This window comes from Nocardiopsis sp. N85 (assembly GCF_028882275.1).
Taxonomy (GTDB): domain Bacteria; phylum Actinomycetota; class Actinomycetes; order Streptosporangiales; family Streptosporangiaceae; genus Nocardiopsis; species Nocardiopsis lambiniae.
The window spans coordinates 57548-114268 of the sequence record NZ_JARBUT010000004.1; the positions used below are offsets into that span (position 1 = coordinate 57548).

Genomic DNA, 56721 nt, shown 5'->3' on the forward strand with positions numbered 1-56721 from the left:
CCACACCTCCGAGGCCAGGAAGTACGGGGCGATCGCGGCCACCACCCGTCGTCGCTGCGCGGGACCGCGGGCCACACGCGGCATCAGCATGCTCAGGCCCACGTCGGCCCCGGCCAGGACCAGGTGACCCACGAGGAACAGGACGAGCAGCAGGGTGGAGAGAACGTCCAACATGGCACACGGCTCCGGTTCAGAACGTGGGGGCGGGGACGGGGGCCTCGGCGGGCTCCCGGTCGCGGTGATCGGCGAGGGGACCGTCCTCGGGACCGCGCCGGGCATAGCGCACCAGCAGCCAGTAGGTCACACCGGCCAGGACGGCGAACGCCACCGTGAACAGACCGAAGGAGATCGCGGCGGCCGCCGGGGACAGCGGTGTCATCGCGTCGGCGGTCGTCAGGTGGTGCACGACGGTCCAGGGCTGGCGGCCGGTCTCCCGGAACACCCACCCGCCGACGCTCGCCAGGTAGGGGGCGAACGGGAGCACGACCAGTGGCGCCAGGAACCACCGCCACCGGTCCAGGCCGCCGAGCGGCCAGGCCAGCAGCAGGACCGGTCCCAGGAAGAACATCAGGGCCCACATGCCCATCATGAGAGCGTCGGCGGTCGGGCCGATGGCGGGGTGCACCGCGCTCCCGGCCGCCTCGACGGCCTCGATCTCCGACGCCGAGTAGGTCTGTCCGCTGGTGGGCGGTGCCTGGCCGAACAGCTCGAACTGCACCCCGCCGAAGGCCGCCACCGGGATCGGCACGAGGCACATCACCAGCGTCCCGTAGCGGATGCCGCGCGCGAAGATCCGGTGCGGGTCGTTCCCGCGACGCAGGTGGTACGCGCTCACCGCGATGACCACCGCGCCGCCCACCAGCAGGGTTCCGGTCACGATGTGCCCGAACGCCATGGTGGCAGCGGGGTTGGTCAGCAACGCCGCCGGGTCGGTCAGATGCGCGACCCCGTCCACCATCTCGAAGCCGACCGGATGGCGCAGGAAGCCGTTGGACACCAGCACCCACCACGCCGACAGGTACGCCGTCGCCGTCACCACCGCGAAGCAGGACAGGTGCGCCCACCGGCCCATCCGGTTCCACCCGAAGATCCACAGACCCAGGAACGTGGACTCGATGAAGAACGCCGTCATCGTCTCCAGGGCCAGCGGAGCCCCGAAGGAGTAGCCGTACATCTTCTGGAGGCCGGTCCAGTTCACCGCCAGCTGGAGTTCCATGACCAGTCCGGAGAGCACGCCCATGCCGTAGTTGACCAGGTACAGGCCGCCCCAGAAGCGGACGGCGGTCATCCGGCCCCGGTCGCCGCCCGCCGTCGCCCGCAGCTGGGTGACGAGGATGTAGGGGGCCAGACCGAGGGTCAGGGCCACGAACATGTAGTGCGTGGCCGCCGTGAACGCGAACTGGAGCCGCGCCAGGAGGAGGGGATCGTCGAACATCGCGGGGCCTCGTGATCGTCATCGGGAACACGAGAAGCATCCGGTGGAGGTCCGGTGCCCGGCATCGTCCGCGGGAGGGCTTTCGCCCGCCTCCTCCGGTGGTAGTCGCCCCCGCGCTCTACTCCGTGAGGGCTACGGGACAACCCGGAGAGGACCCCGGGACCGCCTCAGGAAGTCGTCCCGTCCTCGCTCCACCCCGGGGTGACCAGGGCCGACTCGTAGGCCAGCACCACCAGTTGGGCCCGGTCGCGCACACCCAGCTTCACCATGGCCCGACTGACGTGGGTCTTGGCGGTGGCGGGGCTGAGCACCAGCTCCGCGGCGATCTCCTCGTTGGACAGCCCACGGCCCACCAGCGCCACCACCTCCCGTTCCCGGTCGGTGAGGCCGTTCAACCGCGGTGAGGGCGAGGGGGCGGTGCGCGGGCGGCTCGTGTAGTCGGAGATCAACTTGCGGGTGACGCCGGGGGACAGCAGGGCCTCGCCCTCGTGCACCACCCGCACGGCCTGGAGCAGGTCGCGCGGCTCGGTGTCCTTGACCAGGAAACCGCTCACCCCCGAGCGCAGCGCCTCGAAGACGTACTCGTCCAGGTCGAACGTGGTCAGGATGATGACGCGGGTCGCCCCGAGCGCCGGTTCGGCGATGACGCGCGCGGCGGCCGCCAGGCCGTCCACCCCCGGCATGCGGATGTCCATGAGGATCACGTCGGGGCGTTCGGCGCGGGCCAGCCGCACCGCCTCCTCGCCGTCGGCGGCCTCGGCGACCACCTGGATGTCGGCCGCGCTGTCCAGCAGCGCGCGGAAACCGGCCCGGACCAGAGCCTGGTCGTCGGCGAGCAGCACCCGGATCAACGTTCCCCCGTTCGGTCGGCGGCGGAACCCTCGATCGGCAGCCGGGCCCGCACCCGGAATCCTTCACCATCCAGCGGACCGGCGTCCACGGTCCCGCCCACCAGGGCGGCCCGCTCGCGCATCCCGGTGATGCCGTTGCCCGGCGCGGGCACGCCCAGCGTGCCGCGGCCGTCGTCGACGACCTCGATCAACAGTTCGGTGGGTCGGTATTCGACGCGCACGGTCGCCCTGTCCGCCCCCGAGTGGCGCACCACGTTGGTCAACGCCTCCTGCACGGTGCGGTAGGCGGCCGAGTCGGTGCCCGCGGGAAGCCGGGTCGGGGCGCCGACCAGTTCGACGTCCACGGCGATACCGGCGCCCCGGGTGGCCTCGGCGATCTCCTCCAGCCGGTCGATCCCCGCCACCGGGGAGCGCGGCGCGCCCTCGTCCACCGCCCTCAGCACACCGAGGATGCCGCGCAGTTCCACGAGTGTGTCCTTACTGGTCCGCTTGATGGTGGACAACGCCTCGGCGGCCCGCTCCGGCTCGTTCTCCATCAGGTACAGCGCGGTCCCGGCCTGCACGTTGATCAGGGAGATGTTGTGCGCGACCGTGTCGTGGACATCGCGTGCCAGACGCAGCCGCTCCTCCGAGGCCCGCCGCAACAGCTCCTCACCGCGGGTACGCTCCGCCTCGGCCCGCCGCTCCCGGTCCGCCTTCAGGTACTCCTGCCGCCAGCGCACCACCTCCGCCGAGCACAGCAGCACCAGCACCCAGCCGACGATGCCCAGCGCCTCGGGGCGGAACGTTCCGGTGATCGCCAGCTCATAGCCGTTGAGCAGGACGAACTGGCCGATCCCCAGGCTCCACCCGAACGCCCGGTACCCCCACCGGACCAGGCCGTACAGCGCCACGGCGGTGCACACCATGATCATCCCGTCGGGGAACCCGAGCGGATAGTAGACGGTGGCGGCGACCACGGAGACCGCCCCGACCGTACGGGGGAAGGAACCGCGCCACAGCAGGGGGAGACAGGCCAGGGCGATGATCGCGTACCCCCACGGCCAGGCGGCGCGGCCGTGGGGTTCCGGAGAGATCAGCTCGACCGCGAGGGTGCTCCCCACGGAGAGGAACGACAGTCCCAGGACGATCCAGGTGTCGGTGCGCGTGGGACGCGGAAGTGGTGCTGTCACACCCTCGACGGTACGGCCGGCACGCGGGGGTTTCCGTCCCCCCTCGGGAGACGATCCGCGTGTCGGCCGTACTCCCCGGGGAGTACGCCGGGGGCCGGGGCGGTCGGGATCAGAAGAGGTCGTCGGGCGGGGCCGGGGAGTCGACGGCGTCGGTGTCGCGCACCGGGGCGCGGCCCGAGACGAACCGGTCCAGCTCCTCGTCGGCGAGCAGACGGGCCATCTCCGGGTCGCGGTGGGCCCGCCTCGACAGCCCGTCCACCGGCAGCGGCCCGGGGGCGGCGGTCAGCACCAGGTTGCCGAACCGGCGACCGCGCAGCACCCCCGGGGCCGCCGACAGCACCACGTGCGGCAGCACCTCGCGGACCGTCGCCACCTGGCCCCGCGTGTGCGTCAGCGCGCCGCCGTCGCCCACGTTCACGACCAGGAGACCCCCGGGGCGCAGCACCCGGGCCGCCTCCGCGTAGAACTCCACCGACGTCAACCGCGCCGGGGTGCGGGCGCCCGCGAACACGTCGGACACGATCAGGTCGGCGCTCGCGTCGTGTCGGGCCGCGATCCACTCCCGGGCGTCGCCGATGCCCACCCGCAGCTGCGCGCGCCGGTCCCACGGCAGTCGGCGCCGCACCAGCTCCACCAGTGGAGCGTCCACGTCGACCGCCCGCTGACGCGACCCCGGCCGGGTGTGCGCCACGTAGCGGGCCAGGGTGAGCGCGCCCGCGCCCAGGTGCAGGACGTCGATCGGCTCCCCCTCCGGGGCGACCAGATCGGCGGCGTGCGCCATCCGGCGCACGTACGAGAAGTCCAGATGGGTCGGGTCCGCCAGGTCCACGTGCGACTGGGGCGTGCCCTCCACCACCAGGAACCACGCATCGGCCCGGTCGGCGTCGGCGAGCAGTTCCGTGCCCGGCGCCCCGATGACCTCGTCGTCGTCCTTCGTCCTGCGTCCGCCCATGTCCCCGTCCCCCTCGATCGCCCGCCCAGCGTAGTCGTCCACGGGCGGGGCGTTCGCCGCGCGGGCGCACCCCCGGTGGCGCTAGCCTGGGGTTCCCCTGGTTCTTCCAACACCTGCGCCCCGACGGGGCGCGTTCACCGAGGAGTGGCCGTGCTACTGCGGATGTCGACCCTGTTCCTGCGCACCCTGCGTGAGGACCCGGCGGACGCCGAGGTGCCGAGCCACAAGTTGCTCGTCCGCGGCGGGTACGTGCGCCGCGCCGCCCCCGGCGTCTACTCCTGGCTCCCCCTCGGCAAGATCGTCCTGGAGAACGTCGCTCGGGTCGTGCGCGAGGAGATGGACGCCATGGGCGGCCAGGAACTCCTGCTGCCCGCGCTGCTGCCCAAGGAGTACTACGAGGCGACCGGCCGCTGGGAGGAGTACGGCGACACCCTCTTCCGGCTCAAGGACCGCAAGGGCGCCGACTACCTGCTCGGCCCCACCCACGAAGAGGTCTTCACCCTCCTGGTCAAGGGCGAGTACTCCTCCTACAAGGACTTCCCGGTCATCCTGTACCAGATCCAGGAGAAGTTCCGCGACGAGGCGCGCCCCCGGGCCGGGGTGCTGCGCGGTCGCGAGTTCCACATGAAGGACTCCTACTCCTTCGACATCGACGACGCCGGACTCCAGGAGTCCTACGACAAGCACCGCGCCGCCTACATCCGGATCTTCGACCGGCTGGGCCTGGAGTACGTCATCGTCGCGGCGACCTCCGGAGCCATGGGCGGATCGGCCTCCGAGGAGTTCCTCGCGGTCGCGCCCACCGGTGAGGACACCTTCGTGCGCAGCACCGGTTCGGACTACGCCGCCAACGTCGAGGCCGTCACCACCCCGGAGCCGCCCGCGCTCTCGATCGAGGGGCTCCCCGAGGCGAAGGTCCACCACACCCCGGACACCGCCACCATCCGGACCCTCGTCGACCTCCTCAACGAGTTGGACCTGGGCCGCGACTTCACCGAGGCCGACACCCTCAAGAACGTCCTGGTCAAGACGCGAGCCCCCGGCTCGGAGGAGTGGGAGCTGCTCGCCGTCGGCCTGCCCGGCGACCGCGAGGTGGACTTCAAGCGCCTGGAGGCCGCGCTGGAGCCCACCGAGGTGGCGCTGCTGGACGACGCCGACTTCGCCGCCAACCCCTTCCTGGCCAAGGGCTACATCGGCCCCCGCGCCCTGCTCGACAACAAGGTCCGCTACCTGGTCGACCCGCGCGTGGTCACCGGCACCGCCTGGGTGACCGGCGCCGACCGCCCCGACCACCACGTCCTCGACCTGGTGGCCGGCCGCGACTTCACCCCGGACGGTGTCATCGACGTCGCCGATGTCCGCGACGGCGACCCCTCGCCGGACGGACGGGGCACCCTGTACACCGCGCGCGGCATCGAGATCGGCCACATCTTCCAGCTGGGCCGCAAGTACACCGACGCCTTCCAGGTCGACGCCCTGGGCCCCGACGGCAAGCCCAAGCGCATCACCATGGGCTCCTACGGCATCGGCGTCTCCCGCGTGGTGGCCTCGGTCGTCGAGCAGTCCCACGACGACAAGGGCATCGTCTGGCCGCGCGAGATCGCCCCGGCCGACGTGCACGTCATCGGGACCGGCAAGGGCGCGCAGATCGAGGAGGCGCTGCGCATCGCCGCCGAGCTGGAGTCGCGCGGGCTGCGCGTACTGGTGGACGACCGCAAGGGCGTCTCGCCGGGGGTGAAGTTCACCGACGCCGAACTGCTGGGCGTGCCCACCGCCGTCATCATCGGCCGCGGTCTGGCCGACGGTGTGGTGGAGCTGCGCGACCGCGCGACCGGCGAGCGCGAGGAGGTCGCCCTGGACGCGATCGTCGATCGTGCCGTGGCCGCCTGCCGCGCCTGAACCTTCGAGGACGGCCCCGCTCCGCACGATTCGGGGCGGGGCCGTCCTCGTGCGCCCGAGAGGGTCAGCCCCCGTCGAAACCGGGGAGGGCGGTCAGTTCGCCGCCGCGTTCCAGGACCCGCAGGGTGGCGTCCTGGAGGTTGCGCGCGCCGGTCGTGCGCATTCCGATGTCGCGGGCGGCGGTCAACCACAGGTAGGCCCGGACCGTCGACTCCTCCAGACCCAGCGCGAAGGCGTCCAGGGAGGCCTCGTCGCGCTCCTTCGGCAGCGGGTACGACGCCAGGGCCGGCGAGGGTTCGGCGTCGTGCGCGGCCGCCAGGGCGTACAGCTCGTCACGCAGCTCCTTGTGCGTCAGCGCCGCCTCCAGCGCCCGGGAACGGTACTCGTCGTCGCCCCCGGCCCCGCCCAGGAACTCGTAGCCGTACACCGCCGCGTGCTCGGCGCTCAGCGCCTCGGCCAGTGCCCGAGGGCCGTCGTCCATCGCCTCGACGGACAGGTCGGCGTCGCTCATCGGTCACCGCCCCCTTCCTCGTGTTCGCCGTTCACGCCCGTGCCAACAGGTGGGCGTGTCCGGCCTCGCAGGCTCCGATGCCGCTGATCAACTGGGCCAGACCGGGATCGGTCACGGCGGCCGCCTGGTCGATGCGCGCCGCCGCGGCCGAGGTCTCCAACACCCGCAGTCCCTCGGAGTCGGGAGCGGCGTCCGGCGCCGGGTCCGTCGGCCGCGCCGACGGGTCCTCCTCCGGGACGACCGCGTCCTCGGGCAGCGCCGCGGTCAACGCGTCCACGTGCTCCAGGTGGTGGCCCCGCAACCGCTCCAACAGGTCGGTCGGTCCGGCGCCGGTCTCGATCGCCTTGGCGTAGCGGGCCGTGATCAGCTCCTTCTCCCGCAGCAGCGAGCGGATCACGTGCTCGTCGGGGGTCACGTCGGCGGGGTACCACTCGGTCCCACCGCACCCGCTCAGTCCCACGATCGCGGTCCCCGCCATCGCGGCGCCCAGGACCGTGCGGCGGCTGACGCTGACGTTGCCCTGGCCCACGCGCTCTCCCCTTCCGTGCCCCGCGTCGTCCTCGACGCCGGCCGACCCCATCTTTCCACGCCCCGAGCCGGAACCGCTCCCTCTCCGCACCCCTTACGACGCAGGGCATGTGGACCGCACGGGATCCTTCGCGGTGCGTCCCCGCCGCGGACGGCGACCTGGAAAGGGTCCGGGTGTGGATACGCTTGCACCACAACCGCCGTCGTACGCGACGCGCGGCCGGTTCGCGTCCCCACCGGGGGAGCGGACCCACCAGTCGAAGACTCACGTACAGAGCTGGACCGCCCCGCGATGGCCGCACGGGCGGGATTCTCGCCTTGAAGGGGCGGACACCACATGGGAGCGCAGGCGCGCGAAGAGCGCATCGCCGAGCTGCTGGAACCGGTACTGGCCGCGGCCGGACTGGACCTGGACGCCGTCGAGCTGACACCGGCCGGCAAACGCCGGGTACTGCGCGTGGTCGTGGACTCCGACACCGGGGTCGACCTCGACACGGTCGGCGAGGTCAGCCAGGAGATCAACGCGCTCCTGGACGACGCCTCCGACGTCATGGGCGAGCTGCCCTACGTCCTGGAGGTCACCTCCCCCGGTGTGGACCGTCCACTGACCCTGCCGCGTCACTGGCGGCGTTCGCGGGGCCGCCTGGTACAGGTGGCCCTCGCCGACGGAGACCAGGTCACCGGTCGGGTCACCGACGCCGACGACGAGGGCGTCACCCTGGACGTCGAGGGCCGGCCCCGCGCCTACACCCATGCCGAGATCGGCAAGGGCAAGGTACAGGTGGAATTCCGTCGTGCCGCCGACACCGACGCGGCGGACTAGAGGGGGAGCCCCGTGGACATTGACATGAGCGTTCTGCGCAGCCTGGAACGCGAGAAGGACATCTCCGTCGAACTGGTCGCCCGGGCCATCGAGGACGCCCTGCTGATCGCGTACCACCGCGAGGAGGGTCCGGAGAAGAAGGCCCGGGTCGAACTCGACCGTTCGACCGGGCACGTCATCGTGTGGGTGGCCGAACTCGACGAGAACGGCGATGTCGTCGGCGAGTCCGACGGCACCCCCACCAACTTCGGTCGCATCGCGACCTCCACCGCCAAGCAGGTCATCCTCCAGCGGTTGCGCGACGCCGAGGACGAGCTCACCCTGGGCGAGTTCGCCGGGCGCGAGCACGACATCGTCTCCGGCATCATCCAGCAGGGCAAGGACCCCCGGAACGTCCTGGTCGACCTCGGCCGGATCGAGGCGGTCCTACCGCCCCAGGAGCAGGTTCCCACCGAGACCTATACCCACGGCGAGCGTCTGCGCGCCTATGTGGTGCAGGTCCGCAAGGGTCACCGCGGCCCCTCGGTCACCCTCTCGCGCACCCACCCCAACCTGGTGCGCAAGCTCTTCGAGCTGGAGGTCCCCGAGATCGCCGACGGCACCGTCGAGATCGCGGCGATCGCCCGTGAGGCCGGTCACCGCACCAAGATGGCGGTCCGTTCCAACCGGGGCGGCGTGAACGCCAAGGGCGCCTGCATCGGCCCGCTCGGCAGCCGCGTGCGCAACGTCATGGCGGAGCTGCACGGGGAGAAGATCGACATCGTCGACTTCTCCGAGGACCCCGCGGTGTTCGTGGCCAACGCGTTGTCCCCGGCCAGGGTCAACTCCGTGGAAATCCTCGATATGGCCGCTCGCGTCGCCCGGGTCATCGTCCCGGACTACCAGCAGTCCCTGGCGATCGGCAAGGAGGGCCAGAACGCCCGCCTGGCCGCGCGTCTGACCGGGTGGCGCATCGACATCCGCTCCGACGCGGAGACCGCCGGAGCCGTCGATGACGAGGCCCGCACGGGTGGTCGCGACGCCGCGACGGACGGCTAAACGGGTCGCGCCCATGCCTCGACACGATATGGTGGCCGAAGACGGTCCCGACCGTCCCATGCGCACGTGCGTGGGGTGTCGGTCGAGGGCAGACCGATCCGACCTCGTTCGGATGGTGGCCGAGGGCACGGCCGTCATCCCCGACGTTCGAGGTCGACGTCCGGGCCGCGGTGCCTACCTGCACGACGATCACCGTTGTTTCGAAACGGCCGAACGCCGCCGGGTATGGTCCCGCGCTTACCGGAGGGAACCGGGTGACACCGGGTGGGACGTCTCACGTGTGGCGGCGCTGTTCGGCGTCGCCCCGCATGACCCACCGGAGAACCCGTCCCGATAGGGTTGGAATGTCCTGGCCGACCTCTGGGTTGTAGTGATCGAGGTCGGTGTGCAGTGCTGTGTCCTGCACACGTAAAGAACGGCCCATTGTTGTGTAGCGATGAGGAAGCAGGTCGAGATTGCGATGAGCGCCTGATGAGTACGCAGCGATGAGTACGAGCTAACAACGGTCCGGCACAGGCCCATGTCCCGGACCGAAGCTGAAGGAGAGTAGTGGCGAAGGTCCGGGTGTACGAACTCGCTAAAGAGTTCGGAGTAGAGAGCAAGGCCGTCCTGGCCAAGCTCAACGAGATGGGCGAATTCGTCCGTTCGGCGTCCTCGACGATAGAGGCTCCGGTCGTGCGACGCCTGCAAGAGGCTTTCAACAACGGTTCCGACGGTGGCAAGAAGGGCGGGGCTCCCAAGCCCGGTCCGCGCGCCTCCGGCGAGACCTCCGCGGCCCCCAAACCGGGGCCCGCTCCCAAGCCGGGTCCGAAGCCGGGACCCGCGGCTCCCAAGCCGAGCGCGCAGGCTCCGGCCGCGCAGCCCCCGGCTCCCGCCGCGCAGGCTCCGGTGGCGCAGACCCCGTCCGTTCAGGGCGAGTCCGCGCGTCCGCCGGTCGCCCCCAAGCCGGGTTTCAAGGCTCCGAGCACCGAGTCCGGCGCGCGCCCCGGTGGCGCGCCCCGTCCCGGCCCGCAGAGCCGTCCCGAGCGGGGCGAGCGTCCGCAGCGCGGTGACCGCCCCGAGGGCGGGCCGCGTGGCGACCGTCCCGAGCGCGGCGACCGTCCCGAGCGGGGCGACCGTCCCGAGCGGGGCGAGCGTCCGCAGCGCGGTGACCGCCCCGAGGGTGGCCCGCGTGGCGACCGTCCCGAGCGCGGCGAGCGCGGTCCGCGTTCCGAGGGCCGCAATCCCCGTCCGGGCCCGCGCCCGTCCGGTCCGCGTCCCGGTAACAACCCGTTCCAGACCAACGCCTCGGGCATGGGTTCCAAGCCGGCCCCGCGTCCGGGTGGCGGTGCCCCGCGTCCCGGTGGCGCCGGTGCTCCGGGCGGTCCCCGCCCCGGCCCGCGTCCGGGTCCGCAGGGCGAGCGCGCCCCGCGTCCCGGTGGCGCCGGTGCTCCGGGCGGTCCCCGCCCCGGCCCGCGTCCGGGTCCGCAGGGCGAGCGCGCCCCGCGTCCCGGTGGCGCCGGTGCTCCGGGCGGTCCCCGCCCCGGCCCGCGTCCGGGTCCGCAGGGCGAGCGCGCCCCGCGTCCCGGTGGCGCCGGTGCTCCGGGCGGTCCCCGCCCCGGCCCGCGTCCGGGTCCGCAGGGCGAGCGCGCCCCGCGTCCCGGCGGTGCCGCCGGTGTGCCGCGCCCCGGTGGTGCGGCCGGCGCTCCCCGTCCGGGCGGTCCCCGCCCCGGCGGTCCGCGTCCCAGCCCGATGAACATGCCCTCCTCCCGTCCGAACCCGCCCGCGGGTGCCGGTCGCGGCGGAGCCGGCGGCGGTCGTCCCGGTGGCGGCGGCGGTCGCGGTCGTGGCGGTGCCCCCGCGGGCACCGGTCCGCGTCCCGGCGCCGGCGGTGGCGGTGGCGGTCGTCCCGGTGGCGGTGGCTTCGGCGGTCGTCCCGGTGGCGGCGGTCGCGGTCGCGGCGGCGGTACGGCCGGTGCGTTCGGTCGTCCGGGCGGTCGTCCCGGACGTGCCCGCAAGTCCAAGAAGCAGCGGCGTCAGGAGTTCAACGACCTCCAGGCCCCGTCCTTCGGCGGCGTCAAGATCCCGAGCGGCAACGGCCAGGTCATCCGCCTGTCCCGCGGCGCTTCGCTGGCCGACTTCGGTGACAAGATCGAGGTCAACCCGGCGTCGCTGGTCCAGGTGCTCCTGCACCTCGGCGAGATGGTCACCTCGACCCAGTCCCTTCCGGACGAGACCCTGGTGCTGCTGGGCGAAGAGCTCAACTACCGCATCGAGGTCGTCAGCCCGGAGGACGAGGACCGCGAGCTCCTGGAGTCCTTCTCCATCGACTTCGGTGAGGACGACGGCACCGAAGAGGACCTGCGTGCCCGCCCGCCGGTGGTCACCGTGATGGGTCACGTCGACCACGGTAAGACCCGACTGCTGGACACCATCCGCAAGACCAACGTCGTCGGCGGCGAGGCCGGCGGTATCACCCAGCACATCGGTGCCTACCAGGTCGCCACCGAGGTGGACGGCGAAGAGCGCAAGATCACCTTCATCGACACCCCCGGTCACGAGGCGTTCACCGCCATGCGTGCCCGTGGTGCGAAGGTCACCGACATCGCGGTGCTGGTGGTCGCGGCCGACGACGGCGTCAAGCCGCAGACGGCCGAGGCCATCGACCACGCCAAGGCGGCCGAGGTGCCGATCGTGGTGGCGGTCAACAAGATCGACGTCGAGGGTGCGGACCCGCAGCGGGTCCGCGCGCAGCTCACGGAGTACGGTCTGGTGGCCGAGGAGTACGGCGGCGACGTCCAGTTCGTGGACATCTCCGCTCTCCAGGGCACCAACATCGACTCCCTGCTGGAATCGATCGTGCTGACGTCCGACGCGGCCCTGAACCTTCAGGCCAACCCGGACATGGACGCGCAGGGTCTGGCGATCGAGGCCTACCTGGACCGCGGTCGCGGTTCCATGGCCACGGTGCTGGTCCAGCGCGGCACGCTCAACGTCGGTGACTCGATCGTCTGTGGCGACGCCTACGGTCGCGTTCGCGCCATGCTCGACGAGCACGGCCAGAACGTGCAGAGCGCCGAGCCGTCCCGTCCGGTGCAGGTGCTGGGTCTGACCAACGTGCCCAGCGCCGGCGACAGCTTCCTGGTCGTCAAGGACGACCGGGTGGCGCGGCAGATCGCCCAGCAGCGCGAGGCGCGCGAGCGCTTCGCCCAGCAGGCGAGGTCGGCCCGTCGGGTCACCCTCGACACCTGGCAGCAGCACCTCAAGGAGGGTGAGCGCTCCGAGCTGCTCCTCCTCATCAAGGGTGACATGTCCGGTTCGGTCGAGGCGCTCGAAGAGTCGCTGCTCAAGATCGACGCAGGTGGCGACGAAGTGGGTATCCGGGTCATCGGACGCGGTGTCGGTGCGATCACGCAGAACGACATCAACCTGGCGGCCTCCGCCGACGCCATCATCGTCGGCTTCAACGTTCGGCCCGAGGGCAAGAACAGCGAACTGGCCGACCGCATGGGCGTCGACATCCGGTACTACTCGGTCATCTACCAGGCCATCGACGAGGTCGAAGCCGCCGTCAAGGGTCTCCTCAAGCCCATCTACGAGGAGGTCAAGCTCGGTTCGGCCGAGGTCCGCGAGGTCTTCAAGGTGCCCCGGATCGGCAACATCGCCGGTTCGATCGTCCGCGACGGCATCATCCGCCGCAACACCAAGGCCCGGCTCATCCGCGAGGGGGTCGTCATCTCCGACAACCTCAACGTGGAGTCGCTGCGCCGGTTCAAGGACGACGCGACCGAGGTCCGTGAGGGCTTCGAGTGCGGTATCGGTGTCGGTTACAACGACATCCGCGTCGAGGACGTCGTCGAGACGTACGAGATGCAGGAGAAGCCCCGCGACTAGTCGCGAGGCCTGATCCATCGGGGCCCCGGACACGAGTGTCCGGGGCCCCGCCTTTGACGGTTCACAACACCACAGGTGATCACTTGTACGTTGGGGCGCTGACCCTGGACGTCCTTCTCGGTGACGTCCACTCGCTCAAACAGAAGCGTTCGCTGGTGCGGCCGGTCATCGCCGAGCTGCGCCGCAAGTTCTCGGTGTCGGTCTCCGAGGTCGGGGAGCACGATCTGTACCGTCGCGCCAAGATCGGTGTCGCGGTGGTGGCCCCTACCGCGGCCCACGCCCGAGAGCAGATGGACACCTGCGAACACTTCGTCGCGGGCCGTCCCGAACTGGAGTTGTTGTCCGCCAGGCAGCGACTCTTCAATGAAGAGGAAGACTGACGATGGTTGACGCCGCACGCGCGCGCAAGATCGCCGACCGTATCCAGCGCATCGTCGCCGAGATGCTGGACCGGCGGATCAAGGACCCGCGCCTGGGATTCGTCACCGTGACCGACGCCCGCATCACCGCCGACCTGCGCGACGCCACGGTGTACTACACGGTGTTCGGCGGGTCCGAGGACCGGGTCGCCTCCGCCGCCGCACTGGAGAGCGCCAAGGGCGTGATCCGCAGTGAGGTGGGCCGCCAGACCGGTATCCGGCACACGCCGAGCCTGACCTTCGTCATCGACGAGGTGCGGGAGAACGCCCAGCACATCGAGGAACTGCTGGTCAAGGCGCGTGAGTCGGACGCCGAGGTGGCCAAGCGGGCCGGCTCCGCCAGCCCGGCCGGGGACGCCGACCCCTACAAGGCGCCCCGTGAGGTCGAGGACGACGAGGAGTAGTCCTCGACGTTCTTCGGGCCCGTGACCCCAGGCAGTACGACAGGACGGCGGCGTGACGCCGCCGTCCCCCTTTTTCCCCGAGGAGACCGACCGATGGCCGAGAGCGGCGTCGTGGTGATCGACAAACCCGCCGACTGGACCTCGCACGACGTGGTCGCCAAGACCCGCGGGCTCGCGCGCACCCGCAGGGTGGGGCACGCGGGCACCCTGGACCCGATGGCCACCGGGGTCCTCGTGCTGGGGATCGAGAAGGGCACCAAGCTGCTCGGACACCTGACCCTCACGGAGAAGGCCTACGAGGGCACCGTCCGACTGGGACTCACCACCAACACCGACGACGCCGAGGGCGAGCCGAGGGAACGGGTGGACGCATCGGGGGTGACCGACGAGGCGGTCCACGCGGTGGTGGCCACGCTCACCGGCGAGATCATGCAGGTCCCGCCGCAGGTCAGCGCGATCAAGGTCAACGGCGAACGGGCCTACAAGTCGGCGCGTGAGGGCAGGGAGGTCGCGCTCAAGGCGCGGCCGGTCACCATCGCGACGTTCGCGGTCACCGACATCCGCCGGGCCGCCGACGAGGCGGGCGCGTTCGTGGACGTGGACGTCTCCATCGTCTGCTCCAGCGGCACCTACATCCGGTCCCTGGCCCGCGACATGGGCGCCGACCTTGGCGTGGGCGGCCACCTGACGGCGCTGCGCCGCACCCGGGTGGGACCCTACGACCTGACGCAGGCCCACACCCTGGACGAACTCGCCAAGGAGTTCACCCAGGTCCCGCTGGCGCAGGCGGTCGCGGTCGCCTTCCCGGTGCGCACCCTCACCGAGGAGGAGACGCGCCGGGTCCGGAACGGCAACAGGATCGACCCCAGCGGCCTGGGATCGGGGCCGATCGGGCTCTTCGCCCCGGACGGCCGGGTGATCGCGCTGGCGGAGAACCGCCGCGACCACATGAAGCCGCTCGTGGTGTTCGAACCCGCCTAGGGTGTGCTCTTCCGGCCTTCGCCGCGCTTCGGTTCGTGCGAGGCCGCCCGGGGAACGGGAACCTTCGGCCGCTACGTCGACGTCCTCGTTCCTCGGGCGTCTCCTGCGCCGGCCTCCAGAACCCCGTGGGCGTCCTCGCTCAGGAACTCCGTCAGCGCGGCGGTGAGTTCGGCGGGGCGCTCCACCGACGGCAGGTGCCCGGTGTCGGGCAGCTCCACCAGGCGGGCTCCGGGGATCCCGGCGGCGTACAGATCGGCGACGTCGCGCACCTCGTGCACCTCCGACAGGCCCTTGACGACCAGCGTGGGCACCCCGATCTCGGCCAGCCGCCCGTTGGCGGGCGGATCGATCCACCGAGGCGTGTTGACGGGGGAGGACCACAGGCGCGCGAACAGCTCGCGCAGCATCAGCAGGCTCATGTCCCAGGCCTCGGGCGCCATGTCCTCGGGGATCCGACCGGGACCCAGCACCATGAATCCGGCCTGGGCCCTGGCCATCGCGGCCACGTCGGCGGGGTCGGGTTCGGCGTTGCCCGCCCGGTACCGGTCCAGGCGCTCGGGGGGGACGGTGGGACCCACGGCGGCCGCCGCCGCGTCGGTGAACGACTGCGGCCACCGGTGCCCGGACAGCCCGGGGCAGATCAGGGCCAGCGCGTCGATCCGGTCGGGGGCGGTCAGGGCCGCGTCCACGGCGTAGGCACCGCCGAACGACGCGCCCACCAGGCTCGCCCGGTCGATGTCCAGGGCGTCCATGAGGTCCAGCAGGTCCCGGTGGTGTTCCACCGGCCCCTCGTGGTCGGCGGAACCGCCGTACCCGCGCCAGTCGTACCGGACCACCCGGTGGTCGGCGGCCAGGGTGCTGAACTGGTGGTCCCACATGCGCCGGTCGGCGACCCCCGCGTGCACCAGCACCACGGCCGGCCCGGAACCGGCCTCGTCATAGGCGAGTCGGGTCGAACCCGTGTCGATCATCGGCATCCGGGCAGGCTAGCGGCCCCTCCACCGACTGTCGACCCCTTCTGCCCTCGGCGGACCGAGGTTTTCAACGCGCGCATCGTGCACATGACCCTGTGAGCCCTCCGGTCGCCTGGCGAACGGGCGGCCCGTCGTTCCTCCCACCGGGTCCGTTATCGGATGATGGCCCTCGACATCCGAGGGCGCGTCGACGCCCACCACTCCTCGGGACACCGCTGACGGCCCGGTGCTCGGGACGGGCCGTGCGGGGCTCGTGTCGGTACGGGGGCGGGGGACGTGGCAGGCTTGGGCGGGGAGGTCTCCGAGACCCCCGGAAAGCCAGAGACGAAGGGGAGTCGAACGTGCGGCGATGGGACGGGCCGGAGGGCGTGCCCTCCGAATGGGGGCGGTCCGTGGTGGCCGTCGGTGTCTTCGACGGGGTGCACCGGGGACACCAGGCCCTCCTGGCGACCGCGGTCGAACGGGGACGGGCCCTCGACCTGCCCGTGGTGGTGGTGACCTTCGACCCGCACCCCGAGGCGGTGCTGCGCGGCGTCGCCCCGGCCGTGCTCACCCCGGTGGAACGGCGCATCGCGCTGGTGGAGGGGTACGGCGCGGACGCCGTGTGCGTCATGCCCTTCACCAAGGACCTGTCGGCGCGCACCCCCGAGGAGTTCGTGCGCGCGCTCCTGGTGGACCGGCTCCACGCCGCCGCCGTGGTGGTCGGCGAGGACTTCCGGTTCGGCCACCGGGCCGCGGGCGACCTGGGCGTCCTGACCGAACTGGGAGTGGAGTACGACTTCAGCGTGGACGGTGTCGCCCTGGTCGCCGACGGCGAGACCATCACCTCCACCCGGGTGCGCGCCCTGCTGGGCGAGGGTGCCGTGGCCGAGGCCGCCGAACTGCTGGGCCGCCCGCACCGGGTCGAGGGCGAGATCGTGCACGGCGCGGCGCGCGGTCGCGAACTGCTCGGTTTCCCCACCGCGAACATGGACCTGGCCCCCCACACCGCCGTCCCCGGCGACGGTGTCTACGCGGGCTGGTTGAGCCGGGTCGAGTCCGCCGCCGGGCACGAGTCGCTGTGGCCGGCCGCGATCTCGGTGGGCTCCAACCCCACCTTCGACGGCGCCGAGCGCACGGTGGAGGCCTACGCCCTGGACCGCGACGACCTGGATCTGTACGGGGTGCGGATGACCGTGGACTTCACCGCGCGCATCCGGGGCCAGGAACGGTTCGACAGCATCGACGACCTCATCGTGGCCATGCGTCGCGACGTCGACCGCTGCCGCGAGATCCTGGTCGTCGACTGAGCGGGGGAGACCGCCCCCACGCTCCGTGCGCGCCCGTGGCCTTCGTGTTTGGGGTAGGGTGGATCCGTCCACGTGTGCCCCGCACGAGGTCACGGCTCCGTGACCTGTGGTGGGGGAGCGCGATGCCCTCCCGTCATCGACGGGAACCGCGCAGCACACGCGACGGTGACTGTTCGCACGCGCGGTCACCGCGTCTGATCCCGGCTCCTGCGGACCGGGGTCGCCCTGCGTGCCGATTTTTCAGAAAAGGAACGACGTGTCGATCGACGCCGCCACCAAAGAGAAGATCATCGCCGAGTACGCCACCGGCGAGGCTGACACCGGCTCCCCCGAGGTCCAGGTCGCGCTGCTCACGCACCGCATCACCGAGCTCACCGAGCACCTCAAGGACCACAAGCACGACCACCACAGCCGTCGTGGTCTGCTCCTGATGGTCGGCCGCCGCCGCCGTCTCCTCAAGTACATCGCCAAGCAGGACATCACCCGCTACCGCTCCCTCATCGAGCGTCTGGGTCTGCGCCGCTAGGCTCGTCGGAGGGAGCGGCTTCGGTCGCTCCCTCTTTCTTAGTAGGGTGTACGTGTCGTCGGTCACGACCGCACGACAGCCACAGATTCAACAGAGACCACCCGCGTCCTCACCACTCCCTCGGCCGCAGAGTCGAGGCCGGTCCTCGGTAGTGGCCTCCGGAAGGTTCCCGCAAGGGGGCCCCGTGGGCTTCGATCGATGACCGGCCGTCATCAACTCCGGGGCACGGACGCGGGAAGCATGACCACGCGCCCACGGCATCGAGCCGTGCGGCACATACCAACGCGAACACGTGCAGTAGGAGGTCGCCCATGGAGGGCGTTTACTCGGCCGAAGCCGTCATCGACAACGGCAAGTTCGGCACCCGTACCATCCGCTTCGAGACCGGTCGCCTGGCCCGCCAGGCCGCCGGCTCCGCGACGGTGTACCTGGACGACGAGACCGTCGTCCTGTCGGCCACCACCGCCTCGAAGCGGCCCAAGGAGAACCTCGACTTCTTCCCGCTGACGGTGGACGTCGAGGAGCGCATGTACGCCGCGGGTCGGATCCCCGGCTCCTTCTTCCGGCGTGAGGGCCGTCCTTCCGAGGACGCCATCCTCACCTGCCGCCTGATCGACCGGCCGCTGCGCCCGTCGTTCAAGAAGGGCCTGCGCAACGAGATCCAGATCGTCGAGACGATCCTGGCCCTGCACCCCGACCACCTGTACGACGTCGTGGCCATCAACGCCGCCTCGATGTCCACGCAGATCGCCGGGCTGCCCTTCTCCGGTCCGCTCGGCGGCGTGCGCGTCGCCCTGATCGACGGCCAGTGGGTCGGTTTCCCGACCCACACCGAGCTCAACGACGCCACCTTCGACATGGTGGTCGCCGGTCGTGTCCTTGAGGACGGCGACGTCGCGATCATGATGGTCGAGGCCGAGTCCACGGTGAACACCATCAAGCTGGTCGCCGAGGGGGCCGTCGGCCCCAACGAGCAGACCGTCTCCGAGGGCCTCGAAGCCGCCAAGCCCTTCATCAAGGTGCTGTGCCGTGCCCAGCAGGCCGTCGCCGACCAGACCAGTCGCGAAGAGGGCCAGTTCCCGATCTTCCTCGACTACGAGGACGACGTGTACGCCGCCGTCGAGGCCGCGGTCCGCGAGGACCTGGCCAAGGCGCTCACCATCGCCGACAAGCAGGAGCGCGAGACCACGCTCGACGCCGTCAAGGCCACGGCGGCCGAGAAGGTCGCCGAGGGCTTCGAGGGCCGCGAGAAGGAGATCGGCGCCGCCTTCCGCTCGCTGACCAAGAACCTGATGCGCGAGCGCGTCCTGCGCGACAAGGTCCGCATCGACGGTCGTGGCCCCAAGGACATCCGTCCGCTGTCCGCCGACGTCGGCGTGCTGCCGCGGGTCCACGGCTCGGCGCTCTTCGAGCGCGGTGAAACCCAGATCCTGGGCGTCACCACCCTGAACATGCTGCGCATGGAGCAGATGGTCGACACTCTCAATCCTGAGAGGACCAAGCGCTACATGCACAACTACAACTTCCCGCCCTACTCCACCGGCGAGACCGGTCGAGTGGGCTCGCCCAAGCGGCGCGAGATCGGGCACGGCGCCCTCGCCGAGCGCGCCCTCATCCCGGTCCTGCCCGCGCGCGAGGAGTTCCCGTACGCCATCCGTCAGGTGTCGGAGGCGCTCAGCTCCAACGGGTCCACCTCGATGGGCTCGGTCTGCGCCTCCACCATGTCCCTGCTGTCGGCCGGTGTGCCGCTCAAGGAGATGGTGTCCGGCATCGCCATGGGTCTGATCAGCGAGGGCGACGAGTTCGTCACCCTCACCGACATCCTCGGTGCCGAGGACGCGTTCGGCGACATGGACTTCAAGGTCGCCGGTACCCGTGACCTCATCACGGCGCTCCAGCTCGACACCAAGCTCGACGGCATCCCCGCCGAGCAGCTGGCCCTCGCGCTCCAGCAGGCCCGCGGCGCCCGTCTGGCGATCCTCGACGTCATGCAGGAGGCCATCGAGCGTCCGGCCGAGATGAGCCCGAACGCTCCGCGCATCCTCACCGTCAAGGTCCCGGTCGACAAGATCGGCGAGGTCATCGGCCCCAAGGGCAAGATGATCAACTCGATCCAGGACGAGACCGGCGCCGAGATCACCATCGAGGACGACGGCACCATCTACATCGGTGCCACCGACGGTCCCTCCGCCGAGGCCGCCCGCGACACGATCAACCAGATCGCGAACCCGACCATGCCCGAGGTCGGCGACCGCTACCTGGGCACCGTCGTCAAGACCACGACGTTCGGCGCGTTCGTGTCGCTGCTGCCCGGCAAGGACGGCCTGCTGCACATCTCGCAGATCCGCAAGCTGCACGGCGGCAAGCGGATCGAGAACCTCGACGACGTCATCGGCATCGGCGAGAAGATCCAGGTCGAGATCCGCGAGATCGACGACCGCGGCAAGCTGTCGCTGGTCCCGGTCGAGGTCGTCGAGGCCGAGTCGGCCGCTTCGGCCCCCGCCGCTTCGGCTCCCGCCGAGGATGAGGCCCCGGTCGCGGCGGACGAGCCCGCCGCCACGGACGACGACAACGACAACGGTGACGATGGCGCGGCCCCGCGTCGGCGCCGCCGTCGCTCCGGCGGCCGTTCCGAGAACACCTGATCCCGCTTGATCACGTGAGGGGGCGGTCGCACCATGGGGTGCGGCCGCCCCCACCGCGTATCCTCGGGCGCCACACCGACACGACGCATTCGACGCGAAGAAGAAGGTTTCATGAGCTCTGTCCCCATCGCCGCCGAGCAGGAGCCGGGCACGACCGTGACGCTGCTGGACCCGGACGGCGGTTCCGGCCTGGTGCGCCGGACCGTGCTGCCCGGTGGCCTGCGCGTCGTCACCGAGCACATCCCGGGCGGCCGGTCGGCCGCCTTCGGGATCTCGGCGACCACGGGATCGCGTGACGAGGACGCCGCGCACGCGGGGTCGGCGCACTTCCTGGAGCACCTGCTGTTCAAGGGGACCGACACCCGTTCGGCGCTGGAGATCTCCGCGCTGCTGGACGGTGTGGGCGCCGACCACAACGCCTACACCACCAAAGAGCACACCTGCTACTACGCGAAGGTCCTCGACCGGGACCTTCCGCTGGCCATCGACGTCGTCGGTGACATGGTGGCCAACTCCGTCCTGGACGCGGGGGAGGTGGAGACCGAGCGCGGCGTGATCCTGGAGGAGATCGCCATGTACGAGGACGAGCCCGCCGACCTGGTGGACGACGTCTTCGCGGCGCACTTCTTCGGTGACACCCCGCTGGGCCGCCCGATCCTGGGCACCGCGGACAGCATCAAGGCGCTGCCCCGCGACCGGATCTTCGAGCAGTACCGGGACGCCTACGTGCCCGCGGAACTGATCGTCACGGCCGCCGGCAGTCTGGACCACGACCAGGTCGTGGCGCAGATCCGCGACATGTTCGCCGACCGGCTGTCCGCCGCCGGTGACGCCCGTCCGGCCCGACCCCGCATCGACGGCGGACCCGTCACCGTTCACGACGGCACGGTGGTGCAGTCGCGCGAGACCGAGCAGGCGCACATCATCCTGGGGTCGGAGGGCATCACGCGCACCGACCCGCGCTGGCACGCGCTGCGGCTGCTCAGCGCCGCCCTGGGCGGCGGCATGTCCTCGCGCCTGTTCCAGGAGGTGCGCGAGAAGCGCGGACTGGCCTACTCCGTCCACGCCTACCACACCGGCTACGCCGACACCGGGACGTTCCAGATCTACGCCGGGTGCCTGCCGGAGAAGGCCGACGAGGTCATCGGGGTGTGCCGGGACGAGCTGGCGAAGGTGGCGGCGTCGGGTATCACCGACGAGGAACTGCGCCGGGCCAAGGGGCAGATCCAGGGATCCCTGGTGCTCGGCAGCGAGGGCACCAACGCCCGGATGGGCCGACTGCTCTCCCACGAGCTGAACCACCCGCGCCACTTCTCCATCGACGAGGACCTGGCCCGGTTCGACACCGTGACGGGCGTCGAGGTGGCCGAGGTCGCCGCCGAGCTGCTGTCGCGGCCGCGCGCGCTGGCGGTCATCGGCCCCTACGACGAGGGCCGCACCTTCTGATCGACCCGATCCACGTTCCCGGGCCCGTCCTCCGCACGCGGAGGACGGGCCCGGTCCGTGTTCAGACCGACAGGTCCCGACGCAGGTCGGCGCGGGCCCGGGCGACCCGGGAACGGACGGTGCCGATGGGCACGCCCAGGGCCCGTGCGGCCTCGGCGTAGCTCAGCCCCTCGACCCGGGTGAGCAGGAACGCCCGTCGGCGTTCGGCGGGCAGTTCCTCGATGAGCGACCTCAGCGCGAGGTGTTCGTCGAACCGGTCGGGGGCGATGCCCTCGACCGCGGCCTCTCCCACCCACCGGGGACGGGCCGAGTCGTGTCGATAGCGGTCGGCGACGGTATTGCGGGCGATGGTCAACAGCCAGGCCCGGACGGGGCAGCGGCCGCCGAACCCGGGCAGTGCGCGCAGCGCCCTCAGGTAGGTCTCCTGGACGAGTTCCTCGACCCGGTCGGCGGGGACCCGTCGGGCGATATGGCGGGCGACGTCGTCGCGGGTACCTCGGACGAGGTCCTCCAAGGCGTCGGGGGATCCGGTGCGGGCCTCGGCCGCGAGGCGGTCGAGTTCGTCGGAGGGCGTGGCGAAGGTGGACGTGGTGACGGTGGACGTGGACACGGCTCTCCCGGTTCCGGGCGCGCGCCGGTGGACCCCGGGCGCGCGGGGACGATGTGGGGCACGCCCGGCGTGGTCGGGCGTGCGAACGCGCCCGGGGCCTCAGGAGCCTTCCGGGCGACCGCGGGCACACCGGGCGGCCGCCGGCCGGATCAGGGCCGGTCGGGGACGGTCACCGGGTGCCGGGGGAGAGCGGCGGGGCCCGCAGGGCCAGACTGTGTCGCAGGTAGGGGGCGGTGGGCACGGGGACCGGCCGGTCGAGCGGCCGGGGACGCGGTGGATCGGCCGGGACGCGGACCGCGAGGGGAGGGAACAACGGGAAGAACGCGGCGGTGAGCGAGCGCAGGTAGGCGAAGAGCGTCGACTCCCCCTGACGCAGCCACCAGGCGCACACCATGGCGGCCACGATGTGCCCGGCCGGCATCCCGGCCCCGCCGTCCAGGACGGGGGCGAGGGTCTCGTCGTGCCGGTGACCGGCCGACGCGGTGAGGGAGAAGACCAGGTGCAGGGCGAGCTGGCCCCACAGCATCCAGCCGGTGATCGCCCCCCACCGCCGTTCGCGGCCGGTGAGGACCCAGGCCGAACCCAGGATCACGAGCGCGCCGAGCAGCAGTCCGAGGGGCGGCACCCCCTGCCCGGAGGAGGCGGCGTGACCGCCCACGGACACGGCGACGCACACCGAGGCGAAGGCCCCGGTGCGAATCGCGCGCAGGGGCGTCCGCTCCGACATCCCACCATCGTCGCACCCGGTCCGCCCGTGTCGGCACCGGGTCGGGCGACCGTGGCGGGGGCCGTGGACCGGGTCGCGACATCGGGTCCCGGGGTGGTCCGACGGTCCGGTCGGGGCGCGGGCGCCGCCCGTCACGGGGCCGTCGGGCGGCACCGGTCCCCTCGGACCCGGGTCAGGGTTCGAGGAGGGTCCGTCCCACGTAGTCCCCCTCCTCACAGCCCGGAGGGACGGCGAACACCGCGGACCCGACGGTGGTGACCCATTCGTTGAGCAGGTCCAGCTCGTCCAATCGGCGCTGGATGGGGACGAACTGGCGCACCGGGTCGGCCTGGAAGGCCGCGAAGAGCAGCCCGGCCTCCGGCGTCCCGTGATCGCGCAGGTCGTAGTTGTAGCCGCGCCGGAAGATCCGTTCCCCGGGATCGCCGGTGCGTGCCCGCCGCACGTGCGCGAAGGCCGGAACGACCGTCAGCCCCGAGGCGTCCGTGGCCGTCAGGTCCACCTCGTCGTGTTCGCCGCCGCCGGTCAACGGCGCCCCGTCCGCCACCCGTCGACCGATGACCGCCTCCCGGGCGGGCCGGTCCAGTTCGTCCCAGGTGTCCAGGTGGGTGACGATGCGCCGCAGCACCAGCCCGGTGCCGCCCGCGAGCCACCCCTGATCGGTGTCGCGCCACACCAGATCGTCGAAGTCGGCGGTCCCCGGACGCGGGTTGACCGTCCCGTCCACCTGCCCCATGAGGTTGCGCATGGTGGTGCCGTCGGACTCGGAGCCGTGGGCGCGCCGGAACCCGGTCTGCGTCCAGCGCGGCACGGTGAACGCTTGGGCGTCCTTGCCGAGCATCCGCACCGCGTGGGACACGGTGACCGGGTCGTCGGCGCACACCTGGATCAGCAGGTCCGCCTCGCCCCGGTCCGGGTCCAGGTCGTCGTGGTCGAACTCCGGCAGCGGCCGCAGCCACTCCGGAACGGCGCCCGGATCGACCCGTTCCACCAACCCCCGGCCGAACCCGAAGGTGACGGTGAGCCGGGCCGGGACGGTGGCGAGTTCGGGCTCGGTGTCGGCCAGGGCCGGTTCGCCCCGGGTCAGACGGGCGGCGTCGTCGCTGAGCAGGCGCATCAACCGGCGCACCCCGTCGGCGTCGACCTCCCGCCCCAGGTCGAAGGCGGCGAACGAGGCGTGGGACTGCGGCGGTGTCTCCACCCCGGCCTGGTGGGGGCCGTGGAAGGGGACCGTCCGCTCCCCGTTGAGCACGGCCTCCTCCGCCGCCGGGGGCGGATCGGCCGTCGCCCAGCGGTGACCGAGGGCGCCGCCCGCGGCCCCGACCCCGGCGGCGGCGCCGCCCAGAAGGAGCCCGCGTCTGCTGATCCGCGAAGCCATCAGTGCCCCTCGTGCCCGTCGCCGTCGTACTCCTCGTTGGCGCCGGCGTACTCCTTGACCGGTGCGGTGAACGCGGCCGTGGACCCGTCGGCGAACTCCACGGTGACGGTCGCCTCGGTGCCCGGCTCCAGGTCCTCGGTGAGGCCCATGAGCATGATGTGGTCACCGCCCGGTTCCAGGGTCCGGGTGCCCCCCGGGGCCACGGGGAAGCCGCCGTCGATCTCGCGCATGGTGGCGTCGGCGCCCTCGGTGACGACCTCGTGGAGTTCCACCGTCTCGGCGGCCGGGTGATCGGCCGACACGATGACGATCTCGGCGTCGGAGCCGTTGGCGATCTCGCCGAACACACCGGTCATCCCGTCCTCCGCGCTGACCGCCTTGACCCACGGGTCGGTGATGGAGAAGGCGTCCGCCTGTCCGCCGGCGGGGGAGGGGGTGCCCTCCGGTGCGGTCTCCTGAGCGGTCGAGGCGGCGCCTCCGCCCCCGCAGGCGGTGAGGGTCAGACCGAGCAGGGCGGCGACCGACAGGGTGCGGACGGTACGGGTGGGGTTCATGGTGCCTCCGGTGCGGGGCCGCTCCAGCGCGGCCGTTCACCCTTTCGAGTCGGATCCCGGGGCCGTTCGGTTCCCGCGTCTTCCTCGGACGCGACGGCGGCCCCTCCCCGTGCACGGGGAGGGGCCGCCGCGGAGCGGGTCACGACCTGCGTTTGCGCCGGGCCACCGAGATCCTCTTGGGGGCGGCGGCGTTGGCGGCGCCGCGCACCACCACTTCCAGCAGTCCCTCGCCGTAGTCGGCCTCGATGTCGCTCTCGGCGATCCCGTCGGGCAGGCCGATCTCCCGCCGGAAGGCGCCCATGAACCGCTCCGACGAATAGTGGACGACGGTGCCCTCCTCGTCGCGGCGGCGTTCCCCGCTGATGGTGAGGACGCCGTGGCTCAGGCTCACGGACACGTCCTCCTCGTACACCCCCGGCACCTCGCAGCGGATGATCAGGTCCGCGCCCCGGGCGAGGATGTCGGTGGGCGGGCTCCAGGCGTCCGCGTAACCGCGCTCGCGGTGCCCGGCGTGCCCCGTCTCGATCGACGCCATCGCGTCGGAGACGCGGTTCATCTCCGTGATCATGTCCATGACCCCGTGGAACGGGTTGGTGAACCTCTTCGGCGTCATCGTGCGCTCTCCTTCCTCAGCGTTCGGGCGTACGGTGGGTCGGCCTCGGGGTGTACACGGTGGTCTCGGCCCGGTGCCTTCGGGGTTCGTCCTTCAACGCCTTGAGCAGCCCCCAGCACATGAACAGCAGGATCACCGCGAACGGCAGGCCGGTCACGACCGAGGCCGCTTGCAGGGCGGACAGGGCGTCCGCACCGCCCAGGACCAGGAGCACCAGGGTGACGGCGCCCTCGCTGACCGCCCAGAACGCGCGCTGGAACTTGAGCGGCCTGGTGTCGCCCCCGTTGGTGAGCGTGTCCACCACCAGGGATCCGGAGTCCGAGGACGTGACGAAGAAGACCGCCACCACGATGATCAGCAGCGTGGCGACGATCAGACCGAGGGTCTGTCCCAGGGGCAGGAGTTCGATGAGCCGGAAGGCCCGGTCCTCCTCGGCGAGGGCGTTGAACCCGCCCCCCTCGAACAGGTCGAAGTACAGGCCCGATCCGCCGAACACCCCGAACCACAGCACCGAGACGATGACCGGGGCGAACAGCGCGCCGATCACGAACTCCCGGATGGTGCGCCCATAGGAGACGCGTGCCAGGAAGATGCCGACGAACGGAGCCCAGGAGATCCACCAGCCCCAGTAGAAGATGCTCCAGGCGGTGGTCCAGCTCGCGGCCTGCTCGTCCATCAAGGGGCTGGGGAAGGACAGGCTCCACGAGACCAGGCCGGCCAGGTAGTCGCCGAGACCGGTGCTGGTGATGCTGATGATCCACAGCTTGGGGCCGAACAGGAAGATGATCGTCATGAGCGCGATCGCCAACCACAGGTTGATCACCGACAGGCGGCGGATGCCCTTGTCGATCCCGGCCAGAACGCTGATCAGGGCGATCCCGGTGATGACGATGATGAGCACCGAGTGGACCAGCGCGTTCGACTCGATACCGAAGAGGTACTCGATGCCGCCGCCGATCTGGAGCGTGCCCAGCCCGAGTGAGGTGGCCAGTCCGAAGATCGTGCCGAACACGGCGACGATGTCCACGATGTTGCCCGGCCAGCCGAAGACCCGATCGCCCAGCAGCGGGTACAGCGCGGAGGCCGGGCGCAGCGGCAGCCCCTTGCGGAACGTGAAGTAGCCCAGGGAGACGCCCAGGGCGATGTAGATCGCCCAGGGATGGAAGCTCCAGTGGAAGAAGCTCAGTGCCATGGCCTGCTCCGCCGCCTCGACGACCGGTGCGCCGTCCTCGCCGGGGAGGTACTCCGAGGAACGCGGCCAGTGCAGGTGGTGGATGGGCTCGGAGACGCCCCAGAAGACCAGGCCGATGCCCATGCCGGTGGTGAAGAGCATCGCGAACCAGGCGACGGTCCCGAACTCCGGTCGGGAGTCGTCCGGTCCGAGCCTGATGCTCCCGAACCGGCTGAACATCAGGAACAGGGCCAGGCCCAGGAAGAACGTCGTGGAGAGCACGTACAGCCACCCCAGGTTCACCCCGATCCAGTCCCGGGCGGCCGTCGCGATGTTCAGGAGCGGATCGGTGAACACGATCCCCAGGATCACGAAGGCGAGGATGACGATCCCGGAGGTCGCGAAGACGGCGGGGTTGGTGTGTTCGCGAACGTAGGTGCGCAGGGTCGAGATGACGACTCCTTTCCGACCTCGGAAGGTCGGGGGCTCCTTACCGGGTGATGTGTCGGCCGGGCGCGGGGGCCGCGGCCATGGACGTGTCCCCGGAATCGTAGGAGCGCGCCCGGTCCCGGTGGGGGAACCGGTCAGGTGCGGAGTGTCTGCGACGGATCGCCCCGATCGGGCGGAGAACGCGGATCAGGGGCGCTCGGTGAGCCCGTCCAGGGTGCGGCCCACCCGGCTCAGCCAGTCGACGATCACGGCCAGTTCCTGGGGGGAGTAGCCGTCGTGCAGCTCGGTCATCGCCTGGCGCATCCCGGGGGCGAGCGCGGCGTTCATGTGCCCGGCGCCCTCGGTGAGGCGGACGGCGATCTTGCGCCGGTCCTCCGGGTGGCGGGTGCGCTCGACGAGCCCGTGGGCCTCCATGCGGTCGATCACGCCGGTGACCGATCCGGTGGAAAGACACAGACTCGTGGCGATCTCTCCGGGTGTCATCGTGCCCGCGACGCGCAACAACGTGTAGCACTGGAAGTCGGTGGGGTTCATCCCGGAGCGGTCGGCCATGCGGTGCAGGAGCTTGATGAGACGGACGGCGAGCATCTGCCCGTCGGTCTGTAGCGATTCGTAGAAACCGAACCTGGCCGCGTTGTCGGGTTCGGTGGGGGAGGCGGTCGACACGGTGTCCATTGTTCCTCTCTCCCCGGCTTTCGGCCTTCGATCATCCCGAGTCTACGACGGGTCGGACACTTCATCTCGCCCGTACGGATTGGAACGGAAAGTCCGGGGAAATAGTTCGCTTGCCGAGATTCATGGTTTTCGAGATTATTTATCGTGACATGACCCGTCCAGGGGAGGCAGACATCGAACCCGTTCTGAGCGAGCCGGGCCCGCTCCGTATCCATCACGTCCACGGTGACCCGCGGGCGGCGCTCGACCAGGTGCTGCGCGACCACCTCCACCACCGGCTCCGCCAGGCGGAGACGACCGATCCGGAGTTCGCCGCCGGGACCGCCGCCGAGACCGTCGGGTTCACCCTGCGGGGCGGCAAACGCCTGCGGTCCACACTGGCCTGGTGGGGCTGGCGGGCCGGTGGGGGCCCCGTGTCCGGGCCCGTCGCCCAGCACGCGCTGACCGCCTGCGCCTCTCTGGAACTGCTCCAGACCTGCGCCCTGGTTCACGACGACGTCATGGACGGCTCCGGGACGCGGCGGGGCGTGCCCTGCGTCCACCGCGTCCACGAGGGCGAGCACCGCGAGAACGGCTGGTCCGGGGAGGCCCGGCGTTACGGCGAGTCCCTCGCCGTCCTGGTCGGCGACCTCGCCCTGGCCTGGGCCGATGACATGCTCGCCGGTGCCCTGCCCGGCGTGCTCCGCCCGGAGGCGGGACGCACGGTCTGGCGGGAGATGCGCACCGAGATGATCGCCGGCCAGTTCCTCGACGTACACGGTCAGGCGACCAGGTCCCGCTCGGAGTCCCTGGCCCTGCGCATCGACCTGCTCAAGACCGCGTCCTACACCGTGGAGCGTCCGCTCCACCTGGGAGCGGCGATGGCCGGGGCGCCCCCGGCCGTCGCCGAGGCCCTGCGCTCCTACGGCCGGGACGTCGGCGTCGCCTTCCAGTTCGCCGACGACCTCGCGGGTGCCTACGGCGACACCGCGACCACCGGCAAACCCGTCGGGGACGACCTGCGCGAGGGCAAGACCACGCTGTTGCTGGCGCTCGGCACCCGCCTGGCGCTCGAACGGGGCGACACCGAGGCCCTGGAACTCCTGGAACGGGTCGGCGCGGGGGCCGCCCCCTCGGAGGCGGCCGCCGCCCTGGAGAGGCTGGGGGCCAGGGAGCGGGTCGGGGAGCACTGCCGGGGCCTGGCCGCCCGCGGGGTCTCCCACCTGGACGGGGTCGAACTCCCCGACCCGGTGCGGACCTTCCTCACCGGCCTGGCCGAGCGCATCGGGGAGGAGGCGTGACCGCTCCCACCGCACCCGGCCGCGGCCGGGTCGTCGTCATCGGGGCCGGGCTGTCCGGCCTGGCCTGCGCCCTGCACCTCCTGGGAGCCGGCCGGGACGTCACGATCCTGGAGCGCGACCCCCACCCGGGCGGCCGGGCGGGCCGCCTCGACCTGGGCGGTTTCCGTTTCGACACCGGCCCCACCGTCCTGACCATGCCCGAACTCCTGGAGGAGGCCCTGGCCGCGGTCGGCGAGACCGTCGCCGACCGCCTCGACCTGGTCCCCCTCCGACCCGCCTACCGGGCCGCCTTCGCCGACGGGTCCACCATCGACGTCCACACCGACGCCGACGCCATGGCCGCCGAGGTGGCCCGGACCGCCGGTGAACGCGAGGCCGACGGGTACCTGCGGCTCCGCGACTGGCTGACCAGGCTCTACCGGGCCGAGATGGGCACCTTCATCGACGCCCAGTTCGACTCCCTGCTGGACCTGGCCCGGCCGGACCTGCTGAGGCTGGCCGCGCTGGGCGGGTTCGGGCGGCTCTCCACCGCGGTGGGACGCCACGTGCGCGACGAGCGCCTACGGCGGATCTTCTCCTTCCAGGCCCTGTACGCCGGGGTGGCGCCCCGACGGGCCCTGGCCGCCTACGCCGTCATCGCCTACATGGACACCATCGCGGGCGTGTACTTCCCCCGGGGAGGCATGCGCGCGCTGGGCGACGCCCTCGCGGGCGCGGCCGCCAAGGCGGGCGCCGTGCTCCGCTACGGCGACGCCGTCACCGACCTGGAGCGCCGGGGCGACCGGGTCACCGCCGCCGTCACGGCCTCCGGGGAGCGCTTCCCCTGCGACCAGGTGGTGGTCACCGCGGACCTGCCCGCGGCGTACCGGCTGCTCGGCGTCGCACCCCGCAGAAGGGTCCCGCTCCGCTTCTCCCCGTCCGCGGTGGTCCTGCACCTGGGAGTGGACCGGAACTGGGAGCGACTCCATCACCACACGATCTCCTTCGGCGCCGCCTGGGACCGGACCTTCGACGAGATCATCCGGCGGGGCCGCGTGATGAGCGATCCGTCCCTGCTCGTCACCCGACCCACCCACACCGATCCCACGCTCGCCCCCGAGGGACACCAGTCCCTGTACGTCCTGGCGCCCGCGCCCAACCTGGCCGCGGGCCCCATCGACTGGGACACCGAGGGACCGCGCTACCGCGACCGCCTGGTCGCCACCCTGGAGGAGCGCGGCCTCACCGGGCTGGACGCCTCCGTCCGCGCCGAGCACCTGGTGACCCCGGCGGACTGGGCCCGGCAGGGACTGGCCCGCGGCACCCCGTTCTCCCTCGCGCACACCTTCTCCCAGACCGGGCCCTTCCGGCCGCGCAACACCGTTCCCGGTCTCGCCAACGTCGCCCTGGCCGGGTGCGGCACCACGCCCGGGGTCGGCCTTCCGACCGTGCTGATCTCGGGAAAGCTCGCCGCCGCCCGCGTGGTGGCCCGAACGGGGGGAAGATGAGCACGGCCACCTTCGAACTCGACGCGGCCGGGATCACCCCGGAGCCGCTGCGTCGGGCCTACCTGCACTGCCGGGAGCTGCACGCGCACCACGGGCGCACCTACTTCACCGCCACCCGGGTCCTGCCGCCGGATCGGCGGCCCGGGGTGCACGCCCTGTACGGGTTCGCCCGCTGGGTCGACGACATCGTGGACGATCCCGGGCCCGGGGTCACCCCGGCCGACCAAGCCGCCCGACTGGACGAGGTCGACGCAGACCTGGCACCGGCGCTCGACGGCGGGGAGCCCGGCGAGCCGGTGCTGCGCGCCCTGGCGCACACCGTCGAACGCTACGGCCTGCCCGCCGCCTACTTCACCGCCTTCATGCGCTCCATGCGCATGGACCTGACCGTCGCCGACTACCGCGACCTCGACCACCTGCGGGAGTACATGTACGGGTCGGCGGCCGTCATCGGCCTCCAGGTGCTCCCCGTGCTGGGCACGGTGGTCCCGCGCGAGGAGGCCGAACCGCCGGCGGCCGCCCTGGGCGAGGCGTTCCAGCTCACCAACTTCCTCCGCGACACCGCCGAGGACCTGGCCCGGGGCCGGGTGTACCTGCCCGCCGACGTGCTGGCCGACCACGGGGTGGACCGTGAGCTGCTGACGCACTGCGCCCGCACCCGCCGTCCCGACCCGCGCGCCCGTCGGGCGGTCGCCGCCCTGGTCGAGGTCAACCAGGACTTCTACCGGGCGGCCGAACCCGGCATCGCGATGCTCGACCCCGTGGCACGCCCGTGTGTCGCGACCGCGCTCCGGCTCTACCGCGCCATTCTGGACGAGATCACCGCCGCCGACCACGACGTGTGGAGCACCCGCCACCGCGTCTCCGACGCCCGCAAGTTCGCCGCGGCGGTGCCCGCCCTCGCCCGTTCCCTGCTGGCCCGATCGGTCCCACGCCCCCGCCCGGTACTCGAAAGGTAGGCCTCGCGTGACCCTCCCCGACCCGACCCCCCGCCGCCTTCCCCTGCGGCGCATGCCCGACACCGCCTGGAACACCCAGGACCCCACCTGGCGGGAGGGGTCGCCCGGCATCATCGCGGCCGCGCTCAAGCGGGCGATGGCTCGGCCCTCCGGCAACTGGTACGTGCTGGCGGCCTCCTCCGAGGTCCGCGCCGACCGGCCCTTCGGCCGGCTGGTGGGAGGTGTCGAACTGGTCGCCTGGCGCACCCCCGACGGAACCGCGCACGCCGCTCCGGGAGCCTGCCCGCACCTGGGCGCGCCCCTGTGCCGGGGGGCGGTCGACGACGGCCGCCTGGTGTGCCGCTGGCACGGGCTGTCCCTGGGCGCGGAGGGCTTCCCCGGTTGGAGCCCGTACCCGGTCCACGACGACGGGGTCCTGGTGTGGGTGCGCCTGGACCACGTCGGCGGCGAGGAGCCGCTGGAGACCCCGGTCGTCTCCGAGCGGCCGTCCCTGGAGGGGACGATCGTCGCCGTGGAGAGCCTCGCCGGCCGTTGCGAGCCCGAGGACGTGATCGCCAACCGCCTCGATCCCTGGCACGGCTCGTGGTTCCACCCGTACAGCTTCGTCGGGCTCCGGGTCACGGAGGTGCCCGAGGGCCCCGACCCCGACCCGGACCGGATGGTGGTCGAGGTGGGCTTCCGGGTGGCGGGCCGGTGGGGCGTCCCGGTGCGCGCCGAGTTCCGCTGCCCCGGGCCCCGCACCGTGGTCATGCGCATCATCGAGGGGGAGGGGCTGGGCAGCGTGGTGGAGACGCACGCGACCCCGCTGGGTGTGGACGAACGCGGTGTGCCCCGCACGGCGGTCATCGAGGCGACCGTCGCCTCCTCCGAACGCACGGGGTTCTCCATCGCCCGACGCCTGGCCGTCGCGGTCCGCCCCGTGATGCGGGCCACCGCCCGCCGGCTGTGGCGCGACGACCTCGCCTACGCCGAACGCCGCTACCTGCTCCGCTCCACCGGCCGCTTCCCGGGCTGACCGGACATGTCAGTGCAGATGCCGTCGTACTTCAGCGGCGAAGCCCGGCACCCCGTCTCTTTCGAGGCGGCTGAGCACGCCGAGGACCGTGGTCGGTTCTCTTCGGTAGGGGTCGGCCTGTCTCTCCGGAACTCCGAGGGTCGCTCCTGGATGAAGGTCGAGCTGGTCGAGCAGGAAGTCGTCCGGGTGCACGGCGGACAGATCGTATGGTGCAAGCGCGCTGCCCGGGAAATGCTTGGTGTTGCGGGTGACGATGACCTCCGCACTGCCTCGCACGGCTGCGGCCAGGACGTGTCGGTCCTTTTCGTCGTTGGTCATGCTTTCGACCAGCGGCTCATAGCCGTCCACGGTCGCGTCAGGGAACGCCTGCCGCATCTGGGCGATCCGATGGTCGATCGGGATCCCCCGTTTCTTCACGTTGCGGCGAAGTTCGTCGAGGATCTCATCCGACCACAAAGGGATGGGTCTCAGCAGAGGCCAAGCGAAGCAGGGTGTCGCATAGGTAGGGCGGGTACAGGACACAGGTGTCCGGCAAGGCGGGAAAAGCCACGGTCATCCGTTCTCACCGGGGTCATCTGTCGAAAGGGGAACGTCATACAGACCGGACTCCTCGCCTTCGGCCGCCATGGTGTCCAGGACGGCCCCTCGCTCCTTGCGTGAACGCTCCTTGTATCCGAGCAGGTCGTTGAGCATGACCCGTCGGTGTCTTCCCCTCATGCTGTAGGGGATCTTGTCTTCCGTAAGTAGTCTGACCAGGGTGGGGCGGGAGATGCCGAGGAGGTCTGCGGCCTCCTGGGTGGTCAGCATCGTGTTGTGCGGGGCGATGGAGATGGCCAATCCCTGGGAGAGCGCCTCGACGACATCGCGAAGGACGGAGTGGAGTTCTTCGGGAAGCGCGATCTCGGACCCATCCGGGCCGACCAGCCGTGCCCGGGCACCGTGCGTCGTGGCGGTCAGGTCGCGGGCGAGCCTGGTCAGCTCGGAGCGGTCGTCGGGCGGAAGAACGGTGCGCTCGTGCAGAGTGGTGGTCATCTCCCGAACCTACTCTATTCGAAAAAAACGAAACCCTACTGACGGGTGGCTGTTCGGGACCAGCGGGCCAGGGCGCGGGCGGGGGCCAGGCGGCCGCGCCGGGGCACGGTCCACAGGGTGTGGCCCGGCAGGCCCCAGCGCGACAGCAGGGCGTTGGCGGCCAGCAGACCGGAGGCCGCGGCCCGCTCCATGAGCGCCACCGGCAGATCGGTGCGCACGTGGTCGCCGGCCAGGACCAGGAACGGATCGGGGGTGGCCGTCCCGGGCCGGTCACGGTGCGAGCCCGGTGCGAACAACGGGCAGTCCGCGCGCAGCTCGTGCCGGGAGTCGACGACGCCGGCCGTCGCCAGCTCCGGGTACACCGCGACCGCCTGCTCCCACAGGCGCTCCCGCTCGCGGTCGGGATCACACCCCTCGGAGAGGGCGTAGGCGTGCAGCTCCACCACCGAGCCCCGGGTGCGTCCGGCCCATTCCCGGGCCCTGTCGTCGTACCGCTCCAGGACGCTGACGTTGTCCAGGGTCGGGTACCCGGCGGTGCCCAGGAACGCCGGCCGGTGCGCCCGGACCGGCCGGTCCAGCCAGTACCGGGAGACCAGGAACGGCGGGGCCGACTCCAGCCGGGACACCCGGGCCCGCCAGGCGGCGTCCCCCAGGGCGGGCGAGGCGGCGACCAGGGCCCGTGCGCCCGGCAGGTCGGCGGCCAGCACCACCGCGTCGAACTCCCCGTGGCCGGGGAGCGAGAACCGCCGTCCGGTCCCGGGTTCCACCCGCTCCACCGGGGTGGTGGTGCGCACCTTCACGTCCAGTCCGGCCAGGTGGCGGACGAGCGGCTCCCACAGCGACTCCGAGAAGGGGGAGCGCGGGACGTCGAACACCAGGCCCTCGGACGACCCCAGGAAGTACAGGTGGAACATCACCGCCAGCTCCGCCGCCGAGAGGCGCTCCGGCGCGGCGAAGAAGCTGCGGGTGAACACCTCGAACGCCAGGTGCCGGGCGGTGGGCGGAAACCGGATCGCCTCCAGCATGTCCCGCGCGTTCACGTGGTCGAGCCGCTCGTAGACCCCCGGTACGTCCACGTCGAGCAGTTGCAGCGCGGCGGGGACGTTGACGCGGGCCAGGTCGCGCAGCGGGAAGCTGGGGCTGGCGGCGGCCAGGGCCGCCGCGTTCCACGGGGGCGTCGCGGGGAGCCCGGAGAACCGGTCGCGCGGCCCATCTCGATGCACCAGAGGGTAATCCTTCAGCGGTACCAGCGAGGACAGCCCGGGATCGGCGCGGCGCAGCAGGCCCCGCAGGTTGTAGTACTGGCGGAAGAACGCGTGGAAGCCGCGATCCATCGCCCCGCGCGAGCCGTCGGCCAGGACCGTGTCCCAGCCGCGCAGCCGCCCGCCCGGGGACTCCTCGCGCTCGAACACCGTCACCCGCACGCCGCGCTCGGCGAGCCCGCAGGCCGTCGCGAGCCCGGCGATCCCGCCGCCGACCACCGCCGCCTCTGGCGTCGCCGGCGGGCGGGGGCCGACCGGCGGTGCGGGCGGGATCTCCTCGGCGAGCCGGTCGCGCACGTGTTCCGGGCGGCTCACCGTCCCTCCTCCGGGCGCATGCCCGCGAACGTGTGCGTGATCCCGTACTGCCATCCCGGCATCGGCGCGGAGGCCACCGACACCAGGCCCGCGCGCCGCATCCGCTCCAGCAGCGCCCGGCGCCCGTCGAACTCCAGGACACTCCGCCACAGGTACCGGAACAGTTCGTCGCTGCCCGACAGGGCCCGCCCGGCGGGGATGATCACCCCCCGGCACACCGCCGACCACACGGCCCGCGCCGACACCGAGTCGGCCACCGAGTACTCGTGCAGCACCAGTCGGCCGCCCGGTCGCAGCAGGTTCCGCATCACGCTCAGGGCCAGGTCCGGGTCGGGGCAGTTGCGGATCAGATAGGCGCCGAACACGGCGTCCACCGGGCCGCCCAGGTGCTCGGCCGCCCACTCGGGGGTCAGCTCCTCCGCTCGCGCCCGGTGGAACGACACCGTGTCCGGCCAGGACTTGGCGCGGGCCGCGGCCAGCATCCCCTCCGAGGCGTCCACGCCGATGATGCGGGCCGAGGGCGCGATGCGCAGCAACGCCGCCGTGGAGGCCCCGGTCCCGCAGCCCAGGTCCAGGATCCTCGGTTCCGGCGACAGCGCGCCGGGGTCGAGCCGGCGCGCGGACAGGCCCAGATGGGCGTGGTAGCCCGGACTGGCCGCCACCAGGCGGTCGTAGGCGGCCGAGGCGTGGTCGAAGCCGTCGGTGACCGCCCCGTCGCGTTTGGCCCCTGTCGTGGTGTCCACGCATCCTCCCGGTCGGTTCTCGCGTGTGCACGGCCTCCCCGGGCAGAGTTGGGGGTATGAACGACCATGATGTGGTGATCGTCGGCGGGGGAGCCGCAGGGCTCACCCTGGCCCACCGCTTGGTGGGCGTCAACCACCCCGGAGGCGGGCCGGTGCGTGTCGCCCTGATGGAGCCCCCGCCCGGTCCGCACACCCCGCCCCCGCGCACCTGGTGCTTCTGGGAGCCGGAGGGCGGCGACTGGGACCACCTGCTGGCCGCCCGCTGGCGGCACCTGACCGTGGTGGGCCCCGACGGTGCCGCCGCCACCACCCCGGCCGACCCCTACGTGTACAAGATGCTGCGCTCGACCGCCATGGACGCCCACGTCAGGGCCGGGTTCGGCGACCGGGTCGAGCAGGTCCCGCTGCTGGTGGAGGAGGTCCTCGACGGGGCCGACCACGCCGTGGTGTCCGGGGTGCTGCCCGACGGGTCCACCGCCCGGTCGACCGCCCGCTGGGTGTTCGACTCCCGACCGCCCCGGCCCCTTCCGGTCGGCCGCACCCTGCTGCTCCAGCATTTCCGGGGCTGGTTCGTGCGCACCCCCGCCGACTCCTTCGACCCCGAGGCGGCGGTGCTGATGGACTTCCGGCCGCCCCAGCCGGAGAACGCGGTCGCCTTCGCGTACGTGCTGCCGCTGTCGGCGCGCGAGGCGCTGGTGGAGTACACCGAGTTCGGGCCCGAGCCGCTCACCACCGAGGAGTACGACCGTCACCTGGCCGAGCACTGCGCGCGGCTGGGCCTGGAGGGGTTCGAGGTGACCGACGCCGAGCAGGGCGTCATCCCCATGACCGACGCCGCCCTGCGCACCCGCGTCGGACGGCGGGTCTTCCGGATCGGCGGCGCGGGCGGCGCCACCCGCCCCTCCACCGGGTACACGTTCAGCGGGGTGCTGCGCCAGACCGAGGCCGTGGCCGCCGCCCTCGAACGGGGGCGGGTGCCGGTGCCGCCGGTCCCGCACCGCCGGCGCCATCTGGCCATGGACGCGATACTGCTGCGGGCACTGGCCACCGGGCGTGTGCGGGGAGCGGAGTTCTTCACCGGCCTGCTCGCCCCCGAACGGCTCGGCGACGTACTGGCCTTCCTCGACGGGGGCACCCGCCTGCCCCGCGAACTGGCACTGGGCCTGCGCACCCCGATCGCCGCCATGTCCCTGACCGCGCTGGACCACCTGTGGTACTCGGCGCGCTCGGCCCTCACTCCGGGGCGAGCACCCGCATCGCCTCCGGCAACGACCCCAGATGCCCGCCACCGGCCCGTGCGTTGAGCGAACGCCAGCCCGCCCCGGCCGTGTAGACCGTCACGGCCTGGGGTGAGGTCGCCGCGGCGCGGGCGGTCTCCCGCAGGGCCCGCACGCCGTCGGCGTCGCCGACGTGGGACCACAGCACCACCGCCCGGGGCGCGGTGCGGCGCACGGTCCGCACCGTGGCGTCCACGGGGGTGCACGGGCCCAGCACGAGGCGGGGGACGCCGCGTTCGCGCAGGGCGGCGGCCAGTGCCTCCACCGGGAGACTGTGCGTCTCCTCGGGGGCACAGGCCAGGACCACCGGCCGGGCGTCCGGCGGGACCGGTCCGGGGTGCGCCGGCACCCGCCGCAGCGCGGAGGAGACGCACCACGACAGCAGGTGCTCCACCTCCACGTGGCTGCGGGTGTCCTCCCACTTGCGGCCCATCCCGTAGAGCAGCGGCATCGCCAGGTCCTCCCAGGTGGCGATCACCCCGCGTGCGCGCAGGGACCGTTCGATGAGCGTTTCCACCAGGTCGGCGTCCAGCCGCATCGCGGCCCGGGAGGCGCCCTGGAGGGCGGGGGCGCCCCCGCCCGGCGGCAGGCTGTACCCGCCGGGTCGCCCGTCCGGACGGCGCTCGCCGACGCGGGGCGCGGGGACGCGCCCGGGGCCGGTCAGCACCCGTTCGGCGGCCACCGCCGGGGGCAGTCCCTCGCCGACCAGCCGGCACAGCTCGCGCAGTCGGGCCACGTCCTCGGGCGCGTAGCGGCGGTGCCCGCCGGGGCTGCGCTCACGGGGCCCGATCCCGTAGCGGTGGTCCCAACTGCGCAGCGTGGAGGGGGCGATCCCGAGCAGGCGGGCGGTCGCCCCGGGGGACAGTGCGTCCGACATGACACCCCAAGCGTTGCACAAGCGCCGCGAGTTGCCGCGCTCCTCACTCACCACCGACTCTAGCTGCGAGGACACCGAAAGGGAGGGACATCATGGACCTGGACACCACACGTTCGGCCGACCCGCGCCTCGCCATCGTCCATCGCATCGGGGCCGGGCTCCTCGGGTTGGTGCTCGTGGGCTTCGGCGTCACCAGTCTCTTCGTGCGCCTGCCGTTGTTCGACACCCGGGGCGAGGTCGTCGCCGGACTCACCACCAACGGCGCGCTCGGCTTCCTGTCGGTGGCCATCGGATCGCTCCTGCTGTGCGCGATGGTCGTGGGCGGGACCTATTCATCGACGGTGTCCGTGCTCGTCGGCGCGGGTTTCATCGTGAGCGGACTGGTCAATCTCTTCCTCATGGACACCGCGAACAACATCCTCGCGTTCTCGATGCCGAACGTCATCTTCAGTCTCGTCGTCGGTATCGCCCTGCTCACCGTGGGCATGTACGGCCGGTTCACCGGCGGTCTGCCGCACGACAACCCGTACCGGCTGTACCGTGAGCGGCGCCGTGACCGCCGCCTGAGCGGGGCGGCCCGATGAGCGGTCGGACGGCCCTGGTCACCGGGGCGACCGGGTACATCGGCGGACGGCTGGTCCCGCTCCTGCTGGACGCCGGGTACCGGGTCCGTTGCCTGGCCCGCGACCCCGACAAGCTCCGCGATCACCCGTGGCGGGACCGGGTGGAGGTGACGCGGGGCGACGTGGCCTCGGGGGAGGGGCTGGCCGCGGCCCTGGAGGGCGTCGAGGTCGCCTACTACCTGGTGCACTCCATGTCCGGAGGGCGCGACTTCTCCGACACCGACGCCCGAGGGGCGCGGCACTTCGCCGACGCCGCCGCCGAGGCGGGGGTGCGGCGCCTGGTCTACCTCGGCGGGCTGGCCCCCGAGGGGGTCCGCCTGTCGGACCACATGTCGTCCCGGGAAGAGGTCGGCCGCATCCTGCTGGACGCGCCGGTGCCCGCCGCCGTCCTGCGGGCCGCCGTCATCCTCGGGTCGGGGTCGGCCTCCTTCGAGATGCTGCGGTACCTCACCGAGCGCCTGCCGGTGATGACCACGCCCCGGTGGGTGCGCAGCCGGGTGCAGCCGATCGCCGTGCGCGACGTGCTGCGCCTGCTGGTGGAGGCGGCCGAACTGCCGCCGGAGTGCGATCGCACCTTCGACGTCGGCGGTCCCGACGTCCTGACCTACGCGGAGATGATCCAGCGGTTCGCGAGGGCGGCGGGTCTGCGGCCGCGCTGGATCCTCCCCGTTCCGGTGCTCTCCCCGGGGCTGTCGAGTCTGTGGGTCGGACTGGTCACCCCTGTGCCGCCGGCCATCGCCCGCCCGTTGGTGGAATCACTGCGCCACGACGCGGTGTGCGGCGAGGACGACCTGTCCGACCTGCTCGACGACCACGCCCGCCTCGGTTTCGACCGCGCGGTGGAACTGGCGCTGCGCCGCACCGCCGAGGCCCGGGTGGACACCCGGTGGACCTCGGCGGCCTGGGCGGGCGCGCCGTCGGATCCGCTGCCCAGCGACCCGGACTGGGCGGGCGGCAGCCTGTACACCGACGAACGCGTGCGGGAGGTGCCCGCGCCGCCGGAGGCGGTGTGGCGCGTGGTCGAGGGGATCGGCGGGACGCGCGGCTGGTACTCGTGGCCGCTGGCCTGGGCCGCGCGCGGGTGGATCGACCTGGCGGTGGGCGGGGTCGGCCTGCGCCGGGGGCGTCGCGACCCGGGCCGGCTGCGGGTGGGCGACTCCCTGGACTTCTGGCGTGTGGAGGAGGTGGTGCCGGGGGAACTGCTGCGGTTGCGCGCGGAGATGCGGCTGCCCGGTCCGGCGTGGCTGGAGTTCACGGTGGAGCGCCGTGAAGGACGCACGTTCCTGCGTCAGCGCGGGCTGTTCTGCCCCCGGGGCCTGCTGGGGCATCTGTACTGGAAGGCGGTGACGCCCTTCCACGGGGTGGTCTTCGGATCGATGTCGCGCAACATGGCCGAGGCCGCCGAACGGGAGGCCCGCGCCCCGGTCTCCGCCTGAGGACCCGCCCCCGCCGCTCCGATACGCCGGAACGGTGTAGAGTCGCGTTCCGTAAAGCCTCGCAAATCGAGATACTTGCTTTCCGTGGCTTATGGGTCGCGGTGGAGGGGAACGCACGTGAACGAGGAGAGACGACCGGCGGGCCGGTCGCGCTGGTGGATCGGGGCGGCCCTGCTGGTCGCCCTCGTCTGGCTGGCCGGCGCGGGACCGCTCGGCGCGTTCCTGGGACGGTTGGGCGAGGTCCAGACCAACGACCGGTCGGCGTTCCTCCCGGTGGGCGCCGAGTCCACCGAGGTCACCCGGATCGCCGAGGACTTCGACCGGCAGGACGCCGTCCCCGCGATCGTCGTCTGGGAGGGGACGGCCGACCTCACCGAGGGTGACCTGGCGGGCATCGCCGACGTCACGGAGGGGATCGGGGCCCGACCCTGGATCTCCGGGGACGTCGTCGGCCCCTTCCCCGGCACCGAGGACGCCTCGGTCGCCCAGGCCGTCGTCCCCATCGACTCCGGGTACAAGACCTCCGACACCGTCGAGGAGCTGCGCGCGCTCCTGGCCGAGGATCCCGTCGCAGGGCTGACCGTGCGGGTCACCGGGCCCGCCGGATACGCCGCCGACCTCACCGAGGCCTTCGCCGGCATCGACTCCACACTGCTCATCGTGGCGATCTCGGCGGTGCTGGTCATCCTCGTGGTCGTCTACCGCTCACCCCTGCTGCCGATCCTCGTCGTCCTGGCGTCCCTGCTCGCCCTCGGCCTGTCCGGGGCCCTGGTGTACGTGGCCGCCGAGGCCGGAGCGGTCAGCCTCAACGGCCAGAGCCAGGGCATCCTCTTCATCCTGGTCGTGGGCGCCTGCACCGACTACGCCCTGCTGCTCGTGGCCCGCTACCGGGAGGAACTGGCACTGCGCGACCGGATCCCCGACGCCGTCCTGGCGGCCGTACGCGGGGTCACCGGCCCGATCCTGGCCTCCGCCGGCACCGTCGTCCTGGGTCTGCTGTGCCTGCTCGCCGCCGATCTGGCCTCCACCCGCAGCCTCGGCCCGGTCGTCGCCATCGGCATCGGCGCGGCCGTGCTCTCGGCCATGACCTTCCTGCCCGCCGTGCTCGCCCTGTGCGGGCGGGCCGTGTTCTGGCCCACCGCCCCGTACCGGCCCACCGAGGAGACCGGCGGCGACACCGACCGGGTCATGGCGACCCACCGGTTGTGGGGGCGGATCGCCTCCCTGGTCTCCCGTCGCCCGCGCGCCCTGTGGATCGCGACCACCGCGCTCCTGGCGGCGGCGGCCGTGTTCGCGCCCTCCTTCAGCGCCGAGGGCACCGGACAGGCCGAGGTCTTCCGCACCGAGGTGGAGGCGGTCGACGCCCAGGAGGTGCTCGACCGCGGCTTCGGCACCGACGCGGCGGCGGCCCCGGCCCTGGTGGTCACGGACGCCGACCACGTCGAGGACGTCATCGCCGCGGCCGAGTCCTCTCCGATGGTGGAGGAGGCGACGGCGGTCACCGAGTCCGGACCTCCCGGCGCCGACCTCCCCCCGCTGACGGTGGACGGCCGGGCCCTCGTCGAGGCGGTCCTCACCGTCGGACCGGAGTCTCCCGAGGCCGTGGACGCCGTCCGCGACCTGCGCGAACGGCTGGCCGAGGACGCTCCGGAGGCCGGAGCCCTGGTCGGCGGCGTCACCGCCACGGACCTGGACACCCTGGAGACCGCCCAGCGCGACTTCGCCGTGGTGGTCCCCCTGGTCCTGGTCGTGGTCCTGCTGGTGCTCATCGTCCTGCTGCGCGCGCTGGTGGCCCCGCTGCTGCTCATGGCCGCCAACGTGCTGTCGTTCGCCACCGCACTGGGCGTGGGCACCCTGGTCTTCGACCACGTTCTGGGCCTGCCCGGGGCCGACCCGGTGGTGCCGCTGTTCGCGTTCGTGTTCCTGGTGGCGCTGGGCATCGACTACAGCATCTTCCTCATGGCCCGGGCCCGGGAGGAGACCCTCGTACACGGCCACCGCGACGGGGTGCTGCGGGCCCTGGCCGTCACCGGAGGGGTCATCACCTCCGCCGGTGTGGTGCTGGCGGTCACGTTCGCCGCGCTGGCCGTCATCCCGCTGCTGTTCCTCCTCCAGCTGGCGTTCCTGGTCGCCTTCGGCGTGCTGGTGGACGCGCTGATCGTGCGCACCCTCCTGGTGCCCGCGCTGGCCCTGGACGTCGGCCCGCGCACCTGGTGGCCGGGACGGGCCCGCACCGCCGGGGCCTGACCCGGTTCACAGCGGATCGCCGGGCAGGTCCCGGTAGGCGGCGGCCAGCTTGGTGGTGAGCGCGGCCGGGGGCAGGCGCGTCCCGTCGATGGAGGTCACGGCGCGCACCCCGCTGACGGCGTTGGTCACGAACGCGCCGGCCATGCGGGTGGCCGCCGCCACGGACAGCGGACGGGTGGAGACCGGGACTCCCATGTCCTCGGAGAGCCGGCCCACCAGCCGGGCCGTCACCCCCGAGAGCGCGGGCGCCTGCGGCCAGACCAGGCCGCCGCCGTCGAGGAAGCCGATGTTCCAGGTGGGACCCTCCGACACCCGGCCGTCCACCCCGCTGAACAGGGCGTCGTCGTGGCCGTCCAACTGGGCGGACCGCCGTTGGCGGATGGCGCCGAACAGGCCGGTGCCCTTCACCTGGGGGCTGTCCCGGGTGTACGGGCGCACGCCCAGCCGCAGCGGCGTGGGCGGCCGCTCGGGATCGGGCACCGGGCGCGTGGTGACGAGGATCTGCGGAAGGCTGCGCCTGGCGGGCCGACCCAGGTCCAGGCCCGGATCGAAGACGGTCACCCGGACCACCGCGGGGGAGGCGTGCGCGCGGGCGCTGCGCCGCGCCAGTTCGCGCACCCGGGGAATGTCCAGGTCGGTGCCGAACAGGGCGCGGCAGTCCCGGCGCAACCGTTCCATGTGCAGGTCCAGGCCGCGTACGCGCAGGTCGGTGACGAGCATCGTGGTGAAGTGGCCATAGCCGTGGAGGGCGAGAGAGGCGATCTCCCCCGTGGTGGCGGGGCGTCCGTTCAGTTCCATTGCGCGCCCATCATGACACTTCGGGACCTGTGTCACGGGGCTTTCGCGTCCCTCGTTCCGGACGAGAGGCGAACGCACCGGTCAGGGCGTCGAGCACCGCTACGGGGTCGTCCCCGCCGGTCGGTCGCCCCCGGTCTCACGGGCGACGAAGGCCGTCACCAACTGTTCCTCGGAGGTGTCCAGGTAGGTCGTCAGTTCGGCCGCCGCGCCCTCGTTGTCGCCCGCGGCGAGCAGGGTGTGGATGCGCCGGTTCCAGTCCAGGTAGGGGGCGTGGAACTCCCGGGGCGCGTCCATCACGTGGAAGACCAGCCGGGTCTCGGCCAGGACCCGGCTCATGAACTCGTCGATGCGCGCGCTGCCCGCCAGCCCCGCCAAGGCCTGGTGGAAGTGCATGTTCGCGGTGCCCACGCCCCACCAGTCCCCCGCGTCGCGGGCCGCCTCGCCCTCGTCCACGGCGCGGCCGACCACGGCCACGGACTCGGCGGTGGGATCGACCGCGCGCTGCACGGCGGGGAGTTCCAGGGAACGGCGCGCGTTGAACAGGTCGCGGACGTCCTCGCTGTCGGGAAGGCTGACGAACACCCCTCGGTGCATCTGGTGGACGACCAGGCGCTCGCGGACGAGCAGGCGGAACGCCTCGCGCAGGGTGTTGCGGGAGACGCCGAGTTCCTCGCACAGCCGTTCCTCGGACAGGCGTCGACCGGGCGGGTGATCACCGTCGATCACGGCCTCGCGCAGCAGCTCGGCGACCCGCTCGGCCTGGCTGGGCAACGGCGGCAGGAGCCGTGTCCGGCCGGTGGGCCTGCCGGTGCGGTCGTCCGTGGCCGTCACGTGGGCTCCTTACGGGAGGGTTGCGCGTTCTCTCATTGTCGCCGATACGGAGCGTTCCCGGGCGGTTCGACCACCGAAAACAGCTCATTGGATGATCCTATGAATTGCGTCGGTCAAGGTGAAAAGCCGCTGTGTCGCTGACCAGCGATTTCTGCTCACGCACTCTTTACTCATCTTGTTGGATTGAAGTATTGTTCAACAATCCAACGAGCGTGGAGTGGTCCGCGTCACGTTCGTCTCCACCTCGCACCCCCAGGAGAGATCCATGGGCGACACGCCCCCGGCACCCGTGAGGGTGCGCCCCCGTCCCGGGCGGATCGCGCTGAGCAGCACCCTGCTCGGCGCGATGTTCCTCATGGCCACCAGCGCCATCGGCCCCGGCTTCATCACCCAGACCACCCAGTTCACCGCTCAGCTCGGCGCCACGTTCGCGTTCGCGATCCTCGTCTCGATCCTGGTGGACATCGCCGTCCAGCTGAACATCTGGCGTGTCGTCGGCGTCTCGAACATGCGCGCCCAGGACCTGGCCAACAGGGTCCTCCCCGGGGCCGGCTACCTGCTCGCCCTCCTCATCGTCTTCGGCGGCCTGATCTTCAACGTCGGCAACCTGGCGGGCACCGGGCTGGGGCTCAACGCCATGACCGGCCTGGACCCGAGGATCGGCGCGGTCATCTCCGCCCTGCTGGCCGTCCTCATCCTCGGCGTGAAGAGGCTCGGCGTCGCCCTGGACCGCATCCTCGTCGTGCTCGGCGTGGCGATGATCGCCCTCACCCTCTACGTCGCCGTCATCTCCGACCCCCCGGTCGGGGACGCGCTCCGCCAGTCCGTGATCCCCGACCACCTGGGCACGGACGTCTTCCTCGCCACCGTCACCATCATCGGCGGCACCGTCGGCGGTTACATCACCTACGCCGGCGTCCACCGCCTCATCGAAGCCGGCCAGGGCGGCCCCGAGAACATCGCCGCGATCTCCCGCACCTCCGTGCTGGGCATCATCGTCACCGGCGTCATGCGGGTGCTGCTCTTCCTCGCCATCCTCGGAGTGGTCTCCGGCGGAGTCGCCATCCTGGACGCGCCCAACCCCTCCGCCGAGGCCTTCCTCCAGGCCGCGGGCGAGGCGGGCATGCGCCTGTTCGGCGTGATCATGTGGGCCGCCGCGGTCAGCTCCGTGATCGGTGCCTCCTACACCTCGATCTCCTTCGTCTCCACCTTCCACTGGCGTCTGGAGAAGCACCGCGGCCTCCTGGTCACCGCGTTCATCGCGGTCTCGCTGCTCATCCTCCTGGTCTCCGGCCAGGCCCCGACCACCCTGCTGATCCTGGCCGGCGCCCTCAACGGCGTCATCCTGCCGGTCGGTCTGGGCATCATGCTCTGGGTGGCGGCCCGCCGCTCCCGGGACCTGCTGGGCGGGTACCGGTACCCCGTGTGGCTGATCGTCATCGGCGTGCTCGCCTGGGCGCTCACCCTCTACATGGCCGTCAACGCCCTGGGCGGCATCGCCTCCCTCTGGCAGTAGCGGCCCCCGCCCCGGCGTGACCCTCCGCCGGGGCGGACGCCGCCCAACGAACGAGAAACGAGGAGCACCGACGTGCGCATCGACCTCAACTCCGACCTCGGCGAAGGCTTCGGCCGCTGGGAACTCGGCGATGACCGGGCCCTGCTGTCCATCGTCACCAGCGCCAACGTCGCCTGCGGCTTCCACGCGGGCGACCCCTCCGTGCTGCGCCGCACCACCGCCGACGCCGCCGCCGAGGGCGTGGCGGTCGGCGCCCACGTCGGCTACCGCGACCTCGCCGGGTTCGGCCGCCGGTTCATCGACGTCCCGCCCGCCGACCTGACCGACGACGTCCTCTACCAGCTGGGCGCGCTGTCGGCGTTCACCCGCCTGGCCGGCGAACGCGTCCGCTACGTCAAACCGCACGGCGCCCTCTACAACACGATCGTCCACCACGAGGAGCAGGCCGCCGCCGTGGTCGAGGCCGTCCGGGCCTTCGACCCCGACCTGCCCGTCCTCGGCCTGCCCGACTCGGCGTTCCTGCGCCTGGCGCAGCGGGCCGGACTGCCCGTCCACCGGGAGGCGTTCGCCGACCGCGCCTACACCCCCGAGGGCACCCTGGTCTCCCGCCGCGAACCCGGCGCCGTCCTGCACGACCCCGAGGAGATCGCGGAGCGCTGCCTGCGCATCGCCCGCCGCGAACCCGTCACGGCCATCGACGGCTCCGAGATCCTCATCGACGCCGACTCCCTGTGCGTCCACGGCGACAGCCCCGGGGCTGTCGCCATCGCCCGCGCGGTCGCCGAGCGGCTGCGCGCCGAAGGTGTCACCCTGGCACCCTTCACCCGCGTGTGACCGTTCTCCCGACAGCGTGCGGCCCGACCCGCCGCGACCCGGGCCCGAAGGAGGCTTCGTGCGTGTGCTGACCTGTGCCGACAGCGGTGTGCTGGTGGAGGTCGCCGACCTGACCGAGGTGATCGCCCTGGGTGCGGCGCTGGACGCCCGTCCCCTCCCCGGCGTCGCCGACGTCGTCCCGGCGGCCCGTACCGTGCTGCTGCGGCTCGTTCCCGGGGCCGATCCCGGCGCGGTGGCCGCCGCCGTGCGCGAGGTCCCCCTCGCCCTGGTGGGCGGACCCGCCGAGGGGGAGACCGTGGTCGTCCCGGTGGTCTACGACGGGGAGGACCTCGCCGACGTCGCCCGGCTGACCGGCCTCACCCCGCGCGGCGTCGTCGCGGCGCACACCGCCGCCACCTGGACCGTCGCCTTCTGCGGATTCGCCCCCGGGTTCGGGTACATGGTGTGCGACGACGATCGCCTGCACGTGCCCCGCCGGGCCGAGGCCCGCACCCGGGTCCCCGCCGGATCGGTCGCCCTGGCCGGGGAGTTCACCGGTGTGTACCCGCGCAGCTCCCCCGGTGGCTGGCAGCTGCTCGGCCGCACCGAGGAGCGCATCTGGGACCTGGAACGCGACCCGCCCGGCCTGCTGCGCCCGGGTGTGCGCGTCCGCTTCGAGGAGGCGTCGTGAGGGCCCTGGAGATCGTGGCGACCGGACCCATGGTCACGGTCCAGGACGCCGGCCGGTTCGGCCACGCCGCCCTGGGCGTGGGACGCTCCGGAGCCGCCGACGCCGCCTCCTACGCCCTGGCCAACCGGATGCTGGCCAACCCGGCGGGCGCCGCCGCCCTGGAGGTCACCCTGGGCGGACTGCGGGTGCGCGCCCGAGGGCCCCTCACCGTCACCGTCACCGGGGCCGACACCCCTCTCCGGGTGGACGGCCGCGGGGCCGCGATGCACACCGTGCTGTGCCTGTCCGACGGTGCCGAACTCGTCATGGGGACACCGGCCCGGGGCCTGCGCACCTACCTGGGCGTGCGCGGGGGCGTGGACGTTCCACCGGTCCTGGGTTCGCGCAGCACCGACGTCCTGGCCGGGCTCGGCCCCGACCTGCCCGCGCCCGGCACGGTACTGCCCGTCGGCCCGCCTCCCCCCGGGTTCCCCAACGTGGACCTGGTGCCCGTCCCCGCGGTGGGCGGACCGGAGACCACCCTGCGCGTCGTCCCCGGACCGCGCCGGGAGTGGTTCACCGACGGGGCCCTGACGACCCTGCTCTCCTCCGCCTACGAGGTCACCTCCCGCAGCGACCGGGTGGGCGCCCGCCTGTCCGGCCCGGTCCTGGACCGCGCCCGCGACGGAGAACTGCCCAGCGAGGGGATGGTCCCCGGCTCCCTCCAGGTGCCGCCCACCGGCGAGCCCGTCCTGTTCCTGGCCGATCACCCGGTGACCGGCGGGTACCCGGTGATCGCGGTGGTGCGCTCCGCCGACCTGCCCCTGGCCGCCCAGGCACGGCCGGGTACCGCGATCCGCTTCACGCTCTGAGGGAGAGGCCCCGTTGAACCCGTCCGAACTGACCCCGGAGCGGGCCCGCGCCCTGTTCCGCGCCGGGCTGGAGACCCCCACCTCGGGGTTCGCCCCCGGTTACGCGCAGGCCAACCTCATCGCCCTGCCGAAGGAGGCCGCCTTCGACTTCCTGTTGTTCGCCCAGCGCAACCCCAAGCCGTGCCCGGTCCTGGACGTGACCGAGCCGGGCGAGGTGTCGGCGTCGGTGTTCGGCGGTGACCTGCGCACCGACCTGCCCGCCTACCGGGTGTACCGGCACGGTGAACTCACGGAGGAGCGCACCGACGTCACCGACCTGTGGCGGGACGACCTGGTGGCCTTCCTCATCGGATGCAGCTTCACGTTCGAGACGCCGCTGCTGGAGGCGGGCGTCCCGGTGCGCCACATCGAGGCGGGGACCAACGTCGCCATGTACCGCACGAACCGGGAGTGCCGTCCGGCCGGGCGGTTCCGGGGACCCCTGGTGGTGTCCATGCGGCCGATCCCGGCGGACCGGGTGGCCGACGCCGTGCGCGTCACCTCGCGCTATCCGGCGGTGCACGGCGCCCCGGTCCACGTGGGCGACCCCGCGGCGTTGGGCATCGCCGACCTGTCCCGGCCCGATTACGGCGACCCCGTCGAGGTCAGGGAGGGCGAGATCCCCGTCTTCTGGGCTTGCGGGGTCACCCCGCAGGCCGCGGTGACGGCCTCGGCCCCGGAGTTCGCCATCGGGCACGCCCCGGGGCACATGGCCGTCACCGACGTGCGGGACTCCTTCTACCAGGTGCCTTGAAGGCCCTGATCAGGACTCCGTGGCGTCGTCCTGGTCGTCGTCGGGAGCGGAGAGCCGCCGGTCGGGGTCCTGGCCGCTGATCCGGCCGGGGGCGTCGCCCCCGCCCGGCCGCCCACTCGCGGCGGGAGGGGGCGGAGTCCGCGGGGGCGTCCGGGCCTGCGGGTTCGGGGAGCCCGGGTCGGTCCGGGCCCGCTGTTCGTGGCGGCCGCGTTGGCGCGTGTACCCGGACTGGCTGGCGTAGGTCGTCTTGGCGGCCCGCGAGATGTCGTCCTCCCGCGCCATGCGCGCCATGTTCCGCAGTTCGGCCGCCTGCGCGGCGGCCGCCGGCGGCGGCCCGGCCGGACGTCCACCCGGAGCCGGGCCGCCCGCGAAGGGGTTCGGCGGGTCCAGGTCGTCCAGGTTCTGCCCGGCCTCCTCCAGCAGACGGGCCGCCTCGGCCCGGTCGCCCCGCCGCAGCGCCTCGCTCGCCCGTTTCTTGGCGGTCTGCGCCCGCTGCAACGCCTCCTCGGTGCGCACCTCCGGGCGCGGCACCCGTCCGGCGGCCTCGTCTCCCGGCACCACGTTCACACTGATCGGCAGCTTCGCCGTGTAGGTGGTCAGGGTCGACGGATCGACGTAGGTCGCCTCCAACGTCGTCAGGGTGACGGTCCCCAGCGACGACACACCGGGCACGTCCAGTCGCAGCAGCAGTCTGCGCTCCTCGCCGGAGTGGAAGTCGCCCAGCTCCACCACCACCGACCCGTCCGGGAGGCGGTGGGAGGGCATCTCGCCGACCACGCCCACCGCCCGCACGCGCTCGCCCACCGGGATCCGCAGCGACACGGCCTGCGCGCTCTTGGCCAGCAGGTACTCCGCCTCCTGGGCGATCAGCCCGCCCGCCGTGTCGGGGTCCTCGGCGAACAGGGCGCCGCCCGTGCCGCCCTCGGACACCGCGCCCAGCAGGGCCTCGTCGTAGCCCAGACCGTAGCCGAGCGTGGCCACCGTGACCTTGTTGCCGTAGGCGTCGGCGGCCACCTGCCGCAGCAGGTCGTGGTCGGTGACGCCGTGGTTGGCGTGCCCGTCGGAGATGAGCAGCAGGGTCGCGCCGCTCCCCCCGCCCGCACGGCGGGCCTCCTGGACACCGCGCAGCAGCCCGCTCGACAGGTCGGTGCCGCCGCCCGCCCGCAGCGCCCCGATGATCCGCCGCGTCGCGGCCTTGTCGGTGAGCGGACCGCACGGCACCTCCACCCGGGCCTGGGCGTCGAACGACACCACCCCGAAGTTGTCGGAGGGGGCGAGCCTGTCGATCAGCCCCAGCAGCGCGTTCACGGCCCCGTCCAGTCGACCGCCGTGCATCGACCCGCTGGTGTCCAGGACGATCTGGAGGGTGGCGGCGGGACGTTCGGTGTCCTCCTCGCGTTCGGGTGCGGTGATGTCGAGCAGGACGGCCACGGCGTCCACGGTGTCGAGCGGTAGGACGTCGAAGTCCAGCAGGGCGGACAGGTGCATGTGCGGCTCCTCGGGGTGGATGGTCCACAGCGTAGGCGTGACCCCCGACACGCCCCGGGCCTCACGCATGGCCGGAACCGGCCGATCGGGACCCGGTCCCGGCCCAGGGCCCGCGGGCGCCCGCCATCGGCGAGACCCGTCCGGTGCACGTCTTCGACGGGCTCGGCCCCGACGACCGCACGGCGACGATCACCACGGCGCTCCGGCGCGGCCCCATCCGAGGGGGATCGAGGGGCGGGATCAGCGCGCCTTCAGGCCCATCCGGCGCAGTTCCAGGGCGGCCAACCGGTTGAGGGTCTCGGCGTCCCCGGACCGCCAGGCCCCGGCGGGGTCCTCGTGGATCGCGGCCAGCCGGGCCGGGGGAGCGGTGGTCAGGGCGCGCAGCGCCAGCAGCCGGGCGCGGGCCTCGGGCGACATCCCGCCCGAACGCCGGACCGCGCTCGCGCGGGCGATCCACCGGGCCCGAGCGGGCAGCCACGTCGTGGCGACCAGCAGGACCGGGACCGCCGCCACCAGCAGGGGCAGGGTGGTGGCGAGCGAGGCCACGGTCTCCCGGAAGGAGTCGCCGGCGGCGGTGAGGGATTCGCCCGTCTCGCTCATGTTCGTGAACGGGACGGCCAGGCTCTCCCCGGCCAGGGGCACCTTGGCGGCCTGCTCGGCGGCCTTGTCCATGTGCTCGCTGAACCCCTGGCCGGTGCTCCTCATGAGCTCTCCGGGACGGTCGAGTCGGTTGATGATCTCGCGCAGTTCCAAGGCCGCGTTCACCCACAGGTAGACCCACAGCACGGCCAACGCGTCGGAGATCAACTGGAACAGGGCGCGGACGGGGTGGTCGGCGTACAACTTCACGGGGTCTCCCGGGGGGTGATGGGGAGCCGGACGTCATGTCCGGACGGTCATCCGTTACCCGTTCCGGGGGCTTCGCACTCCGCCGGTTCCCGTGTCGCAAGGGGATCTTGTGCTCACTGTGACCGAAGGGGCCTACGGGGACGAATCGCGAGCCCCCTCGCGGACCCGGACCACGCGTGAGAGCAGGGCCAGCACCGGTAGCTCCAGGAGCGGCCCGGCGACCAGGGCGACCGCGATGAGCGGCCGCTCCGGAAAGGCCACCACGGCGATCGCCAGCGCGATCGGTGAGTTGCGGGCCACCGTGGTCATGACCAGGGCCACCCGCTGGTCGCCGGGCAGCCGCAGCAGCCGCGCCGTGAGCACCGCCAGCAGCGGGGCCACCACGAAGAAGACCGCCAGCGGGGGTACCAGCGCCACCAGGGCGCCGCCGTGCCCGACCACGGTGCGGGCCTGCCAGGCGAACATGGCCGCCACCGCCAGGTACAGCAACGGCAGGACCGCGCCCGAGGCCCGGCCCACCAGCACCTCGTCCCGCCAGGCCGTGCCCTTCCACCGGGCGGCCGCCCATCGGGCGAGCACCGCCGCCGCCAACGGCACCACCAGGACCAGCAGCACCGCCTCCACCAGCGTTCCGGTGTCGATCATCGCGGCCTCGCCCCCGAGCAGCAGCACGTAGGCCGGCAGCAGGAGCAGCTGGAGCACGAGGTTGATCGGGAGCACGGCGGCGGCCACCCCCATGTGGCCCCGTCCCAGCCGGGTGAACACCAGGTACCAGTCGGTGCACGGGGTCACGAGCAGCAGCAACAGACCGATCCGCAGATCCGGGGCCTCGCCCAGCAGGCCCGCGCCCAGTCCCCAGGCCAGCAGCGGGGTGACGACGAAGTTGAGCACCAGGCTCGCGAGGACCACTCTCCGGGCCGACCCGGCCTCGCGCACGTGGGCGGCGTCGACCTGGGCGAACACCGCCGCCAGCATGAGCATCAGCGCCGGCGTCACCAGGTGCCCGGCGGCGTCGCCGATCGGCCACAGCAGGCCGGCGCACAGCCCGCAGAGGGCGGCGGCGGCCACGAACAGGCTCTGGAACTTCTCCAACGTGGACACGTGACGACCCTCCGACGACCGGGTGCGGGCACGTTCACGTTAGCCGCGCCGCGGCGGCCCGCACCCCCGGGGCCGGAACCTCGTACGCCTCGTGCTCCCGGAGGACACGAGGGGATGTCCCCGCCCTTCGGCGCGGGTCTCAGGCTCCCTCGGACGCCGGACCCTCCTCCACCACGTCGATACCGAGATAACGCAGGAACGCCACGGCCCCGGCGCGCATGTCCACGGTCTCCGGTTCCAGCAGCCACTGGATCTGGAGACCGTCCTGGACGGCCAGGAACTGCTGCGCCGCGGTCTCGGGGGAGGGGGAGCCGGGAAGGTCGGCCAACAGCACGGAGAACGCCCCGACCAGGTGCTCGCGCAGGATGCGGTAGCGGTGGAAGAAGTAGGTGTGGGCGGGGTGGCCGGGGTCGGTGGCCTCGGCGGACAGGTTGACGTAGAGCGATACCAGGCCGGGTGTCCCGACATTGCGCTCCACGATCCCGATGATGTTCGAGATCAACCGTTCCGGGGTCAGGTCCGGTTCCAGCACCAAGGGCGCGTCGACCTCGTCGCGCCTGCTCAACACGTGGATGAGCATGGCCTCCTTGCTGGGGAAGTGGTGCAGGAGGCCCGCGTGCGTGAGCCCGGCCTGCGCGGCGATGTCCCTCAGGGACACCGCGCGGTAGCCCGATCGGGAGAAGAGCTCGGTGGCGGCCTCGATGATGCGCTGCCGGGTGCGTTCCCCCTTGGTCATGCGCGGCCGGTCGCGCTCTCGATCGCTCACGAGATCTCCGTACGTCGGTGGGTGGCCGTGGCCGGTCCCCTGGCGGGGAGCGGGGTGCACGATGGGTAGAGCGTACGGTTCCGACGTCCGTGTTCTCGCTGTTCGCGGGTGGTCCCCGCGTCGTCCGCCCCGTGACCCGCCGCGCGCGCCGCGAAATCCGCCCCCCGGGGCGACCGATGACCGACACCTCGTTCGTCAGGGAAGGCCCACCCGCCGTCCCGCCCGCACCACTCCGCCCACCCCGCGCCCACCCCGGGGGCCGCCCGGCCCGGGGCCGGACGACCCCCGACGCGGCACCCACCGCTCTTCCACGGCGTGCTCACCGCAGGGCCGAAGAAGGAGGGCCGGGGCGGTGCTCCCGTCGACCGATGAGAACGCCCCGAGGGACGCGGCGGGGCGTCGCGCGGCAGGGTGGGCGACCCCGGAACACGTCCTAGCGCCAGGCGTCGGCGGCGCGGCGCGCGTACTCCGCGAACGGTGTCGCCGGGCGGCCCAGGACGCGCTCGACCCCGTCGGTGGGTTCGACGTTGCGGCCGTCCAGGATCTCCTCCAGCAGGCCGACCAGGCCGTGCGCCAACTCCTCGGGGGCGCCGGCCGAGGCCATCGTCGCGACGAACTCCTCCGCCGACACCTCCTGGAAGCGGACCTGCCTCCCGGACACCTCGCCCACCACGCGCACCGCCTCGGTGAACGTGATCGCCTCGGGGCCGGTCAGCTCATGGATCGCGCCGCCGTGCCCGTCCTCGGTCAGGGAACGCACGGCCACCCGGGCGACGTCGTCCAGGTCCACGAACGGTTCGGGGATGTCGGGCATCGGCAGGACGAGGGCGCCCTCCAGCAGCGGGGGCAGGAAGAAGCTCTCCGAGAAGTCCTGGGCGAACACCGAACAGCGCAGGACGGTCGTGTCGGGGAAGGCGGCCAGGACCATGTCCTCCGTGTTCTGCGCCCCCTTCTCGCCCCGGCCGGACAGCAGCGCCATCCGCCGCACCCCCGCGGCGGCCGCGCGCTCGGCGAACGCCGTCACCGCCTCGGCGGCTCCGGGGAAGGCCAGGTCGGGGTGGTAGCAGAGGTAGACGCCGGTGACCCCGTCCAGGACGGCGTCCCAGGTGGAGGGCTCGTGCCAGTCGAAGCGCGGCTCGCCGGCCCGGGAGCCGACCCGGACCCGGACCCCGGCCTCGGTGAGGAGTGCGGTCACGCGGCGGCCGGTCATGCCGGTGCCGCCGGTGACGAGGATGTGCTCATGGATCGTGTTCTCGTTCATGTCTTGAGTTCATCAGTCCGGGGTCGGACGGAACATGGTTCGGATACCGGAGAACATAAGAGATCGTCTGACATAGGGTCGGGGTATGGATCCGCTCGCCCACCTCCTCGACGGACCCCGGGCCCGTGGCGCGTTCACCCTCCGCGTGGTGATGCGACCGCCCTGGGGCATCCGCCTGCTCGACGGTTCGTCCCTCACCCTCATCGTGGTCACCTCCGGCCGGGTGTGGGTGGACCCGGGGGACGGGGGGACCGAGGCGCGGGAGGGCGACGTGGTCCTGATGCGCGGCCCGGATCCCTACACGCTCACCGACGCGCGGAACCGGCCCCCCTCGATCACCGTCCTCCCCGGCCAGCGGTGCTTCGCCGACGACGGGACGGAGGTCCACGTGAGCCTGCACCACGGCATCGGGACCTGGGGCAACGACCCGGACGGGCCCGACACGCTCATCGTCGGCGCCTATGAGGACGACAGCGAGGTCGGCCGACTGGCGCTGGCCGCGCTGCCCCGCCTGGCGGTGCTGCCCGGGGACCGCGTCGACCCGGCCCTGGTGTCCCTGCTGAGCCGGGAGATCACCAGCGCCCGCGTCGCGCAGTCCGGACTCAACGACCGACTCCTGGACTGTCTGCTGGTGATGGCCGTCCGGGCCTGGATCGAGGACACGCCCGATCACGCACCGAGCTGGCTCAACGCCCGGCACGACCCGGTGGTCGCCCGAGCCCTGGAACTCATCCACGAACAGCCGGCCGAGCCGTGGACGCTGGCGGGACTCGCCCGGGTCTGCGCGGTGTCCCGCTCCACCCTGGCCGACCGCTTCCAGCGGGCGGTGGGCACCCCGCCCATGACCTACCTGCGCACCTGGCGGCTCACCGTGGCCGGCGACCTGCTCACCGCCCGCCCGGACCTGGGGCTGGAGGCCGTCGCCGCCCGTGTCGGCTACGGCAGCGCCTTCGCCTTCAGCGCCGCCTTCAAGCAGCACACCGGCCTCAGCCCCTCGCTCTACCGCAGTCCCGCCGCCTCCTGACCGCCGCCCGCGAGGTGCGCGGCCCCTGCCGACGTTCCCCGGGCCCGACCGTCAGGAGAGACGGTGCCCGCCCGGGCGGGGGAGCGCCCGCTCCGCTAGGTTGGTGTCGAGGCCCGCTTCCCGGGCGGGTCGCCGCACCGCCACCGGAGAGGCACCGCCGTTGACCGACAGGACCCAGGCCTTCGACCGGCTCACCGACGACTACCGTCGCTTCCGCCCCGGATATCCCGAGGCCGTCACCGAACGGCTCCGGGAACACGTTCTGGCCGGTGACCGTGCCATCCGCCCCGACCCCTGGCTCCTGCTCGACGTCGGTTCCGGCACCGGTATCTCCACCCGGACCCTGCGCCACCTGTTCGGCCCCGGGCCCCGGGTCGTCGGTGTCGAACCCGGTCATGCCATGCGCGGCACCGCCGCCGAGAACGCCGACGGCGTCGAGTACGTGGACGGCCGGGCCGAGGCGATCCCCTTCCCCGACGGCTCCGCGACGCTGGTCCTGGCCGCCCAGGCCGTCCACTGGTTCGACCGGCCCGCCTTCTACGCCGAGGCCGCCCGCCTCCTGGCGCCCGGCGGCACCGTCGCCGTCCTCAACAACGACCGCGACTGGACCGCGAGCGACTTCGTCGACGCCTATGAGGGCCTGATGGAGAGGTACGGGGACGACTACCGGCGCGACTACCGGGTCTACGACACCATCGGCGAGATGAACGCGCGGGACGGCCTGGTCGACGCGGTCGAGTACTCCGCGGGCTGGGTACGGGACCTGGACCCGGACCGTCTCATCGGTACCGCGATGTCCTCCAGCAGGATGGCGGCGGTCGTCCGCGCCATCGGGGAGGAGCGCACCCGCGAGGCCATCACCGACCTGGCCCGCGAGCACTTCCCGGACGGGAACGTCCGCATCCCCTACGTCACCCGCCTCTTCCTGGCCCGCCGCGCCTGAGCCCCGGGCCCCGCGAGGGGCTCACTTTGCCGTTCGTCGAACATCCGCCGGCCTTGCCTCGATCCGCTCCCGGGAAGGGTTCCGTCGATCGGGTCCGATCACGGACCCGGCGACGACGGGAGAACCCACACCCATGGCTCAGCTCATCGTTCTCGGCGTGACCGACCGCGACACCGCCGAACGCGCCCTGGACATCGCCGCCGACCTCAACAAGCGGCAACTCCTCCGACTGGAGGACGCCGCCTACGCCTACAAGGACGACAAGGGACGCCCCCGCATCCAGCAGACCGTGAGCACCACCGGCGTGGGCGCGGCGGGCGGCGCCCTGTGGGGCACCCTCATCGGCCTCATCTTCCTCAACCCGCTGCTGGGTCTGGCGGTCGGCGCGGCCACCGGCGCGGTCGCGGGCAGGCTCACCGACATCGGTATCGACGACGACATGATCAAGCAGATCGGCTCCCATCTCGAAGACGGCCGCGCGGCCGTCTTCCTGCTCGCCGAC

General features: G+C 72.5%; 55 protein-coding genes (2 of these 55 only partly in view). 28 read left to right on the forward strand and 27 right to left on the reverse strand.

Annotation, left to right across the window (positions count from 1 at the left end; translation table 11 throughout):
- The 5 genes from PWG71_RS07645 to PWG71_RS07665 form a co-directional block, all read right to left on the reverse strand.
- Window positions 1-171: the 5' end (the start) of a cytochrome d ubiquinol oxidase subunit II gene (locus PWG71_RS07645; RefSeq protein ID WP_274809090.1), read on the reverse strand. It extends 747 nt beyond the left edge of the window; 171 of the gene's 918 nt are visible here — the first part of the coding sequence; its start codon is at window positions 169-171; the stop codon falls past the left edge of the window.
- A gap of 19 nt (window positions 172-190) precedes the next feature.
- Window positions 191-1435, reverse strand: coding sequence for a cytochrome ubiquinol oxidase subunit I (locus PWG71_RS07650; protein ID WP_274808852.1), 1245 nt, complete (start codon window positions 1433-1435; stop codon window positions 191-193).
- Window positions 1436-1602: 167 nt separating this feature from the next.
- The gene (locus tag PWG71_RS07655) at window positions 1603-2286 is read right to left on the reverse strand and encodes a response regulator (protein WP_274808853.1); all 684 of its coding nucleotides are present in this window, start codon (window positions 2284-2286) and stop codon (window positions 1603-1605) included.
- Window positions 2283-3458: a sensor histidine kinase gene (locus PWG71_RS07660; RefSeq protein ID WP_274808854.1), complete on the reverse strand. Its 1176-nt coding sequence runs from the start codon at window positions 3456-3458 to the stop codon at window positions 2283-2285. Before PWG71_RS07660 ends, PWG71_RS07655 begins: the two co-directional genes overlap by 4 nt.
- A gap of 109 nt (window positions 3459-3567) precedes the next feature.
- Window positions 3568-4410, reverse strand: coding sequence for a spermidine synthase (locus PWG71_RS07665; RefSeq protein WP_274809091.1), 843 nt, complete (start codon window positions 4408-4410; stop codon window positions 3568-3570).
- Window positions 4411-4572: 162 nt separating this feature from the next.
- Here PWG71_RS07665 and PWG71_RS07670 point away from each other — a divergent pair, with 162 nt between their 5' ends.
- Window positions 4573-6309 carry a proline--tRNA ligase gene (locus tag PWG71_RS07670; protein WP_274809092.1) on the forward strand — a complete coding sequence of 579 codons (1737 nt, stop codon included), beginning with the start codon at window positions 4573-4575 and terminating at the stop codon, window positions 6307-6309.
- Between the two features lie 64 nt (window positions 6310-6373).
- Here the strand turns inward: PWG71_RS07670 and PWG71_RS07675 are convergent, their stop codons facing one another.
- Complete coding sequence (locus PWG71_RS07675) at window positions 6374-6820, reverse strand: ferritin-like domain-containing protein (RefSeq protein WP_274808855.1); 447 nt, start codon at window positions 6818-6820, stop codon at window positions 6374-6376.
- Window positions 6821-6851: 31 nt separating this feature from the next.
- Window positions 6852-7349 (reverse strand): ferritin-like domain-containing protein, encoded by a 498-nt coding sequence (locus tag PWG71_RS07680; protein ID WP_274808856.1) that lies wholly within the window; start codon window positions 7347-7349, stop codon window positions 6852-6854.
- A 336-nt stretch (window positions 7350-7685) separates the two neighbouring features.
- On the opposite strand from PWG71_RS07680, the gene rimP reads away from it, so the two are divergent.
- From rimP to truB, 7 genes are all read left to right on the forward strand, one after another.
- Window positions 7686-8171 carry a ribosome maturation factor RimP gene (gene rimP / locus PWG71_RS07685; protein ID WP_274808857.1) on the forward strand — a complete coding sequence of 162 codons (486 nt, stop codon included), beginning with the start codon at window positions 7686-7688 and terminating at the stop codon, window positions 8169-8171.
- A gap of 24 nt (window positions 8172-8195) precedes the next feature.
- Complete coding sequence (gene nusA, locus PWG71_RS07690) at window positions 8196-9209, forward strand: transcription termination factor NusA (RefSeq protein ID WP_274808858.1); 1014 nt, start codon at window positions 8196-8198, stop codon at window positions 9207-9209.
- A 58-nt stretch (window positions 9210-9267) separates the two neighbouring features.
- Window positions 9268-9546: a YlxR family protein gene (locus tag PWG71_RS07695; protein WP_274809093.1), complete on the forward strand. Its 279-nt coding sequence runs from the start codon at window positions 9268-9270 to the stop codon at window positions 9544-9546.
- 212 nt (window positions 9547-9758) lie between these two features.
- Complete coding sequence (infB, locus tag PWG71_RS07700; protein WP_274808859.1) at window positions 9759-13082, forward strand: translation initiation factor IF-2; 3324 nt, start codon at window positions 9759-9761, stop codon at window positions 13080-13082.
- Window positions 13083-13165: 83 nt separating this feature from the next.
- Complete coding sequence (locus tag PWG71_RS07705) at window positions 13166-13462, forward strand: DUF503 domain-containing protein (protein WP_274808860.1); 297 nt, start codon at window positions 13166-13168, stop codon at window positions 13460-13462.
- 2 nt (window positions 13463-13464) lie between these two features.
- The gene (rbfA, locus tag PWG71_RS07710) at window positions 13465-13905 is read left to right on the forward strand and encodes a 30S ribosome-binding factor RbfA (protein ID WP_274808862.1); all 441 of its coding nucleotides are present in this window, start codon (window positions 13465-13467) and stop codon (window positions 13903-13905) included.
- Window positions 13906-13998: 93 nt separating this feature from the next.
- A complete protein-coding gene (truB, locus tag PWG71_RS07715; protein ID WP_274808863.1) occupies window positions 13999-14886 on the forward strand; it encodes a tRNA pseudouridine(55) synthase TruB in 888 nt (295 codons plus the stop codon).
- A gap of 71 nt (window positions 14887-14957) precedes the next feature.
- On the opposite strand, the gene PWG71_RS07720 is transcribed toward truB, so the two are convergent.
- On the reverse strand, window positions 14958-15863 hold the full coding sequence (locus PWG71_RS07720) for an alpha/beta fold hydrolase (protein ID WP_274808864.1): 906 nt from the start codon (window positions 15861-15863) through the stop codon (window positions 14958-14960).
- Window positions 15864-16201: 338 nt separating this feature from the next.
- On the opposite strand from PWG71_RS07720, the gene PWG71_RS07725 reads away from it, so the two are divergent.
- From PWG71_RS07725 to PWG71_RS07740, 4 genes are all read left to right on the forward strand, one after another.
- Window positions 16202-17149, forward strand: a complete 948-nt coding sequence (locus PWG71_RS07725; RefSeq protein ID WP_274808865.1) for a bifunctional riboflavin kinase/FAD synthetase — start codon at window positions 16202-16204, stop codon at window positions 17147-17149.
- Window positions 17150-17405: 256 nt separating this feature from the next.
- Window positions 17406-17675 (forward strand): 30S ribosomal protein S15, encoded by a 270-nt coding sequence (gene rpsO / locus PWG71_RS07730; protein ID WP_274808866.1) that lies wholly within the window; start codon window positions 17406-17408, stop codon window positions 17673-17675.
- 311 nt (window positions 17676-17986) lie between these two features.
- Window positions 17987-20320: a polyribonucleotide nucleotidyltransferase gene (locus tag PWG71_RS07735; RefSeq protein WP_274808867.1), complete on the forward strand. Its 2334-nt coding sequence runs from the start codon at window positions 17987-17989 to the stop codon at window positions 20318-20320.
- 111 nt (window positions 20321-20431) lie between these two features.
- Window positions 20432-21766, forward strand: a complete 1335-nt coding sequence (locus PWG71_RS07740) for a M16 family metallopeptidase (protein ID WP_274808868.1) — start codon at window positions 20432-20434, stop codon at window positions 21764-21766.
- Between the two features lie 61 nt (window positions 21767-21827).
- Here PWG71_RS07740 and PWG71_RS07745 read toward each other — a convergent pair whose 3' ends face one another.
- The 7 genes from PWG71_RS07745 to PWG71_RS07775 all read right to left on the reverse strand — a co-directional run bounded on the left by PWG71_RS07745 (window position 21828) and on the right by PWG71_RS07775 (window position 27941).
- Window positions 21828-22376 carry an RNA polymerase sigma factor gene (locus PWG71_RS07745; protein ID WP_274808869.1) on the reverse strand — a complete coding sequence of 183 codons (549 nt, stop codon included), beginning with the start codon at window positions 22374-22376 and terminating at the stop codon, window positions 21828-21830.
- Window positions 22377-22545: 169 nt separating this feature from the next.
- Window positions 22546-23103, reverse strand: a complete 558-nt coding sequence (locus PWG71_RS07750) for a hypothetical protein (RefSeq protein ID WP_274808870.1) — start codon at window positions 23101-23103, stop codon at window positions 22546-22548.
- A 172-nt stretch (window positions 23104-23275) separates the two neighbouring features.
- Window positions 23276-24478, reverse strand: a complete 1203-nt coding sequence (locus tag PWG71_RS07755; RefSeq protein WP_274808871.1) for a Dyp-type peroxidase — start codon at window positions 24476-24478, stop codon at window positions 23276-23278.
- Window positions 24478-25032 (reverse strand): copper chaperone PCu(A)C, encoded by a 555-nt coding sequence (locus PWG71_RS07760; RefSeq protein WP_274808872.1) that lies wholly within the window; start codon window positions 25030-25032, stop codon window positions 24478-24480. The genes PWG71_RS07755 and PWG71_RS07760 overlap by 1 nt, the downstream gene beginning before the upstream one ends.
- A 139-nt stretch (window positions 25033-25171) precedes the next feature.
- Window positions 25172-25645, reverse strand: a complete 474-nt coding sequence (locus PWG71_RS07765) for an Hsp20/alpha crystallin family protein (protein ID WP_274808873.1) — start codon at window positions 25643-25645, stop codon at window positions 25172-25174.
- A 16-nt stretch (window positions 25646-25661) separates the two neighbouring features.
- Window positions 25662-27188, reverse strand: a complete 1527-nt coding sequence (locus PWG71_RS07770) for a BCCT family transporter (protein WP_274808874.1) — start codon at window positions 27186-27188, stop codon at window positions 25662-25664.
- Between the two features lie 264 nt (window positions 27189-27452).
- Window positions 27453-27941, reverse strand: a complete 489-nt coding sequence (locus tag PWG71_RS07775; RefSeq protein WP_274808875.1) for a MarR family winged helix-turn-helix transcriptional regulator — start codon at window positions 27939-27941, stop codon at window positions 27453-27455.
- A 149-nt stretch (window positions 27942-28090) separates the two neighbouring features.
- Between PWG71_RS07775 and PWG71_RS07780 the strand changes: the two genes are divergently transcribed.
- Genes PWG71_RS07780 through PWG71_RS07795 form a run of 4 tightly spaced genes read left to right on the forward strand, consistent with a single transcriptional unit; the run spans window position 28091 to window position 32682 of the window.
- Complete coding sequence (locus PWG71_RS07780; RefSeq protein WP_274808876.1) at window positions 28091-29221, forward strand: polyprenyl synthetase family protein; 1131 nt, start codon at window positions 28091-28093, stop codon at window positions 29219-29221.
- Window positions 29218-30708: a phytoene desaturase family protein gene (gene crtI, locus PWG71_RS07785; RefSeq protein ID WP_274808877.1), complete on the forward strand. Its 1491-nt coding sequence runs from the start codon at window positions 29218-29220 to the stop codon at window positions 30706-30708. Before PWG71_RS07780 ends, crtI begins: the two co-directional genes overlap by 4 nt.
- Window positions 30705-31667, forward strand: coding sequence for a phytoene/squalene synthase family protein (locus tag PWG71_RS07790; protein ID WP_274808878.1), 963 nt, complete (start codon window positions 30705-30707; stop codon window positions 31665-31667). The genes crtI and PWG71_RS07790 overlap by 4 nt, the downstream gene beginning before the upstream one ends.
- 7 nt (window positions 31668-31674) lie before the next feature.
- Complete coding sequence (locus tag PWG71_RS07795) at window positions 31675-32682, forward strand: DUF5914 domain-containing protein (protein ID WP_274808879.1); 1008 nt, start codon at window positions 31675-31677, stop codon at window positions 32680-32682.
- 9 nt (window positions 32683-32691) lie between these two features.
- On the opposite strand, the gene PWG71_RS07800 is transcribed toward PWG71_RS07795, so the two are convergent.
- From PWG71_RS07800 to PWG71_RS07815, 4 genes are all read right to left on the reverse strand, one after another.
- The gene (locus PWG71_RS07800; RefSeq protein ID WP_274808880.1) at window positions 32692-33138 is read right to left on the reverse strand and encodes a PIN domain-containing protein; all 447 of its coding nucleotides are present in this window, start codon (window positions 33136-33138) and stop codon (window positions 32692-32694) included.
- A 96-nt stretch (window positions 33139-33234) separates the two neighbouring features.
- Entirely contained in the window at window positions 33235-33714 is a 480-nt protein-coding gene (locus PWG71_RS07805) for a helix-turn-helix domain-containing protein (RefSeq protein ID WP_274808881.1), read from the reverse strand.
- A gap of 35 nt (window positions 33715-33749) precedes the next feature.
- A complete protein-coding gene (locus PWG71_RS07810; protein WP_446724987.1) occupies window positions 33750-35345 on the reverse strand; it encodes a hydroxysqualene dehydroxylase in 1596 nt (531 codons plus the stop codon).
- The gene (locus PWG71_RS07815) at window positions 35288-36034 is read right to left on the reverse strand and encodes a class I SAM-dependent methyltransferase (RefSeq protein WP_274808883.1); all 747 of its coding nucleotides are present in this window, start codon (window positions 36032-36034) and stop codon (window positions 35288-35290) included. The genes PWG71_RS07810 and PWG71_RS07815 overlap by 58 nt, the downstream gene beginning before the upstream one ends.
- 56 nt (window positions 36035-36090) lie before the next feature.
- On the opposite strand from PWG71_RS07815, the gene PWG71_RS07820 reads away from it, so the two are divergent.
- Window positions 36091-37338 (forward strand): lycopene cyclase family protein, encoded by a 1248-nt coding sequence (locus PWG71_RS07820; protein ID WP_274808884.1) that lies wholly within the window; start codon window positions 36091-36093, stop codon window positions 37336-37338.
- Here the strand turns inward: PWG71_RS07820 and PWG71_RS07825 are convergent.
- Window positions 37268-38188 (reverse strand): MerR family transcriptional regulator, encoded by a 921-nt coding sequence (locus PWG71_RS07825; protein WP_274808885.1) that lies wholly within the window; start codon window positions 38186-38188, stop codon window positions 37268-37270. The genes PWG71_RS07820 and PWG71_RS07825 overlap by 71 nt on opposite strands.
- A 92-nt stretch (window positions 38189-38280) precedes the next feature.
- On the opposite strand from PWG71_RS07825, the gene PWG71_RS07830 reads away from it, so the two are divergent.
- The 3 genes from PWG71_RS07830 (at window position 38281) to PWG71_RS07840 (ending at window position 42494) form a co-directional block, all read left to right on the forward strand.
- The gene (locus PWG71_RS07830; RefSeq protein ID WP_274808886.1) at window positions 38281-38772 is read left to right on the forward strand and encodes a DUF4383 domain-containing protein; all 492 of its coding nucleotides are present in this window, start codon (window positions 38281-38283) and stop codon (window positions 38770-38772) included.
- On the forward strand, window positions 38769-40247 hold the full coding sequence (locus tag PWG71_RS07835) for an SDR family oxidoreductase (protein ID WP_274808887.1): 1479 nt from the start codon (window positions 38769-38771) through the stop codon (window positions 40245-40247). The genes PWG71_RS07830 and PWG71_RS07835 overlap by 4 nt, the downstream gene beginning before the upstream one ends.
- A gap of 117 nt (window positions 40248-40364) precedes the next feature.
- Complete coding sequence (locus PWG71_RS07840; RefSeq protein WP_274808888.1) at window positions 40365-42494, forward strand: MMPL family transporter; 2130 nt, start codon at window positions 40365-40367, stop codon at window positions 42492-42494.
- 6 nt (window positions 42495-42500) lie between these two features.
- Here PWG71_RS07840 and PWG71_RS07845 read toward each other — a convergent pair whose 3' ends face one another.
- The gene (locus PWG71_RS07845; protein ID WP_274808889.1) at window positions 42501-43292 is read right to left on the reverse strand and encodes an aminotransferase class IV family protein; all 792 of its coding nucleotides are present in this window, start codon (window positions 43290-43292) and stop codon (window positions 42501-42503) included.
- Between the two features lie 99 nt (window positions 43293-43391).
- Window positions 43392-44123 carry a GntR family transcriptional regulator gene (locus PWG71_RS07850; protein ID WP_274808890.1) on the reverse strand — a complete coding sequence of 244 codons (732 nt, stop codon included), beginning with the start codon at window positions 44121-44123 and terminating at the stop codon, window positions 43392-43394.
- 265 nt (window positions 44124-44388) lie between these two features.
- Here PWG71_RS07850 and PWG71_RS07855 point away from each other — a divergent pair, with 265 nt between their 5' ends.
- From PWG71_RS07855 to PWG71_RS07875, 5 genes are all read left to right on the forward strand, one after another.
- Window positions 44389-45639: an NRAMP family divalent metal transporter gene (locus tag PWG71_RS07855; RefSeq protein WP_274808891.1), complete on the forward strand. Its 1251-nt coding sequence runs from the start codon at window positions 44389-44391 to the stop codon at window positions 45637-45639.
- Window positions 45640-45711: 72 nt separating this feature from the next.
- Window positions 45712-46473 (forward strand): LamB/YcsF family protein, encoded by a 762-nt coding sequence (locus PWG71_RS07860; protein ID WP_274808892.1) that lies wholly within the window; start codon window positions 45712-45714, stop codon window positions 46471-46473.
- Window positions 46474-46531: 58 nt separating this feature from the next.
- A complete protein-coding gene (locus PWG71_RS07865) occupies window positions 46532-47143 on the forward strand; it encodes a 5-oxoprolinase subunit B family protein (RefSeq protein ID WP_274808893.1) in 612 nt (203 codons plus the stop codon).
- Window positions 47140-47994, forward strand: a complete 855-nt coding sequence (locus PWG71_RS07870) for a 5-oxoprolinase subunit C family protein (RefSeq protein WP_274808894.1) — start codon at window positions 47140-47142, stop codon at window positions 47992-47994. Before PWG71_RS07865 ends, PWG71_RS07870 begins: the two co-directional genes overlap by 4 nt.
- A 13-nt stretch (window positions 47995-48007) precedes the next feature.
- A complete protein-coding gene (locus tag PWG71_RS07875; protein WP_274808895.1) occupies window positions 48008-48787 on the forward strand; it encodes a putative hydro-lyase in 780 nt (259 codons plus the stop codon).
- Between the two features lie 9 nt (window positions 48788-48796).
- Here the strand turns inward: PWG71_RS07875 and PWG71_RS07880 are convergent, their stop codons facing one another.
- From PWG71_RS07880 to PWG71_RS07900, 5 genes are all read right to left on the reverse strand, one after another.
- Window positions 48797-50275 carry a vWA domain-containing protein gene (locus PWG71_RS07880; protein WP_274808896.1) on the reverse strand — a complete coding sequence of 493 codons (1479 nt, stop codon included), beginning with the start codon at window positions 50273-50275 and terminating at the stop codon, window positions 48797-48799.
- Window positions 50276-50515: 240 nt separating this feature from the next.
- The gene (locus PWG71_RS07885) at window positions 50516-51124 is read right to left on the reverse strand and encodes a hypothetical protein (protein ID WP_274808897.1); all 609 of its coding nucleotides are present in this window, start codon (window positions 51122-51124) and stop codon (window positions 50516-50518) included.
- A 132-nt stretch (window positions 51125-51256) separates the two neighbouring features.
- Window positions 51257-52225, reverse strand: a complete 969-nt coding sequence (locus PWG71_RS07890; protein WP_274808898.1) for an arsenic resistance protein — start codon at window positions 52223-52225, stop codon at window positions 51257-51259.
- 139 nt (window positions 52226-52364) lie between these two features.
- Window positions 52365-52991 (reverse strand): TetR/AcrR family transcriptional regulator, encoded by a 627-nt coding sequence (locus PWG71_RS07895; protein ID WP_274808899.1) that lies wholly within the window; start codon window positions 52989-52991, stop codon window positions 52365-52367.
- A gap of 433 nt (window positions 52992-53424) precedes the next feature.
- Entirely contained in the window at window positions 53425-54252 is an 828-nt protein-coding gene (locus PWG71_RS07900; RefSeq protein WP_274808900.1) for an NAD-dependent epimerase/dehydratase family protein, read from the reverse strand.
- Between the two features lie 85 nt (window positions 54253-54337).
- Between PWG71_RS07900 and PWG71_RS07905 the strand changes: the two genes are divergently transcribed.
- The 3 genes from PWG71_RS07905 to PWG71_RS07915 form a co-directional block, all read left to right on the forward strand.
- The gene (locus PWG71_RS07905) at window positions 54338-55276 is read left to right on the forward strand and encodes an AraC family transcriptional regulator (RefSeq protein WP_274808901.1); all 939 of its coding nucleotides are present in this window, start codon (window positions 54338-54340) and stop codon (window positions 55274-55276) included.
- Between the two features lie 160 nt (window positions 55277-55436).
- Window positions 55437-56219 (forward strand): class I SAM-dependent methyltransferase, encoded by a 783-nt coding sequence (locus PWG71_RS07910; protein WP_274808902.1) that lies wholly within the window; start codon window positions 55437-55439, stop codon window positions 56217-56219.
- Window positions 56220-56352: 133 nt separating this feature from the next.
- On the forward strand, window positions 56353-56721 hold the 5' portion of the coding sequence (locus PWG71_RS07915; RefSeq protein WP_274808903.1) for a DUF1269 domain-containing protein. The gene runs 114 nt beyond the window's last position; the window shows 369 of its 483 coding nt (coding positions 1-369); the start codon lies at window positions 56353-56355; the stop codon falls past the right edge of the window.

Coding starts and splice junctions, on each gene's coding strand:
- PWG71_RS07825 (WP_274808885.1), bottom strand. CDS start 38,188: ATGTCGGACGCACTGTCCCCCGGGGCGACCGCCCGCCTGCTCGGGATC.
- PWG71_RS07670 (WP_274809092.1), top strand. CDS start 4,573: ATGTCGACCCTGTTCCTGCGCACCCTGCGTGAGGACCCGGCGGACGCC.
- PWG71_RS07735 (WP_274808867.1), top strand. CDS start 17,987: ATGGAGGGCGTTTACTCGGCCGAAGCCGTCATCGACAACGGCAAGTTC.
- PWG71_RS07820 (WP_274808884.1), top strand. CDS start 36,091: ATGAACGACCATGATGTGGTGATCGTCGGCGGGGGAGCCGCAGGGCTC.
- PWG71_RS07775 (WP_274808875.1), bottom strand. CDS start 27,941: ATGGACACCGTGTCGACCGCCTCCCCCACCGAACCCGACAACGCGGCC.
- PWG71_RS07755 (WP_274808871.1), bottom strand. CDS start 24,478: ATGGCTTCGCGGATCAGCAGACGCGGGCTCCTTCTGGGCGGCGCCGCC.
- PWG71_RS07780 (WP_274808876.1), top strand. CDS start 28,091: ATGACCCGTCCAGGGGAGGCAGACATCGAACCCGTTCTGAGCGAGCCG.
- PWG71_RS07880 (WP_274808896.1), bottom strand. CDS start 50,275: ATGCACCTGTCCGCCCTGCTGGACTTCGACGTCCTACCGCTCGACACC.
- rbfA (WP_274808862.1), top strand. CDS start 13,465: ATGGTTGACGCCGCACGCGCGCGCAAGATCGCCGACCGTATCCAGCGC.
- PWG71_RS07765 (WP_274808873.1), bottom strand. CDS start 25,645: ATGACGCCGAAGAGGTTCACCAACCCGTTCCACGGGGTCATGGACATG.
- PWG71_RS07855 (WP_274808891.1), top strand. CDS start 44,389: ATGGGCGACACGCCCCCGGCACCCGTGAGGGTGCGCCCCCGTCCCGGG.
- PWG71_RS07740 (WP_274808868.1), top strand. CDS start 20,432: ATGAGCTCTGTCCCCATCGCCGCCGAGCAGGAGCCGGGCACGACCGTG.
- PWG71_RS07905 (WP_274808901.1), top strand. CDS start 54,338: ATGGATCCGCTCGCCCACCTCCTCGACGGACCCCGGGCCCGTGGCGCG.
- PWG71_RS07760 (WP_274808872.1), bottom strand. CDS start 25,032: ATGAACCCCACCCGTACCGTCCGCACCCTGTCGGTCGCCGCCCTGCTC.
- PWG71_RS07665 (WP_274809091.1), bottom strand. CDS start 4,410: ATGGGCGGACGCAGGACGAAGGACGACGACGAGGTCATCGGGGCGCCG.
- PWG71_RS07650 (WP_274808852.1), bottom strand. CDS start 1,435: ATGTTCGACGATCCCCTCCTCCTGGCGCGGCTCCAGTTCGCGTTCACG.
- PWG71_RS07750 (WP_274808870.1), bottom strand. CDS start 23,103: ATGTCGGAGCGGACGCCCCTGCGCGCGATTCGCACCGGGGCCTTCGCC.
- PWG71_RS07845 (WP_274808889.1), bottom strand. CDS start 43,292: ATGGAACTGAACGGACGCCCCGCCACCACGGGGGAGATCGCCTCTCTC.
- PWG71_RS07790 (WP_274808878.1), top strand. CDS start 30,705: ATGAGCACGGCCACCTTCGAACTCGACGCGGCCGGGATCACCCCGGAG.
- PWG71_RS07675 (WP_274808855.1), bottom strand. CDS start 6,820: ATGAGCGACGCCGACCTGTCCGTCGAGGCGATGGACGACGGCCCTCGG.
- rimP (WP_274808857.1), top strand. CDS start 7,686: ATGGGAGCGCAGGCGCGCGAAGAGCGCATCGCCGAGCTGCTGGAACCG.
- PWG71_RS07900 (WP_274808900.1), bottom strand. CDS start 54,252: ATGAACGAGAACACGATCCATGAGCACATCCTCGTCACCGGCGGCACC.
- nusA (WP_274808858.1), top strand. CDS start 8,196: ATGAGCGTTCTGCGCAGCCTGGAACGCGAGAAGGACATCTCCGTCGAA.
- truB (WP_274808863.1), top strand. CDS start 13,999: ATGGCCGAGAGCGGCGTCGTGGTGATCGACAAACCCGCCGACTGGACC.
- PWG71_RS07695 (WP_274809093.1), top strand. CDS start 9,268: ATGCGCACGTGCGTGGGGTGTCGGTCGAGGGCAGACCGATCCGACCTC.
- PWG71_RS07835 (WP_274808887.1), top strand. CDS start 38,769: ATGAGCGGTCGGACGGCCCTGGTCACCGGGGCGACCGGGTACATCGGC.
- PWG71_RS07805 (WP_274808881.1), bottom strand. CDS start 33,714: ATGACCACCACTCTGCACGAGCGCACCGTTCTTCCGCCCGACGACCGC.
- PWG71_RS07830 (WP_274808886.1), top strand. CDS start 38,281: ATGGACCTGGACACCACACGTTCGGCCGACCCGCGCCTCGCCATCGTC.
- PWG71_RS07810 (WP_446724987.1), bottom strand. CDS start 35,345: ATGGCAGTACGGGATCACGCACACGTTCGCGGGCATGCGCCCGGAGGA.
- PWG71_RS07720 (WP_274808864.1), bottom strand. CDS start 15,863: ATGCCGATGATCGACACGGGTTCGACCCGACTCGCCTATGACGAGGCC.